General features: G+C 36.2%; 53 protein-coding genes, 1 tRNA gene and 3 pseudogenes (2 of these 57 cut by a window edge). 34 read left to right on the forward strand and 23 right to left on the reverse strand.

Annotated elements, in window-relative coordinates; all coding sequences use genetic code 11:
• From HEQ36_RS12655 to HEQ36_RS12670, 4 genes are all read right to left on the reverse strand, one after another.
• Positions 1-185: the 5' end (the start) of an inorganic diphosphatase gene (locus tag HEQ36_RS12655; protein ID WP_027404163.1), read on the reverse strand. The gene continues 334 nt to the left of window position 1, outside the view; the window shows 185 of its 519 coding nt (coding positions 1-185); the start codon lies at positions 183-185; its stop codon lies beyond the left edge, outside the window.
• Positions 186-902: 717 nt separating this feature from the next.
• On the reverse strand, positions 903-1,091 hold the full coding sequence (locus tag HEQ36_RS12660; RefSeq protein WP_053540023.1) for a hypothetical protein: 189 nt from the start codon (positions 1,089-1,091) through the stop codon (positions 903-905).
• A 203-nt stretch (positions 1,092-1,294) separates the two neighbouring features.
• Complete coding sequence (locus HEQ36_RS12665; protein WP_168636549.1) at positions 1,295-2,086, reverse strand: DUF4231 domain-containing protein; 792 nt, start codon at positions 2,084-2,086, stop codon at positions 1,295-1,297.
• A gap of 165 nt (positions 2,087-2,251) precedes the next feature.
• A complete protein-coding gene (locus tag HEQ36_RS12670) occupies positions 2,252-3,430 on the reverse strand; it encodes an MFS transporter (RefSeq protein WP_168636548.1) in 1,179 nt (392 codons plus the stop codon).
• Between the two features lie 155 nt (positions 3,431-3,585).
• Here HEQ36_RS12670 and HEQ36_RS26015 point away from each other — a divergent pair, with 155 nt between their 5' ends.
• The 3 genes and pseudogenes from HEQ36_RS26015 (at position 3,586) to HEQ36_RS12685 (ending at position 5,016) form a co-directional block, all read left to right on the forward strand.
• The gene (locus HEQ36_RS26015; protein WP_199924287.1) at positions 3,586-3,729 is read left to right on the forward strand and encodes a hypothetical protein; all 144 of its coding nucleotides are present in this window, start codon (positions 3,586-3,588) and stop codon (positions 3,727-3,729) included.
• Positions 3,730-4,252: 523 nt separating this feature from the next.
• A pseudogene (locus tag HEQ36_RS12680) lies at positions 4,253-4,357 on the forward strand (ATP-sensitive inward rectifier potassium channel 10); the annotation flags it as partial.
• Between the two features lie 26 nt (positions 4,358-4,383).
• Positions 4,384-5,016, forward strand: a complete 633-nt coding sequence (locus HEQ36_RS12685) for a bifunctional 4-hydroxy-2-oxoglutarate aldolase/2-dehydro-3-deoxy-phosphogluconate aldolase (protein WP_168636547.1) — start codon at positions 4,384-4,386, stop codon at positions 5,014-5,016.
• A 542-nt stretch (positions 5,017-5,558) separates the two neighbouring features.
• Here the strand turns inward: HEQ36_RS12685 and HEQ36_RS12690 are convergent.
• The 5 genes from HEQ36_RS12690 to HEQ36_RS12710 all read right to left on the reverse strand — a co-directional run bounded on the left by HEQ36_RS12690 (position 5,559) and on the right by HEQ36_RS12710 (position 8,649).
• Positions 5,559-5,708: a hypothetical protein gene (locus HEQ36_RS12690; RefSeq protein WP_233455532.1), complete on the reverse strand. Its 150-nt coding sequence runs from the start codon at positions 5,706-5,708 to the stop codon at positions 5,559-5,561.
• Positions 5,709-5,725: 17 nt separating this feature from the next.
• Positions 5,726-5,941 carry a hypothetical protein gene (locus HEQ36_RS12695; protein ID WP_168636546.1) on the reverse strand — a complete coding sequence of 72 codons (216 nt, stop codon included), beginning with the start codon at positions 5,939-5,941 and terminating at the stop codon, positions 5,726-5,728.
• 203 nt (positions 5,942-6,144) lie between these two features.
• Positions 6,145-7,179: a chlorophyll synthase ChlG gene (gene chlG, locus HEQ36_RS12700; protein ID WP_168636545.1), complete on the reverse strand. Its 1,035-nt coding sequence runs from the start codon at positions 7,177-7,179 to the stop codon at positions 6,145-6,147.
• 92 nt (positions 7,180-7,271) lie between these two features.
• Positions 7,272-8,372, reverse strand: coding sequence for an ArsA family ATPase (locus HEQ36_RS12705; RefSeq protein WP_168636544.1), 1,101 nt, complete (start codon positions 8,370-8,372; stop codon positions 7,272-7,274).
• An 85-nt stretch (positions 8,373-8,457) separates the two neighbouring features.
• Positions 8,458-8,649: a DUF2862 domain-containing protein gene (locus HEQ36_RS12710; RefSeq protein WP_053540016.1), complete on the reverse strand. Its 192-nt coding sequence runs from the start codon at positions 8,647-8,649 to the stop codon at positions 8,458-8,460.
• Positions 8,650-8,757: 108 nt separating this feature from the next.
• Here HEQ36_RS12710 and HEQ36_RS12715 point away from each other — a divergent pair.
• The 16 genes and pseudogenes from HEQ36_RS12715 to HEQ36_RS12790 form a co-directional block, all read left to right on the forward strand.
• A pseudogene (locus HEQ36_RS12715) lies at positions 8,758-8,901 on the forward strand (Uma2 family endonuclease); the annotation flags it as partial.
• 342 nt (positions 8,902-9,243) lie between these two features.
• Positions 9,244-9,915 (forward strand): Uma2 family endonuclease, encoded by a 672-nt coding sequence (locus tag HEQ36_RS12720; protein WP_053540015.1) that lies wholly within the window; start codon positions 9,244-9,246, stop codon positions 9,913-9,915.
• 117 nt (positions 9,916-10,032) lie between these two features.
• A complete protein-coding gene (locus HEQ36_RS12725) occupies positions 10,033-10,839 on the forward strand; it encodes an ABC transporter permease (RefSeq protein ID WP_168466757.1) in 807 nt (268 codons plus the stop codon).
• A 680-nt stretch (positions 10,840-11,519) separates the two neighbouring features.
• A complete protein-coding gene (locus tag HEQ36_RS12730) occupies positions 11,520-12,287 on the forward strand; it encodes a Uma2 family endonuclease (protein WP_027404151.1) in 768 nt (255 codons plus the stop codon).
• A gap of 249 nt (positions 12,288-12,536) precedes the next feature.
• A complete protein-coding gene (locus HEQ36_RS12735; RefSeq protein WP_168636543.1) occupies positions 12,537-13,280 on the forward strand; it encodes an ABC transporter ATP-binding protein in 744 nt (247 codons plus the stop codon).
• 6 nt (positions 13,281-13,286) lie between these two features.
• Positions 13,287-15,971 carry a glycosyltransferase gene (locus HEQ36_RS12740; RefSeq protein WP_168636542.1) on the forward strand — a complete coding sequence of 895 codons (2,685 nt, stop codon included), beginning with the start codon at positions 13,287-13,289 and terminating at the stop codon, positions 15,969-15,971.
• The gene (locus HEQ36_RS12745) at positions 15,968-17,191 is read left to right on the forward strand and encodes a glycosyltransferase (protein ID WP_168636541.1); all 1,224 of its coding nucleotides are present in this window, start codon (positions 15,968-15,970) and stop codon (positions 17,189-17,191) included. The genes HEQ36_RS12740 and HEQ36_RS12745 overlap by 4 nt, the downstream gene beginning before the upstream one ends.
• A 65-nt stretch (positions 17,192-17,256) precedes the next feature.
• Positions 17,257-18,279: a methyltransferase domain-containing protein gene (locus HEQ36_RS12750; RefSeq protein ID WP_168636540.1), complete on the forward strand. Its 1,023-nt coding sequence runs from the start codon at positions 17,257-17,259 to the stop codon at positions 18,277-18,279.
• A gap of 335 nt (positions 18,280-18,614) precedes the next feature.
• A complete protein-coding gene (locus tag HEQ36_RS12755; RefSeq protein ID WP_168636539.1) occupies positions 18,615-19,532 on the forward strand; it encodes a glycosyltransferase in 918 nt (305 codons plus the stop codon).
• Between the two features lie 66 nt (positions 19,533-19,598).
• Positions 19,599-20,447: a glycosyltransferase gene (locus HEQ36_RS12760; RefSeq protein ID WP_168636538.1), complete on the forward strand. Its 849-nt coding sequence runs from the start codon at positions 19,599-19,601 to the stop codon at positions 20,445-20,447.
• Positions 20,448-20,595: 148 nt separating this feature from the next.
• The gene (locus HEQ36_RS12765) at positions 20,596-21,012 is read left to right on the forward strand and encodes a XisH family protein (RefSeq protein WP_053540007.1); all 417 of its coding nucleotides are present in this window, start codon (positions 20,596-20,598) and stop codon (positions 21,010-21,012) included.
• Entirely contained in the window at positions 21,000-21,335 is a 336-nt protein-coding gene (locus HEQ36_RS12770; RefSeq protein WP_039201223.1) for a XisI protein, read from the forward strand. The genes HEQ36_RS12765 and HEQ36_RS12770 overlap by 13 nt, the downstream gene beginning before the upstream one ends.
• Positions 21,336-21,359: 24 nt before the next feature.
• Complete coding sequence (locus HEQ36_RS12775) at positions 21,360-21,623, forward strand: hypothetical protein (protein WP_039201225.1); 264 nt, start codon at positions 21,360-21,362, stop codon at positions 21,621-21,623.
• Entirely contained in the window at positions 21,620-21,967 is a 348-nt protein-coding gene (locus HEQ36_RS12780) for a hypothetical protein (protein ID WP_039201226.1), read from the forward strand. Before HEQ36_RS12775 ends, HEQ36_RS12780 begins: the two co-directional genes overlap by 4 nt.
• Positions 21,960-22,499: a PIN domain-containing protein gene (locus HEQ36_RS12785; protein ID WP_053540006.1), complete on the forward strand. Its 540-nt coding sequence runs from the start codon at positions 21,960-21,962 to the stop codon at positions 22,497-22,499. Before HEQ36_RS12780 ends, HEQ36_RS12785 begins: the two co-directional genes overlap by 8 nt.
• Positions 22,500-22,706: 207 nt before the next feature.
• On the forward strand, positions 22,707-23,780 hold the full coding sequence (locus HEQ36_RS12790) for a glycosyltransferase family 1 protein (RefSeq protein WP_168636537.1): 1,074 nt from the start codon (positions 22,707-22,709) through the stop codon (positions 23,778-23,780).
• A gap of 100 nt (positions 23,781-23,880) precedes the next feature.
• Here the strand turns inward: HEQ36_RS12790 and HEQ36_RS12795 are convergent.
• Both HEQ36_RS12795 and HEQ36_RS12800 read right to left on the reverse strand, forming a co-directional pair.
• Positions 23,881-23,952: transfer RNA gene (locus HEQ36_RS12795), tRNA-Lys, on the reverse strand.
• Between the two features lie 339 nt (positions 23,953-24,291).
• Positions 24,292-25,680 (reverse strand): HAMP domain-containing sensor histidine kinase, encoded by a 1,389-nt coding sequence (locus HEQ36_RS12800; RefSeq protein WP_168636536.1) that lies wholly within the window; start codon positions 25,678-25,680, stop codon positions 24,292-24,294.
• 408 nt (positions 25,681-26,088) lie between these two features.
• Between HEQ36_RS12800 and HEQ36_RS12805 the strand changes: the two genes are divergently transcribed.
• Positions 26,089-27,294: an MFS transporter gene (locus HEQ36_RS12805; RefSeq protein WP_053540003.1), complete on the forward strand. Its 1,206-nt coding sequence runs from the start codon at positions 26,089-26,091 to the stop codon at positions 27,292-27,294.
• A 181-nt stretch (positions 27,295-27,475) separates the two neighbouring features.
• Positions 27,476-28,885 carry an aspartate ammonia-lyase gene (locus HEQ36_RS12810; protein ID WP_053540002.1) on the forward strand — a complete coding sequence of 470 codons (1,410 nt, stop codon included), beginning with the start codon at positions 27,476-27,478 and terminating at the stop codon, positions 28,883-28,885.
• 55 nt (positions 28,886-28,940) lie between these two features.
• Here the strand turns inward: HEQ36_RS12810 and HEQ36_RS12815 are convergent, their stop codons facing one another.
• Together HEQ36_RS12815 and HEQ36_RS12820 are read right to left on the reverse strand one after the other, a co-directional pair.
• Complete coding sequence (locus HEQ36_RS12815) at positions 28,941-29,357, reverse strand: PIN domain-containing protein (protein WP_053540001.1); 417 nt, start codon at positions 29,355-29,357, stop codon at positions 28,941-28,943.
• A 2-nt stretch (positions 29,358-29,359) separates the two neighbouring features.
• Positions 29,360-29,692, reverse strand: coding sequence for a hypothetical protein (locus tag HEQ36_RS12820; protein WP_193964692.1), 333 nt, complete (start codon positions 29,690-29,692; stop codon positions 29,360-29,362).
• A 407-nt stretch (positions 29,693-30,099) separates the two neighbouring features.
• Between HEQ36_RS12820 and HEQ36_RS12825 the strand changes: the two genes are divergently transcribed.
• The 12 genes from HEQ36_RS12825 to HEQ36_RS12880 all read left to right on the forward strand — a co-directional run bounded on the left by HEQ36_RS12825 (position 30,100) and on the right by HEQ36_RS12880 (position 42,288).
• Positions 30,100-31,485: a nicotinate phosphoribosyltransferase gene (locus HEQ36_RS12825; RefSeq protein ID WP_168636786.1), complete on the forward strand. Its 1,386-nt coding sequence runs from the start codon at positions 30,100-30,102 to the stop codon at positions 31,483-31,485.
• Positions 31,486-31,567: 82 nt separating this feature from the next.
• The gene (locus HEQ36_RS12830; protein ID WP_053539998.1) at positions 31,568-32,158 is read left to right on the forward strand and encodes a nicotinate-nucleotide adenylyltransferase; all 591 of its coding nucleotides are present in this window, start codon (positions 31,568-31,570) and stop codon (positions 32,156-32,158) included.
• Positions 32,128-32,874: an NUDIX domain-containing protein gene (locus tag HEQ36_RS12835; RefSeq protein ID WP_053539997.1), complete on the forward strand. Its 747-nt coding sequence runs from the start codon at positions 32,128-32,130 to the stop codon at positions 32,872-32,874. The genes HEQ36_RS12830 and HEQ36_RS12835 overlap by 31 nt, the downstream gene beginning before the upstream one ends.
• 176 nt (positions 32,875-33,050) lie before the next feature.
• Positions 33,051-33,413 (forward strand): four helix bundle protein, encoded by a 363-nt coding sequence (locus HEQ36_RS12840; protein WP_039200180.1) that lies wholly within the window; start codon positions 33,051-33,053, stop codon positions 33,411-33,413.
• Positions 33,414-33,478: 65 nt separating this feature from the next.
• Positions 33,479-35,161, forward strand: coding sequence for an NAD+ synthase (locus HEQ36_RS12845; RefSeq protein WP_168636535.1), 1,683 nt, complete (start codon positions 33,479-33,481; stop codon positions 35,159-35,161).
• A gap of 248 nt (positions 35,162-35,409) precedes the next feature.
• Positions 35,410-35,574 carry a hypothetical protein gene (locus tag HEQ36_RS12850; protein WP_205748577.1) on the forward strand — a complete coding sequence of 55 codons (165 nt, stop codon included), beginning with the start codon at positions 35,410-35,412 and terminating at the stop codon, positions 35,572-35,574.
• Positions 35,575-36,230: 656 nt separating this feature from the next.
• Positions 36,231-36,671 carry a hypothetical protein gene (locus HEQ36_RS12855; protein ID WP_168636534.1) on the forward strand — a complete coding sequence of 147 codons (441 nt, stop codon included), beginning with the start codon at positions 36,231-36,233 and terminating at the stop codon, positions 36,669-36,671.
• A gap of 114 nt (positions 36,672-36,785) precedes the next feature.
• Positions 36,786-39,512 carry a tetratricopeptide repeat protein gene (locus HEQ36_RS12860; protein ID WP_290707863.1) on the forward strand — a complete coding sequence of 909 codons (2,727 nt, stop codon included), beginning with the start codon at positions 36,786-36,788 and terminating at the stop codon, positions 39,510-39,512.
• A gap of 562 nt (positions 39,513-40,074) precedes the next feature.
• Positions 40,075-40,485 (forward strand): hypothetical protein, encoded by a 411-nt coding sequence (locus tag HEQ36_RS12865; protein ID WP_190383779.1) that lies wholly within the window; start codon positions 40,075-40,077, stop codon positions 40,483-40,485.
• Entirely contained in the window at positions 40,482-40,796 is a 315-nt protein-coding gene (locus tag HEQ36_RS12870) for a hypothetical protein (RefSeq protein ID WP_168636533.1), read from the forward strand. Before HEQ36_RS12865 ends, HEQ36_RS12870 begins: the two co-directional genes overlap by 4 nt.
• Positions 40,797-40,813: 17 nt before the next feature.
• Entirely contained in the window at positions 40,814-41,467 is a 654-nt protein-coding gene (locus tag HEQ36_RS12875) for a phosphoribosyltransferase (RefSeq protein ID WP_168636532.1), read from the forward strand.
• 152 nt (positions 41,468-41,619) lie between these two features.
• The gene (locus tag HEQ36_RS12880) at positions 41,620-42,288 is read left to right on the forward strand and encodes a dienelactone hydrolase family protein (RefSeq protein WP_053539991.1); all 669 of its coding nucleotides are present in this window, start codon (positions 41,620-41,622) and stop codon (positions 42,286-42,288) included.
• Positions 42,289-42,811: 523 nt separating this feature from the next.
• Here HEQ36_RS12880 and HEQ36_RS12885 read toward each other — a convergent pair.
• The 6 genes and pseudogenes from HEQ36_RS12885 to HEQ36_RS12910 all read right to left on the reverse strand — a co-directional run bounded on the left by HEQ36_RS12885 (position 42,812) and on the right by HEQ36_RS12910 (position 51,012).
• Positions 42,812-44,467, reverse strand: coding sequence for an IS1634 family transposase (locus tag HEQ36_RS12885; RefSeq protein WP_053538824.1), 1,656 nt, complete (start codon positions 44,465-44,467; stop codon positions 42,812-42,814).
• Positions 44,468-45,196: 729 nt separating this feature from the next.
• Positions 45,197-45,454, reverse strand: a complete 258-nt coding sequence (locus tag HEQ36_RS12890) for a hypothetical protein (protein WP_290707865.1) — start codon at positions 45,452-45,454, stop codon at positions 45,197-45,199.
• Between the two features lie 44 nt (positions 45,455-45,498).
• Positions 45,499-46,459: pseudogene (locus tag HEQ36_RS12895) on the reverse strand (IS110 family transposase).
• Positions 46,460-46,995: 536 nt separating this feature from the next.
• Positions 46,996-48,270, reverse strand: a complete 1,275-nt coding sequence (locus HEQ36_RS12900; protein ID WP_039200873.1) for an ABC transporter ATP-binding protein — start codon at positions 48,268-48,270, stop codon at positions 46,996-46,998.
• A gap of 117 nt (positions 48,271-48,387) precedes the next feature.
• The gene (locus tag HEQ36_RS12905) at positions 48,388-49,539 is read right to left on the reverse strand and encodes a glycosyltransferase family 4 protein (RefSeq protein WP_039200875.1); all 1,152 of its coding nucleotides are present in this window, start codon (positions 49,537-49,539) and stop codon (positions 48,388-48,390) included.
• Positions 49,540-49,857: 318 nt separating this feature from the next.
• Positions 49,858-51,012, reverse strand: coding sequence for a glycosyltransferase family 4 protein (locus tag HEQ36_RS12910; protein WP_205748576.1), 1,155 nt, complete (start codon positions 51,010-51,012; stop codon positions 49,858-49,860).
• Positions 51,013-51,640: 628 nt separating this feature from the next.
• On the opposite strand from HEQ36_RS12910, the gene HEQ36_RS12915 reads away from it, so the two are divergent.
• The gene (locus HEQ36_RS12915; protein WP_168636530.1) at positions 51,641-53,857 is read left to right on the forward strand and encodes a hypothetical protein; all 2,217 of its coding nucleotides are present in this window, start codon (positions 51,641-51,643) and stop codon (positions 53,855-53,857) included.
• A 66-nt stretch (positions 53,858-53,923) separates the two neighbouring features.
• Here the strand turns inward: HEQ36_RS12915 and HEQ36_RS12920 are convergent, their stop codons facing one another.
• The 4 genes from HEQ36_RS12920 to HEQ36_RS12935 form a co-directional block, all read right to left on the reverse strand.
• Positions 53,924-55,792 (reverse strand): AIPR family protein, encoded by a 1,869-nt coding sequence (locus tag HEQ36_RS12920; RefSeq protein ID WP_168636529.1) that lies wholly within the window; start codon positions 55,790-55,792, stop codon positions 53,924-53,926.
• 266 nt (positions 55,793-56,058) lie between these two features.
• Positions 56,059-56,511 carry a hypothetical protein gene (locus HEQ36_RS12925; RefSeq protein ID WP_168636528.1) on the reverse strand — a complete coding sequence of 151 codons (453 nt, stop codon included), beginning with the start codon at positions 56,509-56,511 and terminating at the stop codon, positions 56,059-56,061.
• A 22-nt stretch (positions 56,512-56,533) separates the two neighbouring features.
• Positions 56,534-56,806: a hypothetical protein gene (locus HEQ36_RS12930; protein ID WP_039200884.1), complete on the reverse strand. Its 273-nt coding sequence runs from the start codon at positions 56,804-56,806 to the stop codon at positions 56,534-56,536.
• 67 nt (positions 56,807-56,873) lie between these two features.
• Positions 56,874-57,671, reverse strand: partial view of an ABC transporter permease gene (locus HEQ36_RS12935; protein WP_168636527.1) — the 3' portion only. Its footprint extends 243 nt past the window's final position; the window shows 798 of its 1,041 coding nt (coding positions 244-1,041); its start codon lies off the right edge, out of view; it ends in the stop codon at positions 56,874-56,876.

Consider the following 57,671-nt stretch of genomic DNA (forward strand, 5'->3'; position numbering starts at 1 on the left):
GCCAAGGTATTGGGGATAAAACCATAATCATAAGGATACTTAACTGAAGAATAGAGAACCCGATCTAGGGCAAACGCTTGTAAATCCTTATCGTATTCGTATTTATTTTTACTTCCACCAGCAATTTCAATCAGGACATTAATTACACCTGGCTTTGGTTGGGCGGGAATCAAAGATAAATCCACAATAAAACTCCTTTACTAAAAGTGAATCAGCGGTAGCAGCCATTTTCGCTCCCAGTGTAAGATCTTAAAACATTGTGGATCTCTTCCTCAACATTCCTTCTAAAATACTGGTAAATTTCATAAGAGAAATCCACAAAAAAGATGATCCTAGTGCTTACGCATTGACAAAGTTTTCTAAATATGTAATGTAGATTTTATCTCTTGTAGGGTGCGTCAGACCCAATAATTTGGTAAAAAACAGATTTCCTCTATCTGACGTGGTTGGTGAGCTTGCCGAACCACACCCTACTCAATATGTAATGTGGATTTTATCTCTTGTAGGGTGCGTCAGACCCAATAATTTAGTGAGGGACTTCCAAGAAATAAATTATCCTGATTAACGAACCACGGAGGCGCAGAGGACACAGAGGAATAAGGGTTTGAGAGATTTTTGCGTTAGGTGGTTTATCGGTTGTCAAGAGATTGCTTCCTTTCACTCGCAATGACAACTCATGCAGCACAGGTTTATTAGAGACTTCCAATCAAAAAAATATCCCAAAATTTCTTGTGGTGCGGGACGAATTGCCCGCTAATCATCAAGGACGGGCAAGGATGCCCATCCCACAAAATTGGATCATTTTTTTTGTGGAGTTCTCTAAATGACCCACAAAAAAGGCTCAAGAAGAAAACTCCCTACCCCTAATCCTCTGCTTTAAGTCTTAAATTCTGCTGTATATTCTAATCTCCACGAATAGGTAGATTGTAAGTTAAGGATGGTTGATTGTTTTCAACATTAACAGAAGAATAGTGGGCAATGATAAATACTGGTAAAGTGAGAGTGATCAAAGCGATCAGTGTTCCCACGATGTCTGCCAAACGCTGGGAATATGTATCGGAAGAATTGGCAGACGGGCTATTTAAATTCATACAAAGTTGCAATTAATTCAGAATCACGAGTAGGTTGACTCTCTGGAAAAGAGTGTCTATACTATTCTAACTATTTTTTTACAATAAAGCGTAATGTCAGGGATAACTGACATTTTTGATCATTCAGAAATTCCGTAGGGGCGCAGGGCTTGCGCCCAGAAATTGATATGTCCTGCGCCCCTAAATTGGTGATTACACCAAAACTATACAGCTACTTTTTGTGCTGTAGTTGATTCTTCAGATTGTGGAGACTCTTGTTTTTCTTGATTTCCCTGTTCTGAATCACTGTTTGGTTGAACTAGTTGGAGGTGAATATTATTCACTTGATTAATAAATAGTTCTATTGCCTGACTTACTCTTTGTTGTTGTTTACCTTCTTCTGAAATATCATAACAACGATAGGCTGGACTAATTCCCAAAATAAACTTTTCCTGTTCAGCTTCTAATAATTCAACGGCTTTGTTAGCAGCCATCCAATTTTTCTCAAAAGGAAATGAGGTAACGATACTAGCAACAATGGAAGCAACGGCTGGGCAAATAACAGGCAGCCATTTTAACCAACTTTGTCCTGCCTCTAATTTATCTACCAACACTAAAATTGGTGTTACACCTGACAAAATAACGGTAGAAATTTGCAAAACATAGTAAAGAGTTCTGGCAAGATTTCGAGAACTTTTATAGTCGTCAATCAACTCTTGACAATATTCTAAAGCTTTGGCTCGTGCTGGTAAAACTGTATTATAGTCCAATGTAGTACCATTGCTTAATAGAGATGTATAGAGTTCAGCTTTTTTGGAAAGGTCAGTTTTTTGTGATTCCTTTTTAGCATTATTTACCGATTGTCTATTGAAAAGAAATAAACCAATAGCAACGGTTAAAGCAACGGAGGCAGCAGTTACATATTGTGGATTACTAGAATCAACATAAATAATGAAGCCTGATGTTATCGCAACTGCGGCTAACAAGTAATCAATCAACTTGAAAAAAAACAACATATTTTTGCCTGGTGTAGTTATTGGGATAATGTTGAATTTGTGACTGAGAAAAGTTGTTGCAAAATGGTACTTTTACAATTACAAACAATGATGTATATTACACGAAAGTAACAAGATTGACAAGGTGTACTAACTGTCAATATTGTCAATAGTATAATTTAACGCTTAAATAGCCCTGCTATATCTTTTGCGCGTACCTATGGCTAAGGTTAAAACCAAAAATGTTAAACCTCCTGCTAGATATAAAGGATAGCCATAAGTGATGGGTTGGGATTGGTGAACTATCATCCCCGCAATCACTGGACCAATACCGTTGGAAATACTTAAATAGGATGCGTTTAATCCTAATACAGTTCCCTGATCTTGTGGTCGAGCATTGAGAGAAATCAATGTACTAATCATGGGTTGGACTAGGGCATTAAAAAGCGCAAATAGGATGCTAACTACAATAAAATAATTGATGCTAGGCCAAACAGGCATTAACAAAAATGATAAACTGCGAACAAATAAGCCTAAAAATAATATCTTGACAACATTAAATTTACGACTGAGGACAGATACTCCCCAAGTTTGCATGATTACTCCTAATGTGCCAAAAACTAAAAATAAGAGTGTTAAAGATTTATTATTTTGATGTAAAACTTGGATAAAGTATGGTTGAAAGGCATAGGTGAACATGGTAAATGTTGTCCCGGTGCAAAAGTTAATGAATAATAAAATGCCAATTCCTGGCATGGCAAATCCTTTAATTAAATTTTCTAACCCTAAATCAAAGATATTCGTAGCCTTTGGAGATTTATTTTGTAAGGTTTCTGGTAATAAGAAGATTGTCATTAACATCGCTATCATAGCAACTGCACCGGAAACTAAAAATGCCGTTCCTAAAGAAATTTGCTGTGCTACTAAACTCATAACTGGACCAACAATAAATCCTAATCCCATCGCCGCACCATAAATCCCAAATGCCTGAGCGCGATTTTTTTGGCTGGTAACATCAGAAATAACGGCTTGGGCAACTGAAGCATTTCCACCTGTGATACCATCTAAAAATCTGGCGAAAAATAGTAATATTGCTGTTGTGGCAGTTCCTGCGATAGTATTAGCAATTACTGTTCCTGCTAAACTGATTATTAATAATGGTTTCCGCCCAAATCTGTCGGAGAGTTTACCAATTACAGGAGTGGCGAAAAACTGAGCAATAGAATATGTTGAGAATAATAAACTGGTTTGGAAATCATTTAAACCAAATTGTTTACCATAAAGATAAATTATGGGGATGAGAATTGTAAAACTCAGGGAATTAATAAAGGCAATTAAGGCGGTAATCCAAAAAATTCGATTCATTTTTGATTAAATATATTTATCTTTAGTCATCTTACCATTGACCAGACTTTTACTTACTGCTCATAAAATTTAAATTACAGAGATTTCTTTGCAAGCCAGAAAAACACTTGCATTCACGAGTTCATATTCAAATCCATAATGGACAATTCAAAATTATGGGTATGGGTGCATGGCATTCCTATTGGTATGATCCTTCCCATCTGTTACTGACGATTCCTTGGATTGGCTTTTTTTTGCCGATTTGTGGCGCTTATGTAGCTATTACAGCAGTTTGCGATCGCTTAGGGACTTCCAATTAAAAAAATACCCAAAAATTTCTTGTGGTGCGGGCTGAAAAGCCTGTTAATCATCAAGGACAGGCAGGATGCCCATCCCACAAAATTGGGTAATTTATTTTTTGGTGTTCCCTTATTGGTTAGGAGGAAATTGTATTGCTAAGGGACTTCCAAATAAAAAAATACTCAACCACCTAACGCAAAAATCTCTCAAACCCTTATTCCTCTGTGTCCTCTGCGCCTCTGTGGTTCGTTAATCAGGATAATTTATTTCTTGGAAGTCCCTAATGCTAAACCAGGTTCTTTTTTAGATGCTTTTTTCTTTATCTTGGACGGTAATGCACATTATTGATGAGTCCAGTCCTCTGTATGGGATAACTTCAGCATTATTAAGCTAACATCAGGTTTTGCTGATTGGGATTGATGAAACTCATTACCCGTCAAAATAAATTTGACGAACTACTAGGGGTAAAGCAAGAGCTAAATCCCTACAAATCTAGGTTTTTCGTAATTTTCCAAAAGTCCATATTTCAACCATGTTGAGTATAATAAGATTTTGTGGAATCATCAATTTGTAGATATTATGTACCATACGCCTGATGGACATCGTTACTGTGACTATACACATTTTCACGATGTCTTACCAGTTTAATTGATACTGTTTAAGTTACGGTAAAAATGTCTAATCAAGTTTGGTTGTCACAGTTAAAATTACATCGAGCGATCGCTGTTATTCGCGCCCCGAAGATGGTATGGGGTGAGAAAATGGCTTTAGCTGTAGCATCTGGAGGAATGCAGTTAATTGAAATTACCTGGAATAGCGATCGCGCACCGGAATTAATTGCCCAACTCCGTGCTAAATTACCTAACTGTATGATTGGTACGGGGACTTTATTTAATGTTCAACAGTTACAAGAGGCGATCGCCTGTGGGGCGCAATTTCTCTTCAGTCCCCACACTGATCTAGATATGATTCAAGCTGCATTAACCGCAAATATCCCCATTATTCCCGGTGCATTGACACCCACAGAAATTATTACCGCGTGGAATCATGGTGCAAGTTGTGTCAAAGTGTTTCCGGTACAAGCAGTGGGCGGAACTAGCTATATCAGGAGTTTACAAGGACCCCTTGGGCATATTCCCCTAATTCCTACGGGGGGTATAACATTAGAAAATGCTCAAGATTTTTTACAAGTTGGCGCAGTAGCGGTGGGGTTAAGTGGCGAATTATTCCCCACAGAATCAGTATTACAGGAAAATTGGCAAGCTATCAGTGAACAAGCCAGAATCCTCATGCAGAGGTTACATTAAATGTAAAGCGCATTACTAAACCCCTTCAAATTATGGCGTTGCTGAATTGGCGTATGATTTTTGGAGGTAGAGACGTTCCATGGAACGTCTCTACAAGAGTCTTGAACGTATGCAAAATTATTTTCATCCCTAAAATCAGCAACGCCCAAATTATTAACGATAGATGAGTAGTAATAGCGCAAGCGCTGACTTATCAGCTTCTAGCACTCATCCTAATCATTTAGGGACTTCCAAGAAATAAATTATCCTGATTAACGAACCACAGAGGCGCAGAGGACACAGAGGAATAAGGGTTTGAGAGATTTTTGCGTTAGGTGGTTGAGTATTTTTTTATTTGGAAGTCCCTTAGTTCCTCTGATGGAAAAAATTAGTGACATCCTTTCATCTTTATCTGTGGGATCACTTATATTAATCAATGACTTAGGTGAAATTGAATATATTGGTTAATTATTGACTTTTCATTGCTAAAAGCCTAAATTTACCTACAAATATTGATGAGAGAATAGCGATCGCATTCTCCATAGCTACAGAAAAGCGATACATCAATTGATAACTTCTGAAACCGTAATTACAGATATGGTATGATTTTTAAAACTAGTTTTATAAGCAATGGCTTTAGCTATAACTTGGGGATTTTTGCCTTTGCGAATTTCCGATAAAATATCTGTATCAATTAAAGTTTTATTTTTCAATATTAATTTATTATTTTTTAGGGTCTATGTTTTAACATATCTTCAATTAGTTGATCAACTAATTCCGCATCATCTGACCATTTGCCAATAAATGAATCGTTGAGAATTTCTGGTTGAGTAAGTTGCTCAATCATGGCTTTAATTAAATCTGAGATTTGACAATGATTAGTCTGGGTTAATTGTTGTATTTTGTCATAGGTTTCTTGATCTAGTTCTATTTCTATTTTTTTCATAATTAGGAATTGAGCGCATTGCTGATATCTATCAACTTAAGCCTTAAGCCAGGGAATAAATTCCCTGTCTCATAGCTAAAGTCCGTTAAAACGGACTAATAAATTTACCCAGTTTTTAGTCATCTTTAGATGACTTTCGCTATGAGACTGGGAATTCATTCCCAGACGGGATAGGGGTTTTTACGACTGATTACACCCTACAATTAAACGCCAGCGTGACCTAATGCAATGCCTGTCACCAACATTCCCAAAACCAAAAATGGTTGGGCGCTGGCTTGATATTTGACATCATTGGCTATGGGGTCACGAAGAAAATACATATCTTGAAAAGTGATTTGGGGAATGATTAATAATACGAGAATCGCTGCATATAAATTCTCGTGAATACTCACCAAATAACCTGCGACCAAACCTTGAAATAAGTCAATCATGACGACACAAATCAAAGCCGCATTTTGGATGCCAAACATAACTGGTAATGATTGTAATCCTAATTGGCGATCGCCTTCCACACTCTTAAAATCATTAACAATGGCAATACCTAAACCAGCCAAACTGTAAAATAGAGTCAGAACCACAATTGTCCAATTCAATTCCCCAAATAAAGCATGACCAGCCCACCAAGGTAAAGCAATATAACTTGCACCCAAAGCATAATTTCCTAACCAACCATTTTGTTTTAATTTCAATGGTGGTGCAGAATAGATATAGGCAATGAAACTACCAAAAACAGACAACAGTAAAACATTAGGAACTGAATGACCTGCCCATAAATCTAAGGTGTAAGCCACTCCATATCCTAATAATACTAAAAGCACGAATTGGCTAATTACTTGCTTTTCCGAAATTCTCCCCGAAGGTATAGGACGATAAGGTTCATTAATCGCGTCAATTTCCCGGTCATAATAATCATTGATGGTTTGGGTATAACCAGTCAACAACGGACCAGAAAGCAACATACACAGGGCAGACTTCAAAACATTTTCTAAAGTCCAGGTATAGTTACCAGAAGAAGCCGCACCGCAGACCACACCCCAAATTAGGGGAATCCAGGTAATCGGTTTCATCAATTGCAAGCGAATTTTCCAAATAGAAGTTTTCCCAGCACTCGCACCTTTCATTCCCAGCAATTGCCGAGTTTTTGCATTGCGGTCTTCTGTAATTGTAACTTCTGGATTTGGAGATTCTACAGCCTCATTCGGCTGCGAATTGGGATTAATGGGAGTTGATTCAGACATAAGGTGTAATGGTAATTGGTAATAGGTGATTGGTAATAGGTAATGGGTAATTGGTAATTATTGCCCAGTCCCCAATCCCCAGTCCCCAATCCCTAAAAAGAAATTATCAAATAACTATTTTGAAACTTTGCACCTGTGACAGGTTTCCCACTTAAAGCCGGGGGAAGGAAGATATTACGTCTTTGATCTGCGGCTTCTACGGTGACTTCTGGACCCTGTTGAATAAGCTTGACTTGTTTTTTGTCAAACCCAGGCAAAAATAAGCGTACTTGGCGATTATGTACGTCAATTTCAATTGGTTGGTTAGCTTGTAATGCTTGCTCGACAAAGTTGGGTAAAGCATCTATCAGAGGTTGCCATTCACCATTGACAACATCAGGAACTATGCTCACAGGTAGAGGTGCAAATTCCTCGGATAAATTGGTATTTTCTCCACCAGGAACTAAAATTGCTCCACCAATAGTTAAACCAATTTGTTGAGCGCTTCCCCACAAATAACGGGAATTTGCCACATCAATGGGTTCTGATGTTGTCACCAAAAAAGCAGCAACGCGCCGAGGATTAGCTAAGGCAGCTTTACCTTCTTCGAGGAAATTATTAACTTGGTTAGTGGGTTGAGAGAAATTATCAGTAGTCCAATTAAAATTAAACAGGCTGCTAATTAAAGGTTGCGTTACAGGAGATTCGGAAATTGTTTTCCCTAAATCGGAGTTAACAAACAATTGTCGGAATCTTCTCATATACCAACTTAAAGATTCTGGCATTCCCAACATTCGCAAACTGGCAGCGTCGCCCGTACCATCATAAATAATCGCGTCATATTTGCCACTGGCATCATATTCACGAATCGCATTGAGAGCGAGGGCGTTGTCCATGCCCGGTAATACTACCAATTCTTGCCCATAAACCTCTTTAAAAATTGGTGTACGGAGATATTGAGCCTCTAATTTTTTCACTTCTTCCCAGTTGCGTTCTAGCAGTACAGATGCTTGAAACTGTACTGCTTGGAGATTGGGAGAGATGTCCTGGGGGTCAGGAGTCAGAGTAGTATTGAGTAGAATTGACAATGTTGGATCTGCTAGTCCTGCTAGGAGTACCCGTTTGCCTTGTGTTGCCAAACTAATGGCTGCGGCGATCGCTATCTTACTGCGAGCGATGCCGTTTTTGCCCAAAAACGTCAGTATCAAGGCCATTACTTAATTTCCAATTTTGCCGATCTTGTCAATAACAACTTAGCACTCAACCAATCTTCTTAGCCTCTGCTATAAGTTGTTTTGACTAAGCTGGTCTGATTTCATCTTCAAAAAACCAAGTGGAGGAGTTGTCGTCAAACTTGACTACCACACCAATTCCTTTACCATCTGTGACTTTGTAGCCTTCGATAGTGCCAATTTTGCCGAGTTTTTGAGCGATAGTAGAGGATACGCGATCGCGCAAACGAATCACCTTAACTTTCTGTCCGATGTCCATGATCTAGTTAAAATAAAATAATCCAAATCTCAGTGTAGCTGAATCTGGCACTCTGTTTTCATTGTTCATGGCTTAAAATTAAATCAGTAAGCAAGTAGGTATACTCTTATGTTTGTTACAGCCCAACAGCTAGAACAACAAATGCCCGATGCGACTCGTTTATTAAGTGATGAGCCGGAAATGGAAAGTTCTTTGCATTATATGCAGTTCCTATTATTGGTAACTAGCTTAGAGTGGTTATGGCGTGATCGCTGGGAATAGATCCTGATACAATACTGTTCGGTTAAGACTAAAAAGCAAAAATACGTAGGTTGGGTTGAGGAACGAAACCCAACATTTTCAATTCACTTCGTTCCATATGGCTAACGCCACGCTTTGCTAACGCAATGACATTGTGTAATTAATTCTGTCTCACTACTTATTTGCGATCGCTAGGCGTAAGTGAGTTGGCGTTAAAAATTGTCGTTATGGCAAGGCAAGAGGCAATGGGCAAGAGTAAAGAAGTTTTCGGCGATTTTACGTTTCTTTACACAGTTTGGTTTTATTGTGTTCACCTACTTAGATCCTGATAGTGTGGTTAATTAGGAAAAAACTATGACTACAACCATAAAGTTAACCGATGTCACCATCGAATATCCTAGCTCTGATGGAGAACCCGTGGCAGAAACCTATATACATCTCTATGCGATTTTAACTACTTTAGAAGTTTTAAAACAGTACCTAGCAGGAAGACAAGCAACGGTACTCGCAAATCAATTTTTATACTATGCTCAAAGTTTTCCGAAATTAAGAGTAGCACCAGATGTGATGGTAATTTTTGATGTGCCACCTGGAGGTAGAGATAATTATAAGGTCTGGGAAGAAGGTCAAGTTCCCCAAGTTGTCTTGGAAATGACCAGTGCCGGAACTCAAAGGCAGGATCAAGAGCAAAAGAAGTTATTGTATGAACAATTAGGGATTTTAGAATATTGGTTATTTGACCCGAAAGGAGAATGGATTAACAAAAAGTTACAGGGGTATCGTTTACAGGATGAGATTTATCAACCCATTACCGATAGTTTATCTCAGCCGTTGGGATTGCGTCTAGAAGTGGAAGGGGAGCTTTTAAGATTTTACCGTCTTGATACAGGTGATAAATTACTCATACCTACAGAATTGGCAGAAAAGGCTGAAAGTGAACGCCAAAGGGCTGATGATGCGGAGGCTAAAGTAGCAATTTTGGCTCAACGGTTAAGGGAGTTAGGTATTGACTCTGATAGTTTGTAAGTAATTACCTGAGATAGATAAAATTTCACTTATCTGAAAATTAATCGTCAACAATTGCACTCGTATGGTATAGAATGCCAAAATGACTTTTTTCCGGTGTGTAATGGTGCTATAAGAATGACACTTTCCCTGAAAGATAATTTAAATTGGTTACAAGTGCAGCGTTATTGCGAACTCCTGCACGTCTTAGTTGGACGGACACTTAAAGTCCGTTATCGGGGGTCTTTTCTAGGGGTTTATTGGTCACTATTGAACCCATTGATTATGACAGGGTTGTATACTGCCATCTTTGGTGCTACCTTTGCATCCTACTATGGTAACTCCATCATTAACTATATGCTGGCAGCGCTGACAGGACTGTTAGTAATTAATTTTTTCTCCGCTTGCACATCCCAAGCTTTAACCAGCGTAGTCGGCAATGGTGCATTATTAAATAAGATTCAGTTACCAGTTAGTGTTTTTCCGGTATCAATGATTTCGTCCAATGTCTTTCAATTTTCAGTGGGAGCATTTCCGTTACTAGCAATTATGACATTGATTAATTCCAAAAGTCTCATCAATGTCATCGCTTTAGTATTTCCATTTTTAGCATTAATTTTAGTTTCTACAGGAGTCGGTTTTTTAGTCAGTGCTTTGTACGTATTTTTCAGGGATTTACCTTACTTTTATGAATTGGTAGTATTTGTAATTTGGATTAGCAGTCCGATATTTTACCCAGCAGCTATTGTTCCCAAGCCGGTAAAACAGTTTTTAGGTTTGAACCCCTTATCCCCAATCATCGAAAGTCTCCGTCAGATTACATTATCAGGTTCTCCACCAGATTTAGGTCTGATTTGGGGGGCTTTACTGAGTGGCATCATTATTTTAGCCTTGGGATGGACTTGTTTTCACCTGTGGCGGCATCAATTTATGGATTTGCTGTAAGAGGATGTTTGAAAAGTTTTTAATGTATAAACAAACCCCTCTCCAAACCTCTCCCCGAAGCGGGGAGAGGCTTTGAAACCCCCCTTCCCGTCCTTCGGCACGCTGCGCTAACGTAGGGAAGGGGGGCAGGGGGGTTAGGTTTTTGGAGATTATCGGTTTGATCTAATACTTTTCAAACAACCTCTAAGAGGATGTTTTAAAAGTGGTATTCCGTAATTTTCATCACATTGCTACCCCCTTAGTCCCACCTTTACAAGGGGGGAAACAATAAAAATCCAGTTCCCTCCCCTTTACAAGGGGAGGGTTAGGGAGGGGTAAAAAATATTTGATACATCAAGCATAACTTTTCAAACACCCTCTAACATAGCTATCGTTTGGTAATTGCATAAGTAGGTGAACACAATAAAACCAACCTGTGTAAAGAAATGTAAAATCGCCCAAACCCTCTTCACTCTTGCCTCTTGCATGAGTGCCTTTTGCCTTTCCATAACGACAATTTTCAACACCAACCTACTTAGGAATGTGAATTAAATAAGGTGCAAAAGTAGGGTGTGTTAGCGACAGCGTAACGCACCATTCCAGGTTACATCAGAATTGCAGGTTATTAAATTTGCGTTCCTTAGACTAGAACCTGATAGTTTATAATTAACCAAAGATAGTAATTTATCCTAATAAAATCTATGGCTTTAACCGCACAAGAAATAGAAGCATTAATGCCAGATTGCACTGAACTACTCAGCGACGAACCAGAAATGGAAAGCTCTTTACACTATACACAACTATTAATATTAGTAACTTGTTTAGAATGGTTATGGCGTAATAGAGAAGATTTTTTTATCGGTGCAAATCTTAGCGTTTACTATAGCCGACAACAGTTAAAAAATCGAGACTTTAGAGGACCAGACTTTTTTTTAGTTAAGGACACGGAAAAACGTCCACGTCTTTCTTGGGTAATATGGGAAGAAGATGGTAAATATCCCAATGTAATAATTGAATTACTTTCTGATTCTACAGCGAAGGTAGATAAGGGATTGAAAAAACAGTTGTATCAAAATCAATTCCGCACCCCTGAGTATTTTTGGTTTTCCCCGAATACCTTAGAACTGGTAGGATGGCGATTAACAGACAGTGAGTATAAAACTATTCCAGCATCAGAAAATGCCTGGTATTGGAGTCAGGAGTTAGGTTTATATCTAGGGGTTTGGGAAGATAAGTTAAGATATTTTACTGTTGAAGGAAGATTAGTCCCTACACCAGAAGAAGCTAATTTAGAAGAAATGAGAAAAGCTGAGGTTGAATATCAAAGGGCTGAGGTTGAATATCAAAGGGCTGAATCTGAACGTCAAAAGGTTGAAGTTGAACGTCAGCGTGCTGATGACGCAGAGAATAAAGCAGCTATTCTAGCGCAAAAATTAAGGGAGTTAGGTATTGAACCCGATAGTTTATAAATCGCCGGGCTTTGCTTAATGGCATAATTATTTTAGCCTTGAGACAATACCTTGTCCATTTCCTGCTTTGTTGGGTTAAGCGACAGCGCAACCCAACGCTCATGTTGGGTTTTATGCTAATTGCTCCGCGAACGTTCACGTTCCACAACCCAATCTACAAATCAAGGCTTTTTTCCAATTTGGACAAGGTATTGCTTAAGATGGACTTGTTTTCACCTGTGGCGACATCAATTTATGGATTGGCTGTAAATGGAAGTAATACGTTTGGACAATGTTTCGCTGTGGAGAAGGACTCAAGAGGAATTTTCCTATGATTTAAAAAAAACGCTCCTATCTGTGGTAGAGGGTAAATATCGTCAACCTGCGAAGAAATTAGTTTTAGATAATATTGACTTGGTGGTTGCGAAAGGAGAAAAAATAGGTATAATTGGTGCTAACGGTTCAGGTAAGTCCACTCTGTTAAAGATAATTTCTGGGATTTTACAGCCTACCACTGGTACTGTCAGAGTCCGAGGTCAAGTTGCGCCTTTAATTGAATTAGGAGCAGGTTTTGATGCGGAAATCTCTGTAATGGACAATATCCTCCTTTATGGTGTATTGTTGGGTTTTTCTAGGGCTGAGATGAAAGCAAGAGCGCGTTCTATTTTGGAGTTTGCAGATTTGGAGGATTATGCTTTAGTTCCAGTTAAGGGTTTATCTTCAGGTATGGTGGCTCGTTTGGGGTTTTCTATTGCGACTGATGTACAGCCAGATATTTTGATCTTGGATGAGGTTTTATCAGTTGGAGATGAGGGTTTTAAGAATAAGTGTAAGCAAAGAATGGATAAGTTTTGGGATGATAATGTGACTATTCTAGTAGTTTCTCATGATTTAGAATTTGTGAAACAATCTTGTGATAGGCTCATTTTTCTCGATAACGGCAAGGTTAAGTTTAGGGGCAATGGTCAAAAAACTATAGATTATTATTTGAGTACATTGAACTTAGGGAATTAAATAAGAATGAATAATTTAAAATATCAAGATTTATATAATGAAGATTATTATCTAAAAATGGTACCAGGTCTTCCTTATGATAGAGCAGCTAATGATGGACACTGGCTACGTTTTTTTAATGCTGTTGCAGACAGGTTAATAACTTATGTTTCACCTAAATCTGTTTTAGACGTAGGTTGTGCGAAAGGGTTTTTATTGGAAGCATTTTATAACCGAGGTACTTTAATTCATGGTTTTGATTGTTCTCAATATGCAATATCCTGTCTCAGAGAAGATTTAAAGCCTTTTGTTTTTGTTTCTTCTGCCACTAATTCAGATGCCTTTCAGAAAAATAAAGGTAATTATGATTTAATAACTTGTATTGAAGTAGTTGAGCATATGCCACGAGATGAGGCAATGTGTGCAATTAGAAATATGTGTCTATATGCTAATTCAATATTTTTTTCATCCACATCTGATGATTTTGCCGAACCAACTCATTTAACTGTTTTACCTCGTATTAATTGGCTAAATGCTTTTTTATCTTGTGGTTTTGTGCCTGATTATAAGTTTTATATATCCGACATAATACCTCATGGTATTTTATTACGAAAAATAGAGGATGACCGTCAGGAAATTAATAAACTCATTGAATTTCATGAGTGGAACGTAGATAACATAAAAGACCAAACAGAAAGTGTAGACAAATTAACACTAGAGAAAGTCAATTTAGCATCTCAATTACTCAATACTCAGGCAGAACTCGAAAAATCCCAGTCTCAATTGATCCAAACTCAGGCGGAACTCGAAAAATCCATAAATGTTGTATCTTGGATGGAAACAAGTAAATTTTGGAAGTTACGATCAATATATTTAAAGTTTAAAAAATCCATATTAAACTCACCTTTTATAAAGCTTTGTAGTAGAATCATAACCAATTTACGCCAAAAAATATCTCTTATATTTTTCAAGCGCATATTTAATTTTATCAAGCATAAACTTATGGGCTTTCGCACAAACATTGATTTTGTCGATACGCTAATAGCAAAAGTTTTACAAAATTTGGCTGATTCTCCAGAATATGGACAATGGATTAAATTATATGAAATAACGAATGAAGAACTGGAACAGCAAAAAATAAATGCCTTAGGATTTAATTATCAACCTTCTTTAAGCGTAATACTTCCAGTTTATAAATTGCCATTGTCTATCTTAAAAGAAACAATTAATAGTGTCTTACAGCAAAGTTACACGAACTGGGAGTTATGTATTGCATTTGCAGATATCAATAACTTACAGAATATCGGTTATTTAAAAAGGTTAAGTTTACAAGATAATCGAGTTAAGCTCAATATTATGCCAGAAAACAAAGGAATTTCCGGTAATTCTAATGTTTCTCTAAAAATGGCATCAGGTGAATTTATAGTTTTACTTGATCATGATGATTTGTTATCACCTTCAGCTTTTTATGAAGTGATCCATGAACTAAATAAGCAGCCAGATATAGACTTTATTTACTCAGACAAAGACTGTGTTAGTGAAAACAGTATGGTAAGGTCCAGGCTGCTACTTAAGCCACAGTGGAGTCCAGAAATTTTATATTCAGCTAACTATTTAACTCATTTATGTATTGCTCGCCGCGATTTGGTAGAGAAGATTGGTGGCTTTCGTTCAGAAACGGATGGAGCGCAAGACTGGGACTTGTTTCTTCGTATTACAGAACAAACATCACGTATTGCCAGAATACATTCTGTGCTTTACCATTGGCGCATCATACAAGGATCTACTTCTTTGGGAATAGATTCTAAGCCATACGCGCTTGAAGCGCAATTACGATCTATCCAAGATCATCTGCTTAGGATGCAATTACCAGCAACAGTTTCACCACATCCAGAATCTGGTTTTCAATTAGAATGGATAGCTCAACCCGCAAGAGTATCAGTTGTTATTGATGGTGATGTACCTTGGGATAGTTTATCTGTTTGCATCAGTGCTGTCTCGGAATTTGCTGACGCTAGATGGCACAAAGCAATAATAGTTTTACCAGAGTCTACTTATAATACACACCAAAATGAGCTAGAAATTCTTATCAAAAAAATCAATATACCTGTTAATTGCTTGCTGATTCATGAAGGAAATTCTAAATTAACAACATTAGCAGAAGCAGCAAAACAAAATATTACTGATGTAGTTGTGTTCGTATCGGGACAAGTTATTAGATTCAATGAGGGATGGATACAAGAATTAAGTGGCTGGGTTATCAATCATCCAGATATTGGATTTGCCTCTGCACTGGTTCTAACAGATAAAAATATAGTTGTTGAAGCTGGATTAGTTGTTGATCAACTGGATAATGGCTATCCATTGCTGCGTGAAAGTAACTTATATTCCTGGGATATTTTTGGTGGAGCTTTATGGTATCGAAATTGCAGCGCAAGTTCTCCTTGGGCTGTAGCTTTTAATTATGAACATTACTTAAGTATAGGCGGATTATCCAGCAATTATCCTTCTGTGCAGGATTCAATAATTAAACTTTGTCAAGCTAGTCGTTCGACTAATAAACGGGGTTTGGTCAATCCCCATGCCCGTGCATTTTTGGCATATTTACCAACTAATGATTTCTCAGAATTTCATGAGTCTTTAGCAGATGATCCCTATTTTCATCCTGCATTTGGCTCTATTGTCCCTTTAAAATTAAAATTAAAAAAATGAAAATCATCAAACTGCTTAAGAAATTAATTAGTCAAAAAATACTTTTTTTAGATAAATACACTAAAGATGCTTCTGCATTGGCAGAAGTTATTGATTTTTCATATACAGATATTTCTCAAGATCAACAACATCCTGAAAGAGTTAGTAGATCAGGAGTTTACACTATTAATTGGTATATACCATCTTTTACTAATGCTTTTTATGGTGGTGTAATGACGATACTTCGTACAGCAGATTATTTACTCAATCATGAAGGAATACAGCAAAGATTTCTAATTTGTGGTGATAGTAATTCTGATGCTATCCATGATCAAATTACTAAAGCATTTCCTAATTTACACAGCGCTGAAGTAATAATCCTGAATTCTGCACAAGCAATTCAGAACATACCAGCATCAGATTTTTCTATAGCTACTCTCTGGACAACCGCTTATGTATTGCTAAAAGTAGACAATACTGGGTTAAAGTTTTATTTTATCCAAGATTTTGAACCTTTATTTTATCCAGCAGGATCTACTTATGCTCAAGCTGAAGCCACATACAGATTTGGGTTTTATGGCATTGCCAATACTATTACTTTAAAGAAGATATATGAAAATGAATATTCTGGTACAGCTATTCACTTTACTCCATGTGTAGATACTAAAGTTTTTTATCCTGATAGTAGTTCCAAGAAGGATAATACTCCTAAACGTGTATTTTTTTATGGTCGCCCAGGACATCCGCGTAATGGTTTTGAGTTAGCAGTTGCCGCAATGCGAAAACTGAAGGTAAGTTATGGTTTTCATGTGGAAATTTTATCTGCTGGTGCTGATTGGAACCCTAAAGAATATGGGTTAGAAGGAGTGGTAGAAAACCTTGGATTGCTAAGTTATACAGAAACAGGAAATTTGTATCGTTCTTGTCATATCGGACTTTCCATGATGATGACTAAGCATCCCTCTTACTTGCCTTTTGAGATGATGGCGTGTGGTGTATTAGTAGTTTCTAACTTTAACGCAAGTACACAATGGTTGTTGAGAGATAAGGAGAACTGTCTTATAGCTAATCCAAGTGCTACTTGTATAGCTGAAACAATATCAGCAGCAATTGAGCGATATAAAGAATTTGAAATAATTACAAATAATGCTATTAATTATATTAAAAATAACCATGCAGACTGGTCAGTTGAAATCAATAAAATCAATGGATTTATTCAAACAAAAGCTAAGAATTTTTAGCAGATTATATCTGGTTTTACTCTATATTTATATCTGGGTTACTTCTGAAATCAAGGGTAAGAAAAATGAAAATTATCAAACTATTTGAAAAATTAATTAGTCAAAAAGCAGTTTTTTTAGATAAATATACTAAAGATATTTCTGGGTCGGCGGAAGTTTCTTCTATAAATTATAATGACTGTCTAGTTCAATCTAATGGAGATATTTTCGGTTCTTCTGTCTTTTTAGTGAAAAATGGATATCGTCACTACATACCAGATTTAGACTGGGTAATTCAACATGGCTTCACTTGGCCAACTGATATCAATAATGTAACAGATGAAGTGCTAATAAATCTTCTTCCTGGTCGTCCTGCTCCGCGTAAATGGTCGTTAGAAGAATGGATAAATCCACCTAGAGATATCAACATGATGAAAATGCGAGAGATTGCTACATCTAGGCTAACTGGTTATGGAATAGAATGTGGTGCTGGTGCATCTCCTTTACCATTACCTTTAAACTGTCATGTCAAGTATGTTGACAGATTTTCTAAAAGTGAACTTCAACATCAACTTTATCCCGGACAACAATTTTATAATTTTATAGAGCCAGACATTTTAAGTGACTTAAACAATTTGGATGGAATTGAAGATAATAGTCTAGACTTTATAGTTGCTTGTCATGTGATAGAACATCTTAGAAATCCTATAGGAGCTTTGGAGAAAGCTTATAAAAAACTGCGTATGGGTGGGTCTATTGTTTTGGTAATACCAGATAAAGAAAGAACGTTTGATAAAAAACGCAAGTTAACTGTCCTAGAACACCTAATTCTAGACTATCAAGAACCTTCAAAAAATAGAGACAAGGAGCATTATATTGAATTTTTTGAATTGGCATTTCAGGTATCCTCGGAAAAGCTTTACTCAACAATAGAAGAAAATTTTCAAGCCCAAGCTGATATTCATTATCATACATTTACTTATGAAAGTTTTAGTGTACTCATAAATTATGTACATAACCATATTTGTTCTTGGTCGTCAGTATGGTCACAACCTACTTTATCTAACTCATTAGAAGATATTGAGTTCTACTTTATACTCACTAAATAGTACAAACAATATATACAGCACTTTCTGATCTTATGAGGTACAATAACAGAAATTAGTAAACCAGTTTTTTAAATGTTGAGGATTCATTAAGTTGAGAGCAACGGAGATAACGAATTCTTCTTTTTATTAAAATTAATTTATGATACCCATGACAATAAGATATTAACCAAAGTTAATAACTATCGTTTAATATGACAACAATTTCGCTTTATAACTTCAATTTATTTATTAATCTAATTTATGATTAGAGCTTTTAACATCTTCATTTATTTATCTTTTGACTGCTCTATGTGCTATCAGTTCTCATTGCTGCTTATTGACAATAGCTTAATAATATGCAATCAAAAATAGCAGCTTATATTACTTGTTACGAAGATCAAGAATCTGCTAATATGTGTATCGAAGCAATAGAAGCCCAATCAATTCAAGTTACAGCTATATATATAGTAGATAACTCTGATAAACCATTGTCACTAAATGATAAAAATGAACTATTGCGAATACATCATTATCCAAATAACATTGGAATTGCCGCAGGGTTAGTAAAAGCATTAGAATGGACTATTCATCAAAAATATGATTTTCTATGGACATTTGATCAAGATAGTGTTCCTACTCCAAATTGCTTAGAAATCTTGCTGACAAATTATCATAAATTATCTGAACAAGATAACTATAAAATTGGCATTATTGCCCCTACTGCTTGTGATCCTAGAACGGGTAAAATTATAGAAAGTGTAATTTTCGCTAATGATCATTTTCAAGAAATTAAGCATAATAATAGTGTTAATATTTATGAATGTGATTCACCAATTACATCAGGTTCTTTAATTTCTTTGACTGCGGCTAAAACTATTTCTCCTCCTTGTGCTGATTTATTTATTGATGGTATTGACCTTGATTATGGCTTACGACTAAGGCAAAAAGGGTTTCATAATCTAATTGTGACTAAAGCTATCATGCACCACAATTTTGGTCGTCCTATTCAAATAAAATTTCTAAATCAATATCGCTATATACAACAATATTCAGCTTTACGTTATTATTATATTTGTCGTAACCATACCTACTTGGAAACTCATTTTTCTCAAGGTTTCTATCGCTTTACCAGCTTAATTCGACGAATAAAATATGTGCTGGTTAAAATCTTTTTGATTATGTTCTATGATTTAGAAGATAAACAATTAAAAATATGGGCTTGTCTATTAGGAACTTATTATGGTTTAATAGGCAAACTTACTGAAAGATGGTAATTAATATCTTCATTAAAAACCGTTTAAATACTTGTCTTAAAATAATTATTTTACAATTAATTTATTATGATTTACTTTTTAATAGTCAATTATTATTCTACCAATTTAATAACTAAATTAATAGGTTCTCTACCATCTTCTCCAGATAGTAACTATCAAGTTATTATTATTAATAATTCACTTGATGATAATTCAATTAATGATATTCAATATCAATCAACAATAATTATTGATTCTGAAAAAAATCTTGGTTTTGGTGGAGGTTGTAATTTAGGTTTACAATGGATTTTTAATCAAGATAAACAAGGAATAGTTTGGATAATTAATCCAGATGCTTACTTACCAGAAAATACTTTAGAAAAAGCTCAACTCTTTTTTAATTCATATCAACAATTATCAATTTTAGGTACAATTGTTTATAATCCTGAACAGAAAATTTGGTTTGCTGGTGGTCGCTTTATTCCTGAAAATGGCGCAATTTTAGAAGTAGATTTATTAACTAATAACGACACAGATTATATTAATTGTGATTGGGTTTCCGGTTGTAGTATAATAATTAATCTAAATAAATTTTCTGAATGTCCTTTATTTGATCATGCTTATTTTTTATATTATGAAGATTTTGATTTTTGCAGACGTTATGCTAATCAAGGACATTTAATAGCCATTACTAAACAATTAAGTGTCATACATCAACCTTCATCAATTACTAATAGAAACATTTTTAAAAAGATTAGATATAGTACCTATAGTTATTTATTTACAATTAACAGGTATACAAATAAATCAATTTTTACTATGAAACTTATTCTGCAAATCATCAAAGCAACAATGGGATTAATTATAAAACCACAAGCTGCATTAGGAAAAATTTATGGTATATGTGATTACATGAGAAATCAGCAACATCATTAATAGCAAGGTTTAAAAGGACATTGTTTGGATGGTAGACTCATGCAAAAATATCCGTAAATGATATCATAAAATTATGATAAACTAGGAGAAGAAAGAAAACTAAATCTTAAAATACAAATGATTTTTAACTCATATTCACACAAAAACAATGGCAAAAGATGTTTTCCATCAACAGGTAAAAAATGCTTTAATAAAAGAAGGATGGAATATTACCCATGACCCCTTAACCATTCGCATTAGTGAAGCAATTAAACTCCAAATTGATTTAGCCGCAGAAACCACCATAGCCGCAGAAAGGGACTCAGAAAAAATTGCTGTAGAAATTAAAAGCTTTATTGGAGATTCAGATATCAGTAGTTTCCATACAGCATTAGGTCAATATCTTAACTATAGCCAAGCACTTGAAGAACAAGAACCAAACCGAATTGTTTACTTAGCCATCCCTTTTGAGACTTATTATGACTTTTTTCAACTTCCATTTATTCAACGAATGCTACAGCGATATCAAGTCAAGCTGATGATTTATGATCCTAAACAGGAGGAAGTTCGACAATGGATAAAATAGAAAAGTATAGACAATTTATCACACAAATTTTAACAGAACACGCCCAGATTTGTACCACAAATGATCCAGTCAAAGCACAACTAATATTTGATAGTGAACATGACCATTACCAACTCAATTATATCGGATGGCAAGGCGATAAACGAGTGTTTGGACCAGTGATGCACTTTGACATTGAAGACGGCAAAATTTGGATTCAGTACAACGGAACCGAAGAATCTATAGCTGAAAGATTAGTGCAAATGGGTGTACCAAATTCAGATATTGTCCTTGGTTTTCATTCTGCTTTTAAACGGCAATTTACACCTTATGCAGTACAGTAATATCCTACTCGTTAAAAATGAGAAATGCAATTACTCACTAATCTTTTATTCTTACTTGCCAAACCCACAGGTACAACTATTTACGCTCTGAATCTTTTACCTCATTTACAAAAACTTGAGCCGATACTTTTAACTTCCCAATCTTTCCCTGATTATAACTGCTATCAAACTCCTCCTAACTTAACATCAGAACAAGGATTGAAAGGACATTTAAACCGCTTATTATGGACACAATTCCAATTAAAAGTTATAATCTTTATAGAACTCATGAGAAAAATAGAGCAATGACAGAAAAAACCATCTCAGCAGACCTAGACGTAGAAACAGCAGAGCGAATTAGTGTATTATCAAAAATGGAAAATCGCTCAATATCCCAAATAGCCAGTGCTTCAATCAAGCTAGGAGCTATGTTACCTCATGATGCTTGGTCAGCACTCTTACAGTTAAATGGGGTTGCTTCTGAAGCACAGTGGCAAGAAATTAGTCAAGAAATTACAAGAGTTTTATTGCACCATCAATACAAACTCGCTCAACAAAGAATTGCCCAAAATATAGATAAAAATTGGTTAAATTCTTTAGAAACTGAAGATGATTTACTCTGTGCTTCAGTTGAGTTAACTCGTGATGTCTAATCATTTACGCTTATGTCTTGATCTCAATATTTGGTGTGCGGCATTATTAGCTGATATCAAAGAAAATCAAAATATGGCTACACCACGCAAGCTATCAGCTTGTCAAAGTATAGTTGATACAGTTCGTTATGGTCGCTGTTATATGGGAAAAGTAGAACTTGTGATTTCTTGGGGAATGTTAAATCGTTTAGAAGAAGTTTTATTAAGATTAACTCCCTTGGCTGAGGATGCGTCTTTTTATGTAGATGTTATCCGCAGTTATGCTCAAATTCAGCCTCAATTAACATTAGGAGGATCAGGTGTTATTCCTATTAGTGATATAGAAGATCAGCACGTTTTAGAAACAGCTTTAGCTGGTCGAGCTAATCTATTAGTGACAGCTAATTTTAAAGATTTTTTAAATAAAGATATTGAACTTATCATTCCTGAAAGACATAGTATTTATAATTCTCCTATCCATGAATTTCACATTGTTCATCCTTATTTAATGATTAATTGGCTAAATCAAGGTAATATTCCTGAAATTCTGTAATCTTTATAATAAAAAAAAGAAAATAAAAATTATATGGGCTTATTTAAAACTGAATTTGTATGAATAAAAAATATTAATAACTGAACTAAGGAACGCAAATTTAATAACCTGCAATTCTGATGTAACCTGGAATGGTGCGTTACGCTGTCGCTAACACACCCTACTTTTGCACCTTATTTAATTCACATTCCTAACTAAAAATTAAAAATGCAATTACTCACTAATCTTTCATTCTTACTTACCAAACCTACAGGTACAACTACCTACGCTCTTAATCTTTTACCTCATTTACAAAAACTTGAGCCAATACTTTTAACTTCCCAATCTTTCCCTAACTATAACTGCTATCAAACTCCTACTAACCTAACCTCAGAACAAGGTTTGAAAGGACATTTACGCCGTTTATTGTGGACACAATTCCAATTACCAAAAATCTATCAAAACCTCAAATCCCAACTTTTATTTTCCCCTATTCCCGAAGCACCTTTATATACTAATTGTCGGTTTGTTGTTACAGCATTTGATATGATACCACTGCGGTTTCCTAAACGCTTTTCACCATTGACGACATACCATAAATACTATACTCCTGAAGTTTTTAAACAAGCAGAACATATTATTTGTATATCAGAATCAACAGCCAATGATATCACCCAATTTTACCAAATTCCTAGTAATAAAATTACACCAATTCTCTTGGCGGGAGATAACTCACATTTCCAATTCCTGAACCTTCCTACCCGCAATTACTTCCTATATATTGGTCGTCAAGACCCTTACAAAAACCTCCAAAGACTAATTACCGCTTTTTCCGCATTACCTCACAAAAATGATTATGAACTATGGTTAGCCGGACCCTATGATCAACGTTACTCTCCATTATTAGAAGCACAAACTCAAGAATTAGGAATAAGTCATCTTGTTAAATTCCTTAACTATGTTTCCTATGACGAATTACCAATAATTATTAATCAAGCATTAGCACTTGTTTTCCCTACTCTGTGGGAAGGATTTGGTTTACCGGTTTTAGAAGCAATGGCTTGTGGTACACCAGTTATTACTTCTAATATTTCCTCACTTCCAGAAGTTGCGGGAGATGCTGCTATTTTAATTAATCCCTATAATGCGAGGGAGATTACAGCAGCAATGCAAGCAGTTATTAATGATTCAGAACTGAGAAAACAACTTTCAGAAAAAGGTCTGAAAAGAGCAAATCAATTTAGTTGGGAAAAAACTGGAAAAGCTACAGTTGAGGTTTTAAAAGAATATCTTCGATCGTAGCAGAGTAGCAGATCCCCGACTTCTTTAAGAAGTCGGGGATCTTCTTGTTCTTCAAATATCCTTTATTTGATCATGCTTATTTCTTTAACATCTTATTTAATGGGTGAGGAGGGAATCGAACCCGCAACCAATTGATTAAGAGTCAACTGCTCTACCGTTGAGCTACTCACCCGCTTATTAGATCATGATATCAGACTTTTGACTTTTGCGCTAGTGTTGCATGGTTTAAAAATCGTTAATTTTCCTGGGGTTTGATTAATAGGTAGTGAGACAGAATTAATTACACAATTTCATTGCGTAAGCGTTGCGTGGCGTTAGCCATATGGAACGACGTGAAATGAAGCAATTCCAAGGGTTGTGATTGCTTCCCTTCGCTCGCAATGACTGTAAATATTTTTGTCCAATTACTTATTCCTTTTCCCTCTCCTCTTAGGAGAGGGTTAGGGAGAGGTGCCTTTATTAATTGTTGAATCACGAAATTTATCAACAGATTGCTGAAGACACTAAACAACTACAACAGTGGGAATTGCATGATAAAAGTAATGCGATTGTTCATGCTCATAACTTGAATAAATCCACCTAAACGCTGTACTATTGTTTTCACTAATGCCAATTCTAAGCCAGTGTTCTGTGCTTGCCAGGGGGAATGTTTGGGAATGCGGTAAAATGGCTGAAAAACTTGTGACAGTTTATGGTGAGGCATCTCTACACCAGAAATAATGATTTTTAATTCTACCGTGTTTGCATTCACATCGGCGGTAACTGTAATTGATTCACCTGCGGGAGCGCATTGACAAGCTTGGTTGAGTAGTAGGGTAATAATTTTTTCTAACTCGGTGATATCTGTGGATAAAGGAGGAATTTCTCTGGGGATATCTAAGTGTAATTGTTGTTGCTGACAATTGGTAACATCTCGAAAAGATTCAACCATGGAAAATAACCAAGTTGAAAAATCAATAGTAATTAAATTAGGAGGTTCAGGATCGATTTTCAGATATGTCAAGGTAAGAAGATCGGTAAGCAATTTATCTTCTCGTCCACATTCATGATGGAGAATTTGTAATAGTTGGCATACTATTTCTATATCTATAATCCCCGGTGGTGTCATGAGACTTTCTAGGGTTTGCACAGCAAGATTAATATTAGTAATCGGTGTGCGTAATTCTTGGGCAAGATGTCTGATAAATTCGTTGTAATGATGTTCTCGGGTTGCAATTTCTTGAACTTGGGCTTTGGTTTTGGTGTAGAGTTGAGATTGACAGATGGCGATCGCACATTGATTAGCTATTTGCTGTAAAAAAGATATTTCTAATTCTCCAAATTTTGCCTCTGTATGCCGAATTAGCCAAATATTGCCCAAAACACCTTGATGATCAAAAATCGGACAAGCCAATTGACTCATCATTTGTAAGCCAGAATTATGTCCGGGAACAATTTCTATAGATTGCCAGATTTGTTTTTGCAATAGAGATTGATAAATTCGGGGGAAATCAGCAACTTTTGTGGTTAAACCTTGAAAATGGGGTAAACTCGCACTATATTCGTAGGTAACTGTAGCAGCAGTCAAACAGGGATTATAAAGTTCAATTTGACAGCGATTAAGTTGTAATAAATCAACTAATTCTTGAGTAATAATTGTTAATATTTTGCGATCATCTAGACTATCGCGGATGTGTTCAGTAATATATTGTAGCAATCCTTGGAATTTCTGAATTTGCTGTATCTTTTGAATATTTTCCTGTCTTTCTAACTCTAATTGGATTTGTAAATATTCTACCTGCTGTTGTAATTGGGCAACGGATGTATCTCCACCCAATTGCATAGATACTTCTGAACAAAATATGGGTGGAGATGGTAATTGTGTCCATTTGGGGATGGATTTAACTCGATTTAGATTCATGCAATAGTTTAGGAAAGAAATAATGGATAATTGATCATCGGGGAAGAGGTAAGTGGAAAGAATACTTACTCATGACTAATTTTTCCATCTGCCTATTACCTATTCCTTAAGGAAGAAATGACATGAGTATGAGTGAGCATACCAAATATTGTGTATTGCTGATAACAACCCTTGTGACGGTTTGTAAACAGGTACGTTAAGTTACAGCTAATCCCATAATGCTATTTTACTGCATTGTTAAAAATTAATACTAATCTTTTATAAATTTGCATACAAAAAGCTTATACTGCAATTATTTACAAAATCATACAGCAAAAGTCACTGAGTCGGGAATGAATTATTTTGTAAATTTTCTACCTCATCTCCCCGGAACGTGCCGTAATTTTGCACTTTTTCCCATATAATTTTATGAATATCTCAAAATCCCAACCCAGAATTTTATGGGTGCAAGTTTTGGCTTTAGCTGGATTACAAGCAGCAATTACCCTGACTTGGTTAGTTTATAATCTATATTTGCCTAAACTGTTAACTCAATTTGGATTTCCTGCATCCTTAGCAGTTGGTTTATTGGTGTTAGAAACTGCCTTGGGTCTGATATTAGAACCAGTTATGGGGGGACTTTCAGATCAAGCTGTTCGCTGGGTAGGGAGTCGCTTTCCCTTGATTTCCGCCGGTGTAATTTTAGCAGCAAGCTTGTTTATTGCCATACCTTGCGTTGTGACTTTTATTCCCCCAACAGAAGTAATTAAAGGAATTTTACCTTTAGTTTTGATTGCTTGGGCATTAGCAATGACAATATTTCGTTCTCCGGCAATTTCTTTATTAGGAAAATATGCTACCCCAAAAGATTTACCATTGGCAGCGAGTTTTTTAGGTTTAGCTGGGGGTATAGTTGGTTCTTTTCGGGATATTGGTAATACATTTATTTTAGGTTTGGGTCCGATTTTTGCTTTTTCCATAGCTTCTTTTGTGCTTTTGCTGGCAGTGTTTACTGTCCGGTTTTTTGCACCTCCAGAAACGCCAGTTAATCGGGAGATTTTCAACATCCCCAAAATCCCTAAAATGTCGCAAATACCTATTACCAAATTAGGCTTAATTTTCGTCACAGGTTTGAGTATGGCTTGGGGTTCTCGATTACTGATGAGTGCTATCAGCAAAACTCTGAAAACTCAACTAAATACAGATAATATCACCACAATCATGGTAGTAATTAGCTTAACTTTGGCTTTTATTGCCTTACCTGCGGGATTTTTGGCTACTGAAATTGGTAATCGTCAAGCCATGTTGGCGGGTATCTGTACTACTATTTTATCAATAATATTAATGCTAAGTTTAGGCGCACATTTCCTGATTATATTGTTGGCTTTGGCTGGATTTAGTTTAATTACTAATGGGGTGATTCCATTTATTTTAGGATTAATGACCCAACGATGGGCAGGTTTAGGAATTGGGATGTATTTTGGGGAATTTTCCTTAGCTATGAGTATTTTTGGTTTTGTATTTCCAGCCACAATAACATCTGTATTTGCTGGATTTTGCAGTGCCTTGGCGTTTTTAATCACGGGTGTGTGTATTATGATAAGTGGGAAATATAGCAATCCTCAATTGAGTTAGGACTTACGCAAGTGTCACACCAAAAATCTGTTGTCGGGTGCGTCAGATATCAACAATCTGTTTATTTGCAAGATTTATGCAGTCTGACGCACCCTACCAATGTGCCAGTTGCGTAAGTTCTATGAGTTAAAAATAAGTTTTTTGCCTGTTCCCTGTTCTTCTGTTCCCATTCTCCATTTATATGACTAACAATTCAGATTTTCGCATTGAAAAAGACTCAATGGGCGATCGCCAAATTGCCAATAACGTATATTATGGGATTCAAACCCAAAGGGCGATCGAAAATTTCCCCATTAGCGGGATTAAACCTTTATCCACTTATATAGATGCTGGTTTATATATTAAAAAAGCCGCCGCTATTGTCAATGGAGAATTGGATTGTATTCCCGCAGATATCAGCAAGGCTATTATTCAAGCTACTGATGAAATTTTAGCAGGTGCATTACGAGGTCAATTTGTCGTTGATGTTTATCAAGCTGGTGCGGGAACTTCTCACCACATGAATATTAACGAAGTTTTGGCAAATCGCGCTTTAGAAATTCTGGGAGATCAAAAAGGTAATTATAAACTCGTTAGCCCCAATGATCATGTAAATTACGGACAGTCTACCAATGATGTCATCCCTACAGCTATTCGGATTGGTGGCTTACTGGCACTTTCTCGCACTTTACAACCAGCTTTAGAACAGGCAATTTCGGCTTTAGAAGCCAAAGCTACAGAATTTCAAGATATCGTCAAATCGGGGAGAACTCACCTCCAAGACGCTGTACCCGTGCGATTAGGGGATAATTTTCGGGCTTGGGCGCAAATTCTCTCAGAACACCAAAACCGTCTTTACATTGCTTCTGGGGATTTAATGGTGTTGGGTTTAGGTGGTAGTGCGGCGGGAACAGGTATGAATACTCACCCAGAATATCGGCAAAGAGTTGTGGATATCCTGTCGCAATTATTGGAATTTCCCCTAGAACCAGCACCCCATTTAATGGCTGCTATGCAAAGTATGGGGGCTTTTGTGAATGTTTCTGGGGCGTTGCGGAATTTAGCCCAGGATTTGGTGAAAATATCCCACGATTTACGGTTAATGGATTCTGGTCCCAAAACCGGATTTAAGGAAATTCAACTTCCTCCAGTCCAACCTGGTTCTTCAATTATGCCCGGAAAATATAATCCTGTGATGGCAGAGATGACATCAATGGTATGTTTTCAGGTAATGGGATATGATAATGCGATCGCTTTTGCCGCCCAAGCTGGACAATTAGAATTAAACGTAATGATGCCCCTCATTGCCTATAATTTAATTCACAGCATTGAGATTTTAGGTAACACAATTTCGGCTTTAACCACAAGCTGTATTCAAGGAATTACTGCTAACAAAGAACGTTGTTTAGCCTATGCTGAAGGCAGTTTAGCATTAGTCACCGCCTTAAATACCCACATCGGTTATTTGAATGCTGCGGCTGTAGCTAAGGAATCTTTAGAAACAGGTAAATCTCTCCGGCAAATAGTTCTCGAAAAAGGTTTAATGACAGAAACAGAATTAGCAACAGTCCTGGATTTAGACCAAATGAGTGCAATTGTTCCTTTAAAATAAGTACAAAATACAAGATCCCCGACTTCTTTAAGAAGTCAGGGATCTGATTGATAGCCTATTCAGGAAATATCTCAAAACCAGCACAATGTAGTGGACTAATAATACTAAAAATAGGTTTATTTAAAGTAAAAATCTTAGTAATATTCATCCTTTCCGCAATAGCAACAATCGTTGCATCCACAAAGTTTAACTTACTATCAGTATATTGGTCTAGAATCTCCATCACCCTTTTTAAATCAGTTTTATCAATCCCTTCAATAATGACATTACTATTAGCTAATTCAGTTAAAACCTGTCTTGTTGTCGGATATCCTAACCGAGAAGCAAGCAAATGACAAACTTCAGGTAAAACTGTTGTTGGTAAAACCAATACTTCCTTTGAATCAACTATAACATCAAGGATACGCCCATAATTTTCGTCCTTAATATCAACAATTGCCACTAAGAAACTTATATCTAAAATAGCCGTCATGATTATTTATTTACCTCATGATTAAATTCCTTGATACCTCTAGTTGGAACAATTTCCAGTTCTCCGTTTTCTGTATCTCTGTCTGATAAATTGGATTCACTAGACTCTCCTATACCAGCAATACTTAATAAAAAATTACTCTCCCCTGGTTCATTATTAATAGCCGCAGGAGTTAAATTAAGCTTAAAAAGTAAAGATTCAATAAAATCAGCTAATTCAGGAAGTGCTGCCAGTGGAAGTTCATTAATAGCTTGAGATAATTGTTCGTGGGTGAGACTTACAGAATCCATAATTGATATCATCCTTCTATCGAAATAACTTTTATCTGTTTTCAAAGAAATTGGTATTAATTTCTTCTTGGTTTTCCTATTCTTATATAAATTTAGTTTCTATTGTTATATAGTAACGCAATTATTCCCCATGCAAACACAAAAACCATTTGTTAGTCTAATTCGGGCTAAACCCTTAAACTTATTATATGTAAAGCTGCACAGAATCATAAAATCCATTCATTAATTCATCCCTTATTATCCGCGGTCAATTATTCTGTAAATCTTATTCAACTTCTTGATATTGACTATCTGTACTATTAAGAAATATAAATTAATTGTAAAAAATAGCCTAACTCCCTTACGAATATAGGCTTTTGGGGAATTTGTCATTATTTATTAGCCAAGGCTTGACATTATTTATGGTAAATACTACCATAAATAAAGAGACATTCTTGGTAGGGGCATCTCAGATGACAACTTTCCTAGATATAGACTATGAAAGGAAAAATCCCGAATTAAATCTCAGTTGTGAGGATTACAGCTTACTAACAGACCTTTATCAGCTAACAATGACAGCTTGTTATGTTGGTGAAGGTATAGAACAGAAGCAAGCGAGCTTTGAATTGTTTGTCAGACGCTTACCTGATGGTTTTGGCTATTTAATAGCTATGGGTTTAGCCCAAGCTTTGGAATATTTGACTAAATTCCGGTTTAATGACAGTCAAATTGCTGATTTGCAGTCAACGGGAATTTTTACCCACGCAAATGAGCGTTTTTGGCAGCTTTTGCGGGAAGGTTGCTTCACTGGAGATGTGTGGGCAATTGCAGAAGGAACAGCGATATTTGCAAATGAACCTATACTGCGAATAGAAGCACCCTTATGGCAAGCGCAAATAGTAGAAACATATCTTTTAAATACTCTGAATTATCAAACTCTAATTGCCACCAAAGCCGCAAGATTAAGGGATATAGCGGGAGAAAAAGCCACACTTTTAGAATTTGGTACACGCAGGGCTTTTAGTCCCCAAGCCTCTTTATGGGCAGCGCGGGCGGCTTTGGCAGGTGGTTTAGATGGTACTTCCAATGTGTTAGCGGCGCTACAACTAGGACAAAAACCAAGTGGGACAATGGCACACGCTTTAGTTATGGCTTTATCAGCGTTAGAAGGGAGTGAAGAACAGGCTTTTACGGCATTTCATCAATATTTTCCCGGTGCGTCATTACTAATTGATACGTATGATACCGTTGCTGCCGCGGAGAAATTAGCAGAAAAAGTCAATTCTGGAAAATTAGAATTATCTGGAGTCAGGTTAGATTCTGGGGATTTAGTTAGTTTATCAAAACAAGTGCGATCGCTCTTACCGAATATCTCAATATTCGCCAGTGGTGATTTAGACGAATGGGAAATTAGCCGACTTAAACAAGAAGGAGCAGAAATTGATAGTTATGGATTAGGCACAAAATTAGTTACAGGTTCACCAGTCAATGGAGTTTATAAACTTGTAGACATTGAAGGAATTCCCGTCATGAAAGAATCAAGTGGTAAATTCACTTATCCAGGTAAAAAACAAATTTTTCGATCCTTCTTAGATGGTAAAATACATAAAGATAGATTAGGCTTAACAGAAGAAAAATCTGACCATGAAAAATCTTTATTACAGTTAGTAATCAAAGCAGGTAAACAATTACAAACACCAGAAACTTTAACAATCATTCGTCAACGAACTGCGGCATCAGTTGCTAGTTTACCAGCAGAAACAAGAAGAATAGAAAATCCCACTTCCGTCAAAATTGAAATATCAGAACCATTACAGAAATTGACAAATAAAACGAAAAAAAGAGATAAATTAATATAATTTCTCTTACCTCTGCGTCCTCTGCGTCTCTGTGGTTCGTTTAAATTACTCTAAAAATTGCAAAAAAGCAGAATCAAAAATCATGAAAATAGCCTTATTTGGTACAAGTGCTGATCCGCCAACTGCTGGGCATTTAATAATTCTCAAGTGGCTATCTAAACATTATGATTGGGTGGCTGTATGGGCGGCGGATAATCCTCTAAAATCCCAACAAACGCCTTTACCGCACAGGGCAGCAATGTTAGAACTGTTAATTAAAGATATCAATGTTGCTAACCAAAATATTGCCTTAGAACAAGATTTGAGTAGTTGGAAAACTCTAGAAACTGTAGGTAAAGCAAAATTAAAATGGGGAGAAGATATTGAATATACTTTAGTAATTGGGGCTGATTTAGTCAATCAATTGCCGCGCTGGTATCATGTTGAAGATTTATTACAACAAGTGCAATTACTGGTAATTCCCAGACCAGGATATATAATAGATGATTCTAGTTTAGAAAAAGTTAAACAAATCGGAGGAAAAATTAAAATTGCAAATTTAATTGGTTTAGATGTTTCCTCTACCGCCTTTCGTGAACAAGGAGATATTAATACTCTCACACCTCCCGTCATTGCCTATATTCATCAACAGCATTTGTACGAATGCCAATACGTAACCAAAAAAAGATTCTAAACTCCATAAATCAACAACCTTTAGCTGACTTTAAAGTTGGTGTTGATAATGTGATTTTTTCTGTAGATACTGCTCAAAATCGGTTGTTAGTTCTCTTGGTTATGCGACAGCAAGAACCATTCTTAAATGATTGGAGTCTTCCTGGTACTTTAGTCCGTCAAGGAGAATCTTTAGAAGATGCTGCTTATCGGATTATGGCTGAGAAAATAAAGGTAAATAATCTTTATTTAGAACAACTTTATACTTTTGGTGGTCCAAACCGTGACCCCAGGGAAAAAATTGATAGCTATGGAGTCCGTTATTTATCAGTTAGTTACTTTGCTTTAGTCAGATTTGAAGAAGCAGAATTAATTGCCGATAAAGTGGCGGGTATTGCTTGGTATCCTGTCAAACAATTACCACAATTAGCATTTGACCATAATGAGATTATTACCTATGGACATAGAAGATTAAAAAACAAATTAGAATATAGTCCTATAGCTTTTGAAGTCTTACCAGAAACTTTTACTTTAAACGATTTGTATCAACTATACACTACAGTTTTAGGAGAATGTTTTGCCGATTATTCTAATTTTCGAGCGCGGTTACTCAAATTGGGCTTTTTATCCGATACTGGCATTAAAGTATCACGAGGTGCCGGTCGTCCTGCAAGTTTGTATAGGTTTGATAAAGAGGCTTTTGCACCATTTAAAGATAAACCTTTGGTGTTTATTTGAAGAAGGCAAGAGGCAAGAGGCAAGAGGCAAGAAGGCAAGAGGCAAGAGGCAATAAGTAAGAAGGCAAGAGGCAATAAGTAAGAAGGCAAGAAGGCAAGAGGCAATAAGTAAGAAGACAAGAGGCAAGAGGTAAGAGGAATTTAAGATATTATATTAGGTTGAAAGAGGAAGTTAAAATGGCGGAAATAAATGATTTTAAAGATTTACTTATTTGGCAGAAAGGTATGGATATAGCTGAAAAATGCTATTTTTTAACTAAAAACTTTCCTAAAGAAGAAATTTATGGCATGGTTCAACAAATTAGAAGATCATCTGTTTCTATTCCTGCTAATATTGCAGAGGGTTATGGAAGAAGATCGTCTAGAGATTACGCGAGATTTTTAAATATAAGTCAAGGTTCAATTAATGAGTTGGAAACGCATCTTATTGTATCAGAAAGAATCGGATTATGTACTTTGAATGAAATTGATTTGATTATTAAATTGCTTCACGAAGAAACTCGAATGATTATTGCTCTTATCAAAAAATTAGAGTTATAAACGATTGTACCACGCACCTCTTGCCTATTCCCTCTTGCCTCTTGCCTATTCCCTTTTTTATGATCATGAAAATCGCTATCGCTCAAATTAATCCTATTATTGGTGATTTACTAGGAAATACTCAAAAAATCCTGGAAATGTCACAACAAGCAGCATCAGAAAATGTTCGTTTATTATTAACACCTGAATTATCTATTTGTGGGTATCCACCAAGGGATTTATTATTAAATCCTAGTTTTGTGGAATCAATAGATAAAACATTGCAAAAATTAGCTGAAGATTTACCTGCAAATTTAGCTGTATTGGTGGGAACTGTGGTTAAAAATTCCCAAGCGCACATTTCTGGAGGGAAAAATTTATTTAATAGTATGGCTTTATTAGAAAATGGCAAAATCCAGCAATTTTTCCATAAAAGGCTATTACCAACTTACGATGTTTTTGATGAAAAACGCTATTTTGAACCAGGACTACAAGCCAATTCTTTTAAATTAGATAATCTTCATATTGGTGTGACAATTTGCGAAGATTTATGGAATGATGAGGAATTTTGGGGTAAGCGGAGTTACGCAGTTAATCCCATTGCTGATTTAGCAAATTTAGGAGTTGATTTAATTGTTAATTTATCTGCTTCACCCTACACTGTTGGTAAACAACATCTGCGAGAAGCGATGTTAAAACATAGTGCAGTTAATTTTCAACAACCAATTATTTATACAAACCAAGTTGGCGGAAATGATGATTTGATTTTTGATGGACGCAGTTTTGCTTTAAATAAACAAGGTGAAATTGTTTGTCGTGCTAAAGGTTTTGTCTCTGATTTTTTGACCGTTGAATTTAATGCCGATAAACGGGATTTACAATTAGGTCATATTTCGCCCATTGATGAATCTGAAGATGAGGAAATTTGGAATGCTTTGGTTTTGGGAGTTAAAGATTATGTGGGTAAATGTCGCTTTTCTAAAGTATTGTTAGGTTTAAGTGGGGGAGTTGATTCTGCTTTAGTAGCTGCCATTGCGACTGCGGCATTAGGAAAAGAAAATGTGATTGGTGTGTTAATGCCTTCTCCCTATAGTTCAGAACATTCTATTAGTGATGCTTTAGCATTAGCAGCAAATTTAGATATTCAAACCCAGATTTTACCTATTGGGGAATTAATGCAAAGTTTTGATAAATCTCTTGGTGAGTTATTTGCTGGAACAGAATTTGGGATTGCGGAAGAAAATCTCCAATCTCGAATTCGTGGTAATTTATTAATGGCAATTTCTAATAAGTTCGGTTATCTGCTTTTATCTACTGGCAATAAATCGGAAGTTGCTGTTGGTTATTGCACTCTTTATGGTGATATGAATGGCGGTTTATCGGTGATTGCTGATGTTCCTAAAACCCGCGTTTATTCCCTCTGTAAATGGTTAAATTCCCATCAACAAAAAGAAGTTATTCCCGCAAATATTCTCACCAAAGCACCCAGCGCGGAACTTAAACCGGGTCAAGTTGACCAAGATTCCCTACCACCTTATGAAATTTTAGATGATATTCTCGACCGTTTGATTCATCAACATCAATCAGCAGCAGAAATTATTACCGCAGGTCATGAATCGGCAATTGTAGATAGGGTATTACAATTATTATCCCGTGCGGAGTTTAAACGCCGACAAGCTGCACCGGGATTAAAAATCACTGACCGTGCTTTTGGGACTGGTTGGAGAATGCCTATTGCTAGTAGTTGGTCTGCGTTGCGGAATATATAGGACTTTATTTTTACTGGAGTTTTTTTAACGAACCACAGAGGCACAGAGTTCACAGAGGAAGAAAAAGGAGGATAAGTATATATTTATGGGGTGGTTGTATTTGATTTAGGAAAGGTGACAATCTTTGTTTTAGCTACTATTTGCCTAAAAAAGAATTTTTTTGTTTAAGTATAGCTATAAAATACTAAAAGTTGGTATGATTTACATCTTTTGATAATTCAATAGTTAAAGTTAGAAAATTTAATTTAATGAATAATTTAACTAATCACTCTATTATCAACGCAAATAAACAAATTTATTTGAGGTTGTTAGTTTTTCCTGAAGCTAGAATTGGTATGTTACAGATTTTCATTGCTGTGTGTGATGCAAATAAACGGCGGGAAAACATTATAGCTAACACAGCTACTAATTAAATAGACTACTATCTTTAATTTTTGTTTCTTTTAACATTAAGATTGTATTGCTATACAAAATTAATGTATAATTATACAAAAGCAATGTATAGTTTTACAGTTTTATTGGATTAAATAACAGATTTATAATTTTATTTAACAAAAATTATGTATGGTAAGCTTTAGAGATGTGATGTACTACGGGTTAGAGTGGAACGCAGATGAACGCAGATGAACGCAGATAATTTTGTATCTCATTAGACTTCTTTTGTAAAGATTGTAGAGACGTTCCATGGAACGTCTCTACACCTTATGGAACGTTTTTACCCATATTCCGCACTTCACAATGTAGTATCCATCTTTTCAAGAATTATTCCTAACAAGGGTTAAATTGTTCAATATTAATACCTAAAATGATGGATAAAATATGTGTTTTATTAAATGATAAAAAATAAAATTATGGAAATATTCGCGTATTACAAAATGAAGTGCGGAAAGTGGGTTTTTATAAAGGTTTCAATGACTTAAACTCTTGTAGGGACAACTTATGAATTGTCTGTACATTCTTTTTTGAAGATATCTATTTAAAAATTAAAATTTATTTTTGTAAAGCAGAATTACCAGGTCGTGTATAAATGCTATACTATCTCAAAATGATACTTTAACTAATATTACAAATGGAACCATTAACAACTGGTGGTATTGCTGTTGCGACGGTACTTGCTACTAAAGCATTGGAAAAAGTTGGCGAAAACATTGGAGACACTTTATCTCACAAAACTCAGCAGTTTTTGGAAGTGTTGAAACAGCGACTACCTGGAACTTTCGCAGCTATTGAACAAGCACCAGAACAACTCCTTAATTATAATCAAGCTGTAATGGAAATAGAAACCGCAGCGAAAGCAGACCCTAATATTAGTCAAGTTATTCAGGAATTAACCCAGTTAGCACAAACTAACCCACCTAAAAATTTAGAAAAATTTCTCAAAGAGATTCAAGCAGCTTTTGCAAATTCTCAACACCCCCAGGCGACAATTTTTAATCAAAACATCCAAAAAGCTATCAACGCAGCGCAAAATCAAACAAACGACCAAAGAGGAAGCACGTTTAATATTTGACTGGACTCGTCCGACGGGAAACGGACAAAGTTAACTCCCACTAAAGATATACCCTATCGTGGTTCTGTTCATTTTGTCGGACGAGAAACAGAACTGACAACTATCCATGAAGATTTGCGACGGGGAAATTATGTAGCAATAACCGGAATGGGTGGTTTGGGTAAAACTGAATTAGTTACTCAATACGCTACACAATATCAAGATCATTATGATGGCATAATTTGGTTTAATGCTAGACAACGTTTTCTCGCAGCAGAAGTATTTGAACTTTTTACATTAAAATTCGGTCTAGAAATTCCCCAAACTCAGGGAGAAAAGCCGCTAACTCTCAAACAACAGGTAGATTGGTGTTGGTTACAATATCCAAAAACACAAAAACCTGTTTTAATTGTCATTGATGATTTAACTGATTTAACACAGTTACAAGATGTTGTTCCACTGGAAACACGCTTTCGGGTTTTGATAACTACTCGACAACAACATTTAGACCCTAATCATATTCAAGAACTACCTTTAGAGATTCTATCACCACCAATAGCATTAGAACTTTTACAAAAGCAATTGGGAGGAAATCATCAGCGATTTGTCAATGAACTAGAAACCGCAACAGAAATATGTGAGTTTTTGGGAAATTTACCTTTGGGGATAATTTTAGTCGGAAGTTATTTAAAAACAGACTTGGGACTTTCTCTAACTCAAATGTTAGAACGGTTACAAAAACGTAAGTTAGCGGAAACAGCTTTACAAAAAAGAGAAACTATCAATCAAACTCAATTGGGAATTAAAGCCGCTTTTAATTTAACTTGGGAAACACTGGATACTCAAACTCAATATCTGGGAGCATTTTTAAGTTTATTTTCTCCTCAGTTTATTTTTTGGGATTTGGTAGTTTGGGTAATTGAGTTTGAAGTAGAGAATGAGGAAAAACAACTAATTTGGACAGAAGAAGAATTAACTACCTCTAAAAAAAGACTTTATCAAGTTAACTTTTTACAAACAGGACAAGAATCACCAGAAGCTTATACAATTCATAATTTAGTGCGGTTGTTTTTGCAAGAACAGTTAGCAGAAGTTGGAGAAAAGCAGCCAATTCTCGAAAGAAATTTTATTACTCCTATGATATTCGTTGCTGAAAGACTTCCTCAATCACCCACTTCTGAAGATATTGAAAATTTCCAGTTAGTTGTTGTTCATTGGGAAGATTTAGGAAAACGGTTAATAGATGAAATTAACCAAGAAACAGTAGCAGAGAATAATTTACCAGTATCTATGGTTGCTGATGAAATCTGTTGGGTATTTGAAGGGTTAGGAAGATTTTATCAAGGACAAGGATTATATCAAGTAGCAGAATTTTGGTATCAGCAATTAGTAAAAGTTTGTCAAATTGTATTTACAAATGATCATCCTTATGTTGCTACTAGCTTAAACAATTTAGCAGGTCTTTACCGTAATCAAGGAAAATACAGTGAAGCTGAACCTCTCTACCTTGAAGCTTTAGAAATGACAAAGCGGCTATTTACAGGCGACCATCCTAATGTTGCTACTAGCTTGAACAATTTAGCAAGTCTTTACAATAACCAAGGAAAATACAGTGAAGCTGAACCTCTCTACCTTGAAGCTTTAGAAATGACAAAGCGGCTATTTACAGGCGACCATCCTAATGTTGCTACTAGCTTGAACAATTTAGCAAGTCTTTACAATAACCAAGGAAAATACAGTGAAGCTGAACCTCTCTACCTTGAAGCTTTAGAAATGACAAAGCGGCTATTTACAGGCGACCATCCTAATGTTGCTACTAGCTTGAACAATTTAGCAAGTCTTTACAATAACCAAGGAAAATACAGTGAAGCTGAACCTCTCTACCTTGAAGCTTTAGAAATGACAAAGCGGCTATTTACAGGCGACCATCCTAATGTTGCTACTAGCTTGAACAATTTAGCAAGTCTTTACAATAACCAAGGAAAATACAGTGAAGCTGAACCTCTCTACCTTGAAGCTTTAGAAATGACAAAGCGGCTATTTACAGGCGACTATCCTGATGTTGCTCAAATCTTGAACAATTTAGCAGTTTTTTACGATAACCAAGGAAAATACAGTGAAGCAGAACCTCTCTATTTTGAAGCTTTAAAAATGACAAAGCGGCTATTTACAGGCGATCATCCTAATGTTGCTAATAGCTTGAACAATTTAGCAGTTTTTTACGATGACCAAGGAAAATACAGTGAAGCAGAACCTCTCTATTTTGAAGCTTTAGAAATGAGAAAGCAGCTATTTACAGGCGATCATCCTGATGTTGCTAATAGCTTGAACAATTTAGCATTTCTTTACAAAAGCCAAGGAAGATACAGTGAAGCAGAACCTCTCTACCTTGATGCTTTAGAAATGACAAGGCGGCTATTTACAGGCGACCATCCTGATGTTGCTTCTAGCTTGAACAATTTAGCATTTCTTTACAAAAGCCAAGGAAGATACAGTGAAGCAGAACCTCTCTACCTTGATGCTTTAGAAATGACAAGGCGGCTATTTACAGGCGACCATCCTGATGTTGCTTCTAGCTTGAACAATTTAGCAGGTCTTTACCGTAACCAAGGAAAATACAGTGAAGCTGAACTTCTCTACCTTGATGCTTTAGCTATGTCTGAACGAGTGCAAGGAACTAATCACCCTAATACAATAACCGTTCGGAACAACTTGCAATTTTTACAACAGCAACTCATACCTCTTCCCTTCTATAAACGTTTGTTGAATAACCTATTAGTTGTGTTAACTTTACTATTGCATCGTCTACGACTACTAATCAAACGTATTATTATCTTTTCCTGGCGTTTGTTCCGACAGTAACAACAGCTTACTAAACTTTAATAAGGTATCACTATACAGTTTTATTGTATTGCATTACAAAGATAAATTTTTATTTAACAGTTAAATTTCCCATATTCCGCACTTCATTTTGTAATATGCGAATATTTCACATCTTTTTCTTGACTGAGCTTTGAACTCAGTAACTTTTGTTTCTTATCTGTCCCCTGTTCCCTTTTTTTGTAATTAAGGAATGTTAAGTAATTGGACAAAAATATTTACAGTCATTGCGAGGGAAGAGAAGCAATCACAACCGTTGCGATTGCTTCATTTCACTTCGTTCCATATGGCTAACGCCACGCTACGCTAACGCAATGACATTGTGTAATTAATTCTGTCTCACTACTTATTGCTTAATAACTAAGTTTGTTCTCCTGGGATTAATTCCTTCTACATTTTTTCTACAAATTGATGGAACAATTTCTCCGATTTTCTTGCTACCCTCAAAGTAGAGTTCAAGTTCCAAACAACAAGGTGGCAAAAGATCAGCCGCTGTGTTGTATTAATCAAACTCCTCAGAAATAGGGAGTATGGGAGGGGAAATATGCTCAATGTTGTGCGTCGTAGTCAAATTATCGGTTCAATAGCCATAGATAGCTCGACATCTGCTCGTTTTGCTGAGTTAGAAGAAGTCTGGCTGGATGATTCCGGGCGTATTGCCTATTTTTCGGGTGAGGAAGCTTATTTACCAGTACAGGGAATTGCTGGAATAGGTATGGGTGCGGTGTCAATTTATTATCATCCAGTGCCAGACATTCCAGACAATCTTCACCGCTTGCATCAAATTACGGTTGAATCTGCGCTGGGTGAAACTCAAGGTTGGGTGGAAGATTTTTTATTTGGAGACTTCCAAATAAAAAAATGTCCCAAAACTGATGCAGAAATTCTCTCTCTGTGTACTCTGTGCCTCTGTGGTTCGTTTCTTAGGATAATTTATTTCTTGGAAGTCTCTTGATTGGCAAACTGGAGAAATCGCCGCTTATATTGTCGCTGGAGAACGGCACCCTTGCTAGGAGTATTGAAGCACTACTCACAGCCCAGACCCGTCCAGAAATAATTATTGCTGCTACTCACGGGCTATTTGTTCAGGATGCACGGGCGAAATTAAGTCACCCCAGCATCAAGGCTGTTTTTGTCACAGACACCGTAACACCAAAAGAAACCGACTGGCAGCAATTAAAAATTGTCTCAGTTGCGCCTTTAATTGCTAATGCTATTCAACGATTTACGATCAAATCTCCGGCCTCCATTAGTGATTTATTTTAATAAAGAGGTATAAAAATATGTTACGAAGATTCCGGAATCGGACGCAAGCGGGTAAACTCTTAGCTGCTCAGTTAACAGAGTATGCCAATCGTCCAGATGTTTTAGTATTGGGGCTTCCCCGTGGCGGTGTGCCTGTGGCTTATGAGGTAGCAAAGGAACTTGATGCCCCATTAGATGTTTGCTTGGTGCGGAAACTCGGTGTACCTGGACACAAAGAACTTGCCATGGGTGCGATCGCCACCGGAGGGGTGCGTGTAATTAATGAGAATGTCGTTGATTGGTTGCGGATTTCCCCAGAAACTATTAATCAAGTAGCAGCTATCGAAATGCGGGAATTAGACCGCCGTAGCCATACCTATCGGGGTAATCGCCCCCTACTGAAAGTCAAAAATCATACTATTATTCTAGTTGATGATGGCATTGCTACGGGTGCTACTATCCGAGCAGCGATCGCTACATTGAAAAAGCAACAGCCCGGTAAACTGGTGGTTGCAGTTCCAGTTGCAGCAGCATCTACCTGTGAAGAACTGCAAGCAGAAGTAGATCAGGTTGTGTGCGTAATGATGCCAGAAGATTTGTGTGCCATCGGTATTTGGTACGAAGATTTTCAGCAAACAACCGACACAGAGGTATGTGAACTGTTGACAAGGCAAAAATTACTAAGTAGGTGAGCGTTGAAAATTGTCGTTATGGCAAGGCAAAAGGCAAGAGGCAAGAGGCAAGAGTGAAGAGGGTTTGGGCGATTTTACATTTCTTTACACAGTTTGGTTTTATTGTGTTCACCTACTTAGTAGCTAATAATTCGTAAATGGAGGTTGAGGTGATGGATAGAACATTAACACAGCACCCCCAAGAACATCTGGTGTCAGTGACAGCAGGTAAGGTTAACTTAGAGGGGAATTTGATGATTCCAAATGGTGCTATGGGTGTAGTATTGTTTGCTCATGGCAGTGGTAGCAGCCGGCACAGCCCTCGTAATCGCTATGTTGCCGGAGTCTTACAACAGGCGGGACTAGCAACTTTATTAATTGATTTGCTCACTGCTGAAGAAGAAGAAATTGATTTGCGAACCAGACACTTACGCTTTGATATTGGGTTGTTAGCATCGCGGTTAGTTGGGGCTACGGATTGGTTACAACAGAACCCAGATACTTGTAACCTCAAAGTAGGTTACTTTGGTGCTAGTACAGGAGCAGGTGCAGCCCTGGTTGCTGCCGCAGAATGTCCAGAGGCAGTACAAGCTATTGTTTCCCGTGGTGGACGACCTGATTTAGCGGGTTCAGCATTATCTCATGTCAAAGCACCAACACTGCTCATTGTTGGCGGTTACGATACGCCCGTCATAGCAATGAATGAGGATGCACTGGCACAGTTGCACTCAGTAAAACGGCTGGAGATTATTCCTAGAGCCACCCATTTATTTGAAGAACCAGGTAAATTAGCAGCAGTAGCACAACTGGCGAGTGAATGGTTTACGCACTACCTCAGGTAAAAGATTAAATCCTCTATTAACGTAAGTTGCTATACTATACTCAAAACGGCTTGATTGTTTGATTCTAAACGTAGGGGTAAAGCAAGAGCTTCATTGGTGTCAACTTAACGTAAAACCCATAGCCCGCCTGGGAATGAATTCCCAGTCTAAGGGACTTCCAAATAAAAAAATACTCAACCACCTAACGCAAAAATCTCTCAAACCCACATTCCGCACCCTTGACTGTCACAAACGGTGATTACGGAGGTAAATTGATGAAAAATGAGTAAAAGAATACATTTATCTATAAAAAAACAAATTTTAGATAGGAAAATTGATTCAGATACATTCTCAATAAGAAGCAATAAAGAATGAGGGTGGTTTCTGGCAGAAAATATAATATAATTTTATTGTTAGTCTATCAAGACTTAATCATAACTTATATCCTTCTAGAAATAAACTTAAAAACAGCATTAAAACTTAAACTCATTAATAAAATCAATGAGTCAAATTGTATAATTAAACTATTAATAATGTTGATAAATCAACTTATATATCTGTAGTAATTACGGCAAGCTTCTGGGAGGAATAGGAGAATGTACTTCATTTCTGATGTCAAATTATAAAATTCTCTTTTTCCTTGAAAAGTCACAAGATGAACTGATTGAAAACATTGAAATATCCACCGCATAGTTGGATTGTTTATGGCCTTTCCTAATTGATTTTTTACAGTATAGTTTAAAGATTTTAAAGCTGCTCTAATTTCTCTTTGTGCTAGAGTATAAACTAGCAAACATAACCCCATTATCATTGCCAATGCTTCTATTCTTTCTGGGCTTTTTAGAAAAATACTATCTGCTAAAAATAAAGGATTTTTGAGAAAACTAAATCCCCTTTCACAGGATTGCTGCGCTTTATATTCAGACAGCATTTTATCTTTACTCAGTTCCTTTTCTGATAAAACATTGGTGGCAATTATAAACCTTCCTGCACTTGACATTTCTTGCTCAATAGTATCTTTATTTTCAACAACTGTTGCTAAGATTTGATAGTATTTTGATTGATTTTCTTCTTTGATTTTAGGACTTTTTTCGATAACTTCAATATTTTCTACTTGATGATATTTAAATTCTTTACTTATTTTTGTTAATTCCTTTCTAGCATCAGCCGCACAAGCAAATTTTTCTTGCGATAGGTTTTTTAACTTACTTTGAGTATTAGTCAAAGCTTTTTCTATTCTCTTTGATAATTTCTTTAAGTCAGATTTTTTTCTATCTTGACTTTGTACGATTAACCATCTTTGCTCTATATCTCCATAAGTTATTTTCTTCTCGGCATAAGAATATCCTGCTTTTTCACTTTTAACAAATTCCGATTCTGCTAAACTCATCACTAAGTTTTTTGCTGATTTTATCGTTAAGGGTACTCTGGTTAACCATTTGAGACTCGACATTAACTTGATATTTGATTCTGTATATAATGCGCTATCTGCTACTATCAAACTATCAACTTGTATTCTTTTCTGATATTCAACTGCGATTTCTCCAAATTTTTTAGAATCAACTTCATTCCCTGATACTGCTTTTATATATATTGGTATATCTCCATCTCCTGAACATACTAATTGTGTAATAAATTGTTTTAAATCTGGACGATGATCTCTAGAATAACCGTAAGTCAGCTTTATCGCTTGAGGTGATTGACTCTCTTCATTTTCTTTTTCTAATGAACCTGATTCTTTTGAATCTTCAAATATTACTGATGGTAAACTATTTTCATATTCTCCATGTACATGAAATGATGTTGAATCCAAGTGTGATGATGAGAGTGATATCTGATATATTTCTACTGCATTTAAACTGACGGCTAAAAATACTGTATCTAGTCCTTTTATAAATAATTTATCTAATACTCTCCCCAGCTTGTCATCATTGAGATATTCTGCTTTTACTCCTACACCAATTAAATGTTCACAAGCAATTAATTCAAAGAATTTTGGAAACATATATAACGGCTGTGACATCATACTTAAGCCGTTCAAAATCATCGCCTTTACCACCTGACCTGCACTGACTTTTTCTCCTGGCTCTGAACCTACTAAATTATTAATTATTTCTACAATCCCTATTGAATCTACTATTCCTGCTACTATCCCTAAATGGTCTATCTTCTTCAATTCCAGGTCTTTTGTACTAAACATGGTAACAGAAACTCCATATAAGTATCTGTTACCATGTTCTCATTTTTCTGTTGATTTAAAACGTTTTTTTAGTTTTTTATAGTCATTGAGGATAAAGCTTTCAATGATTCTGGACTAGGTTTTCCATTACAATCACCTCAGAATCAAAATTTCGTACTTAGTCGTTTTATTGACTATATATCTGCTTTAATAGTAATTATTCCTATTTAGCCTCAATAAATTTTAATCACCCCTCACAGGTATTAGTTCTTATGTACTAAATATATCGGTTTTCTTGGGGTGTGACACTTGGGGGTGCGGAATGTGGGCTCAAACCCTTATTCCTCTGTGTCCTCTGCGCCTCTGTGGTTCGTTAATCAGGATAATTTATTTCTTGGAAGTCCCTAATAGCATTAACGTAAAACCCATAGCCCGCCTGGGAATGAATTCCCAGTCTAAGTAGGTGAGCGTTGAAAATTGTCGTTATGGCAAGGCAAAAGGCAAGAGGCAAGAGGCAAGAGTGAAGAGGGTTTGGGCGATTTTACATTTCTTTACACAGTTTGGTTTTATTGTGTTCACCTACTTAATAGCAGAAGTTGTCTTTTGATGACTAAATAACCCAGAAATTTTTGAGTAAACTTTAGTTTACTTTCGCTATTAGCCCGGAAATTCATTTCTGGGTGGGTGTGGAAGCCAACAAATAAGCCATCTGTAGCCTAAGTTGACACCAATGAAGCTCTTGCTTTACCCCTACAAATCTAGGTTTTTCGTGATTTTACAAAATTCCAGGTTCCAACCGTTTTGAGTATAAACACGGGTGGGATATAAACTTTTACAAAATGACAAATAAGAGTAAGCCACAAAATAAACAATACCTTGTCCATTTCCTGTAGCGACTGTCTTGATTGTCAAGCGATCGTTAAGGAAAAATTTAAAGTCTAGGAAAAAAGTCAGAAAATAGAGGAGAAAAACAGAACAGAACAAAACAGGTAAATTATAGATTGCCATAAATTACCAAACTAGATTGGAGGTATAAAAACGACAGTAGAACTTTATGCAGAAATTGGTTGTGAGTCTTGAGAAATAGACCAAGGAAGATGATCTCGAATCATCGCATTTAAAATAACTAACATTTTATGAACGCAAGCAGTAATGGCCAATTTTTTGGGTTTACCACGTTCAACCAAGCGCTCATAAAAAGTTTTGATAACAGGATTATGACGCATGGCAACAACAGCACCCATATAAAGAATGGCACGAACATGGGCGCGACCACCATTAATCATGCGCTTACCTTTGTGCTGACCACTATCATGATTAATTGGTGCAACACCAACTAAGCGAGAGATTTGTTTGGCAGTTAATTGACCTAATTCTGGTAAGTCAGAAACTAAAGTGGTAGAAATTACTTGACCAATGCCAGGAGTAGTTTTGAGTAGATTGACTTTATCAATCCATTGTTGATTATTTTGGGTCAACGTCTCAATTTCTTGATTGAGTTGTTGAAGATGTTGCTCAAGATAATCAATATGGGATTCAATATCTGTCAAAGCTTTACCACGAGCGCGGTCACGGCGATTCTTTTCCGCTGTAGACATTTCTACTAATTGTCTTCGGCGACTAATTAATTCGCCTAATTGACGTGACATTTCACAATCAAAATGCTAACACCTCCGGTTTCATTGCTTCACCGAAATGCGCCAAAATCTGTGCATCAATGGCATCGGTTTTGGCTAACTTACCTGTAGCTTTAGCAAAGTCTCTTCCCTGACGAGGATTGATTAATGCTACTGGTAAAAGAGCCGCTTGCAATTGAATGATTAATTCTGTTTCTAGTCCTCCTGTTGCTTCCAGTACGATTAGGTTTAAATCGTTAGATTGAAGTTGCTTAACTAGATTAGCTATTTCTGTTTCAGTATTAGCAAATTGAAATGCTTTACCCATTGGACGGATATAAACATCAAGTGTTGCTTTACTTACGTCAATGCCTACCCATTGGGAGATATAATCCATTTTTAACTCTCCAATTTCAATTACTTCTTTTTAATTTGTTTTGTTTTTATTCATCCCCTTGATTTCACTCATCCTTGCACGATACGGGCTATATTATCTATGTCTTTGTTCATAGTTTTTACCCCAGGCGACTGTTCGAGTTCTGTCATGGAGATTGTTGTGGTGATCCTTGCTACAAAGCGGTCTTTTCTGACCCAGGTTGGGACGGTCTACCACTTCTTCTAACATACCTCTAAGATACAAGGTTGGGTTAAGCAACAGCGCAACCCAACGCTAATGTTGGGTTTCATGCTAATTGCTCTGCGTTCACGCAGTGTCCCGCAGGGATACGTTCACGTTCCACAACCCAACCTTGTATCTTAGAGGTATGTTAGAGGAAGTGGTAGACCGTCCCAAACTGCGTAGAGAAACGTAAAATCGCTGAAAACTTCTTTACTCTTGCCTCTGGTTACTGAGCGAAGTCGAAGTATTGCCTCTTGCCTTGCTATAACAACAATTTTCAACGCCAACCTACTTAATGCGATCGCTGTTTCTCCCTATTTTGGAAATATTGCTAATTCGGTTTTGGGGTCAAAAAAATGCAGTTTCTCAGGAGTTAAAGATAGCCAAAGTTGCTCACCTATGGTGATGAATCTATCAGGTGGAATTCTTGCTTGTAAAGTTTGTCCGTCTAGATTTTGTAAATCAGGATCAGCAATTTTTACAGATAGAAAAGTGTCATTTCCTAAGTTTTCTACTGAGTCTACTTTGACTGGCAAATTTTTCGTAGCAGGTACACCCAGACTCAGGTGTTCTGGACGAATACCCAACATTAAAGTTTGTCCGTCATAAGATTGCAGTGCATTTCCCCAAACAGATGAAAGCGTGAAGCGGAAATTAGCATGAGTAATTAATAAAGGTGCATGAAATTCCACCGGGATAAAATTCATGGGTGGAGAACCAATAAATTCAGCCACAAAACGATTCGCAGGACGGTTATACAGTTCTAATGGTGCTGCAACTTGCTGTATTTTACCTTCTGACATAATCGCAATGCGATCGCCCATAGTCATAGCTTCAGTTTGATCATGGGTGACATAAATCGTCGTTGTTCCCAACTGATGTTGCAATTTGACAATTTGGCTGCGGGTTTCAGCCCGTAACTTAGCATCCAAATTAGATAATGGTTCATCCATTAAGAATACCTGGGGATTACGAGCGATCGCCCTTCCTAATGCTACCCGTTGTCTTTGTCCCCCAGAAAGTTGTTTCGGTAAACGATTTAACAAAGTTTCAATTTGTAACAAACCTGCAACTTTTTGCACCTGTTGATCAACAATTCTTTCTTTTGGAGAAATATAGCGCAATCCCACAGGTAACTTTTTTGTCAATCCTACCAGTAGATTTTCCCCCCATTGAGTCAGTCTTTTTTTCCCAGCTTCCTCATCTGGAAACTGACGACGTAAGCCAAAAGCGATATTGTCATATACAGTCATGTGGGGATAGAGTGCATAACTTTGAAACACCATAGCGATGTCTCTGGCTTTGGGGGGTAAGTCATTAATCAAGCGAAGCCCTGGAGGCGCACTAGCGCTATCGCCTACCCAAATATTACCACCAGTCATCACCTCCAAGCCAGCAATTAACCTCAGCAGCGTACTTTTACCGCAGCCGGAGGGTCCCACCAGCACCATAAACTCACCATCAGCAATGGTTAAATTAATCCGTCGCAAGACACTTACACCATCTGTGCCGTCTTGTTGCGCTTTTGCCCCTTCCCCACCGCGACTGGGAAAACTTTTATAAACGTTTTCTAATACAACTTGTGCCACGAGAATTCACTTTAAAATTTATTAATTTATAGAAGCGGAAAATTTCCACCCATACACTACCATATTATACGTTGTTTCCCAAGACCAAGATCCCCGACTTCCAGATCCCCGACTTCTTCAAGAAGTTGGGGATATGATTGATTTTAGCAATTCTTGAATTTGTTGATTAATAATCCTGACATCAAAACGTTCACTAGCACTAATTCTGGCATTATTGGCAATATTCGCAGTTTTTACAGATTCTTGCCGACAATTATGAATCACCTGGGCTAATTTTTGAGGTTCTCCAGGTGTGACTAAAAAGCCATTAATTCCATCTTCCACTAATTCCATAGCACCACCAGCTTCAGCCGCAATCACAGGTTTACCGCACAGCATAGCCTCAACAATAACCCTACCAAAAGGTTCAGCCGCAATAGAAGTATGGGTAATTAAATCACACATTGTCATTAATTGGGGAATATCCGCGCGAAAACCTAAAAAATTGACTCGATTTTCCAGTCCCAATCCAGCAACCTTTTGGTGTAAATCCTTGACATATTCCTGTTCACCAAATAAAGCATCACCAACTAAAATTACTACCACATCTTGTGGACATTGGGAAAGGGCATCAATTAAAATATGCTGTCCCTTCCAAGGAGAAAGACGGCTAAAATGTCCAATTACAAACTTGCCTTCCAACCTGAGATGTTCTCTTAAATTTCTAACTTCTAATTCATCAACTTCATAATTTTTCGCCGCAAAGCCATTATAAACAACCCGAACTAGATCTGATTTTCCTCCAGCTTCTAAAAATGCCATCTTACTAGCTTGAGAATTAGCAATCACCAAAGCAGCACAACGATTAATTAAATTAACAGCAACTCGTAAATTAGTTTTACTAAAATGTTCTAAAGAAAGAATATCATGTAAATGATAAACCAAAGGACGACGAGCCAAGAAACTAGCTACCGCCCCCACGACTAAAGCCTTTTGAGTATTAGCATAAATTAAATCATATTTCCTTGCTCGTTGCACAACCTGAGTAATTAAAGGAACTATTTGCCCTAAACTACCTAATGCTTGAAATAAACCACTTTGTTTACCAACTTTAATGGCTTGAGTTGTCAAAACCTCCACTGGGACTTGATTTTCTTCAAGTAGCTTTCTAAAATTACCATCTGCAAATAAACCAACCAGAGCATTTTCACCATAAGGTTTAGCAATATCAACTAAACACAACTCAGCACCACCGGGTTTACCACTTTGGTCTAAAAATAGAACTTTCATACAATTTTTATCATCAATTTAAGAGGGTGTTTGAAAAATTATGGTTGATGTATCAAATATTTTTTACCCCTCCCTAACCCTCCCCTTGTAAAGGGGAGGGAACTGGATTTTTATTGTTTCCCCCCTTTACAAGGGGAAAGAGGGGTAGCAATGTGATGAAAATTACGGAATACCACTTTTAAAATATCCTCTAAGTAGGTGAACACAATAAAACCAAACTGTGTAAAGAAACGTAAAATAGCCCAAACCCTCTTCACTCTTGCCTCTTGCCTCTTGCCTTTTGCCTTGCCATAACGACAATTTTCAACGCCAACCTACTTAAGCTAAAATAACTTGCCGCACCTGTTGGGCAATATTTGTCCAATCATAATTTTTAATCGTGTAATGACGACATTCTTCCCTAGCAGGTAAAGGCAGTTTTCCTAGCAAAACTTGTGCTAATTTATCAGCAATACTTTCCACAGTAATCGCCTCAGTAATTAAATCTGGGGAAAATTTCTCTAAAATTTCTGGCATTCCCCCCACAGGAGTACATAAAACAGGAGTACCACAGGCTAAAGACTCCACAATAGCTAATCCAAACCCTTCAAAAGATTGACTCGGCATCACAGTTAAATCCGCCGCTTGATAAGCCACAGGTAAATCATTTTCTGGTAAAAAACCTAAAAATTGCACATTGTTTTCTAAACCCAATTCTCTAGCTTGTTGTTGTAGTAAAGCTTGAATATGTCCCCGACCAGCGATCGCTAACCAAACATCAGGAATGCCAGATTTAATCATAGCTACAGCTTGCAATAACTTATCAATTCCCATGCGATGAACTAAGCGTCGGGAAGTAAATAATATGGGACGATTCCTTGGCCACCCTAGTTTGATTCTAGCCTCTTGACGTGAGAGATTATTCTGAAAATGATTAATATCAACTCCACCGGGAATGATATGAATTTTATCCCAGGGAATTTGGTATTTTTGATGGAGAATCTGACCAAAAGCTTTACTAAGAACAATAAAGCGATCGCACCGATTATAAGTGCTTTGTTCTATTATTTGTTCCTTTAACCAAACACTGAATTTCTGATTAACTACTTCTTCCTGACTTTCCGAAGCCCAAGGTCCATGAAAATTAAAAGTAACCGGTACTCCTTTAGGCAAAATATCTAAAATCGGAAAACTATATAATGCAAAATGCAGATTAATTGCATCAGGTTTACCTAATCTTGTTTTCTGGAAATTATTACGAATTGACCATAACCTAGCACCAATCTTACTATCTGGACAAGCTAAATTAGTTAACTTAATCTGTGTATTTTTAGCATCTACAGGTAAACCCACTCCACATAATTCTACTTGGTCTTGAGATGCTGCTAATTTATGGGTTAGTTCATAAATATACCTTTCCAACCCTCCAGGATGGCTAGGAAACCAACCCGTACCTAAAGTTAGAATAGATGCCGATGCTGAACTTAACTTCATATCTTTACTCTTCACGTAATTATCTTCCTTGTGATAGATAAATTTAAATTAGTGATTTTGATTTACGCTTTTATTTATGTTACCGATGCCAAAATAATTTATTTTCAGCATGATCCTTTAATACGACGCTGAGAATCAAAACCAGTTTAAATATAAAAATTATTCCATTTCTATAAATAAAATATATCAAAAAAATATATTTGCATAACAAATTATAGATAGTTGTAAAAATATTAACCGAGAAATTATTTATGTATAGCAGTATCAATTTAGTGAGATATATTCAGAAAATCATCAAATCCGTAGGGGCGTGGTTTCCCCACCCTCAATTGTATTACTCCTGAATTTTTGCATTTTGAAAATATATTTAATTAATAAAGTTTTGATGAAATTAAATGCAAGATAAAATTTCCTTATAATTTATGAGTAAGAATTTAAAAGCCTATCCCACAGGGATAAATTAAAAATTCAAAAAGCATATTAAGTAGGTGAACACAATAAAACCAAACTGTGTAAAGAAACGTAAAATCGCCCAAACCCTCTTCACTCTTGCCTCTTGCCTCTTGCCTTTTGCCTTGCCATAACGACAATTTTCAACGCCAACCTACTTACAGCAACCGAATTATTTATGCAGATTAGTAAAACTTGCTACAAACTTTATCAATATCTTCATAACTTATTTTCGAGGGGATATTGGCGAAAAAAAATAACTTTCAATATTTTATTGGGTTTAACCTGTGGACTACTCGTAACATTTGTCGGTATGACAATGGATTTAGCCACAACTAAAAAATCCAAAGCAGTCAGAACTCCTGAAATTACATATATTACTTCTTGGTTAGGAAATACCATTGGTAATGGTAAATTGCGAGTACAAAATAATATAGAAGGAATGTATGTCAAAGATGATGGAACAATTTATACAAATAGTGCTTGGGATGAAGCTGGTAGTGAAGCAGGAATATATAAAGATGGTAAACCAATTTTTATCCTCGAAGATACACATGGTTGGAATCGTTTAGGGGGTAAAGCAATAACAGTAAATAGCAAATATATTTATATTTCTATGATTCAAGGTGGAGTAGATCAAACAAAAGAAGATTATCCTCCCCAAGGACAAACTTGGTATTGCGTCAGACGTTATGACTTAACAGGAAAACCTGCACCTTTTGAGAAAGGGAATGGCTGGGATAAAAGTATGTTAATTACCAGCAAAAGTCATGAAGTCACAGGAATAGCAACAATAAATAATCACCTATTTGTTAGCAATGCTGGGGAGAATATTGTTCGGGTTTATAACACCGAAACAATGGCAGAAATAAACAAATTTACCGTTAATAGTCCCGAAAAAATTACCATTGATAAAAAAGGTAGTTTGTGGATTATTCAAAATCAAAAAGGTGCTAAATTTGGAAAAATTGTCAATTATTCTCCAGCCGGAAAGAAATTACCTAAAGAAATTACAGATGTTGATAAACCATCAGCATTAGCCATTGATAATCTCGGTAGACTGTTAGTAGCAGAAAATGGGATTAATCAACAATTGGTAATTTACAATATTAATAATCAGCCAGTTCGCGTGGATACTTTTGGGGATAAAAAAGGTGTTTTTGGTGGTGTACCTGGAGAAGTAAAAACATCCAAACTCTACGGCATTACTGGAGTTGGTACAGATGCCAAAGGCAATATTTATGTAAATAATAATGGCTTTAATACATCGGGAACAGATTTAAGAAAATTTTCGCCATCAGGAAAAATAGTATGGCAATTACTAGGATTAATATTTGTAGATAATGCAGATACAGATCCAAAAACAGATGGTGTAAATATATTCACCAAACAAGAAAAATATGTCATGGATTATAGCAAGTCTGCTGGTAAACAGTGGACTTATAAAGCCTACACACTTAATCCTTTTAAATACGCTCAAGATCCACGTCTACATACATCACCAGATGGAACTTTTGTGCGGCGGATTCAAGGTAAACCTTTTGTATTCCTGACAGATATGTACAATAGCTTTTTGCAAATTTATCGGTTTCAACCGAATACAGATGGTGAAATTGCAATTCCTGCTGGGATGTTTGTTGGTACTAATGATCAGAATAAACAATCTATTCATGGCAATTGGCCACCCAATCAACCCGCAAACGGAGAATGGATTTGGCGCGATAGTAATGGCAATGGTGCATTTGAAAAAAATGAATATGATAGCAGTCAAGACTATCCATATATCGGAGGTTGGTGGGTAGATAGCAAAGGAGATGTTTGGAAAACTTTGCGAACTGAAGATGGTATTCGTCATTATCCTTTACAGGGATTAGATACTAAAGGAAATCCCATTTATACCTATAGTTCGATGAAAAAACTCAAAACTCCTAGCACGTTCAAAGACTTGCGACGGATTGAGTATTTTCCCGAAACAGATACTATGTATTTATCCGGTTTTACGATGGAACATCCGGCGTTTGCTGATGATGCCAAAGTCATAGGATCAGAAATTGCTCGCTTCGATAATTGGAGTCAAGGAAATCGTACTCCCAAATGGCGCACTGTCGTTCCCTATGACACTACAGGGAAGGGATTAGTTGCCACCGCAGCTATGAGTGTAGCTGGTGATTATGTGTTTGCAGTGGGTGTAAAAACCGCAGAGGTATATGTTTACAAAACTGCTACGGGAGAACTCGTGAAAAAAATGACTCCAGGTGCAGAAGTTGGCAAAGAAAGTGGTTGGGTTGATATTCCCTATGGTATCCGTGCTTTTCGTCGTGCTAATGATGAATATCTTGTATTTGTAGAAGAAAATTGGCAAGGTAAGGTGCTTATCTATCAGTTTCCTATTTGATACAGCAATTCTCGTTTTCATAAAATACAATGGAGGGCGGGGAAACCCCGCCCCTACAATTGTGTATCAATCATTGTTTTCACTATTATTTTCTTCGTCGGTTTCTCCCTTAATAAGTTTTTCGTTATCTTTAATAGTTATATTTTCAATATCCTCAACGGAAATATCTAAATCTTCTAAGGCTTCTTTAATTTTCTCGTAATGAGCCGGTTGAAATAAGAATTTTAACATTCTTTCTGTTGTTTTTTCTTCATTGTCACTTACTTCAATTTGCTGCTGTAGAAACTGATCAATAAATTTGAAAGTTTGGATCATGTTTTTTTTATCATTTTGGTTATAAATTTTGATGATATGTTTATTTACATTTATTTTATCACCAAATTTTGCTTTTAAATATTTTGTAAAACCGACTTTAAATAAAGCTACTAAATGATATAAACCAATTTTAAAAGTATCGTCATATGAAGAAGGTATAGTATGAGATATTACCTCAAAAACATAAAATGCACACAGCATATTTTCAAATGTTGTTTGATCATTGAATATTTTTTCATAACGACCATCTTTATCTTCTTTATGGGAAATAAAATTCAAGTCTTTACCCGGTTTTAGTTCTTGATTGTAATTCTTTAAAACACTGGCAGGATATTGCAAATGATAAGTTAAATAGGCATTTGCAAACACATAATTTGAAACTTTTATTATATTTTCTGGAGTTTCTCTAAATTCATCACGTCGTTTTTCATACCAAATATTTGTTTCATAGGATGCTTTTTGCAGCATTATCTGTATATCTTCATTAGCACAAAAATCTCTATCATCTACGGGGGTTTGGGAATTAGTATACCTAGTAACATTCAAATCAAAATCTTTTCCGCCTGATTTTAATAAGCGCAAAGTCACCAAAGATTCACTATCCATCTGCTTGCGCTTCGTTGGCGAGGCATCTTTGTAAGCTCGATAAATGGCATAAACAGTTTGTGCGCCATTAATAATTTGCAATCCTGTCAATTCTATTTGTTCAGCTTTTTTGCCAATAGTAGGTAAGAAATAAGTAATTGCTGTAATACCATTATTGTAATACCAAAAATAGGCAGGATTGTCCACCGCAGTTTTTTCTATATCTTCATTGAATTGTGATTGCAGGAGAGGATTTCTGACGTTTTTATAAAAAAGAGCAAATCCATATTTTTCAAATAAATCATAGATACTTTTGGGGCGAAGTAAGAACATATATGCCTCAAAAGGCTTCTCTATTTTAACAACTCCATTTTTTTGAACTATTTCCAGAGTAACAGGATTTTCTTCTGGATTTTGATAACTTTCTAGAGGATTTAAAGGTTCTATTTTTTTATATGTTCTGTCAATATAATCTACTTTTATGCGATTTATATCAATTACTTCAAATTTGAGTTTTTCATCAGATTTTTTAAAAGCACTAATGTTTTCATCTGCACCTCCTTTATATTGAGAAAGCGTCAAAAATATAAATTTAACCTCTCCATTAGCTTTGCGGTGATTATCCAGATCCTCTAATTTTGCTTTTAGTTTTTCATTAACATTTTGCTTTTCGCCTTCTAAAATGGTGTCAAAATCGTTAAGTGCTTTTAGTATTTCATCTTTATCAGTTTCTTTTTCTGAATTATCAGCATTGTTCCATTTTGACTGAAAGACATAAAAAATTTTATCTCCTTGATTGTTTGTGTTATCAAAAACAATGTCGCAAGAACTATCTTTGTCACCATCTGTAATGAAATCTTTATAGTTAGATTTTCTACCGTAAAATTCGAGAAACCAAATTAAGAGGGCATAAGATTTTCGATTGTTTATAGCATTTGTACTTTTATGTTTTTTGATGAATTCATCATCTTGATATTTTTCCAAAAGTGCATTGAGGTTGCCATCAATTATGTTATAAAATTCTTTTGTCAGCATATAAAATCCTAATAAAAGTAAATTCTTTTTGAGTATTCAATTAAAGGTCATTAAATTGACAAGCCTAACTATTTATTATACCTTCATTTTCCGTCTATTCCATTCCTATACAACAAAAAGGTAAAAGTTCCTGTATATTTTCCCTGTAGATAATAATATCCAGAAACCGAGATTAACACCATCACCAATAGCGGTAAATTCCCTGCCTTTACTAGAGCCGATATTACCATATTGTAAGATTTATGTTAAATATAAGCTCCTTTACACTACAATAAACTAACTTGTCCATTATTGCGAATATAAAGAGAGCGATAGCGAAGCGCTCCGTAGGAATCGCCTGGATAGTCTCGACTGTTAGGGCGAATTTCCAAAACCAATGTTCCAAAATTCGGTTTAGACACCACACCTTTTACATATCTTCCCCCATCATCCCAAAACATCAGAGAAAATTCGGTAAGTTCGTCCCCTCGTAGGTCAAATTGTAATTTTTGTCCCGGATTTAAGGTTGTTTGTCTTATTTCTGGTAACTGTTCTAATTTCACAGATCCATAACTGTGATTCACAACTTTCACCCGAATATATTGTCCTGGCGTAAAATGTAGGGGTGCAGAACCACAACGAGAAGCACAAGTCCCTGCTAATGTTATCCTATAGTTAATTGGCATTAACAGCAAGGCTATCGTCAATAATGTAGTATAAATCGCTAATTTCATGTTCATACTTTTACTGCTTTGTTGATATTTAAATATGCTGTAAAAATTCAATTTCAGGTAATAAGGGATCGTTGACAATTCCCACACCTGCAAAACCCCAACGTTTGAGCAAACTACCTATTTGGTTACTAGCAAGAGGTTCGACTGTCAAGCGGTTTGCTAAATCGGCAGCATGAGTATTTAGATAACTCATTGCCTCGAAATCTTCTTTAAACAATAATAAATATCCTGATGTATCATCATCAACGCGGGCTGTGAGATATTTACCATCACTTCTAGAACGAATAATATAATAAATCATTGGTGATTGATGATTGGTAATTGGTGATTGGTGGAGTTAAGGGCGCAGGGACTGCGCCCCTACTTTCTTAATTTAAGTCTTCTAATTTGATTCTCGGATCTGCTGCTTTTAAAATTAAGTCAGCGATTAAATTACCAATGATTAATAATACGGCACTCATTACCAAACTGGCCATAACTAAATATTGGTCTTTGGCTAAAACAGCTTGTAGAGTTAATTTCCCTAAACCTGGCCAGTTGAAGAAATTTTCTGTAATAAATGCACCACCTAACAAACCTGCTAATTCAAAACCCAATAAAGTAATTAATGGGTTAATAGCATTTCGCAAAGCATGAACATAAATAACTCGGTTTTCTGGAAGTCCTTTAGCGCGAGCAGTTTGAATATAATCTTGGCGTAAAACATCCAATAATTGACCACGCATAATCCGTTGTAAACCAGCAAAACTAGTAATACTTAAAGCAATTAATGGTAAAATCGAATGCCAAGCAATATCAAGAATTTTACCTAACCATGTCAGGTCGGCATGATCAATACTGGTCATATTACCCACTGGAAAAAGTGGCGTAGTCAGTTGAGCAAAAAATAGCAAAAATAAGACAGTGATAAAACTGGGAATACCTTGACCAGCATAACTAATTATCTGTAAAACCTGGTCAGTGCGGCGATTTTGTTTCACAGCCGCGAGAATCCCCAAAGGAATAGCGATCGCCCATGTAATAATTAAAGAAGCGATCGCTAATAACAACGTGGCTGGAACTCGTTCCCATAACAGCGACGATACAGAACGTTGATAAACAAAACTTGTGCCAAAATCACCTTTAGTGACAATTTGCTGCAACCAAAATCCAAACTGTTCTGGCCA

This window comes from Anabaena sp. 54, from assembly GCF_017355725.1.
GTDB lineage: Bacteria > Cyanobacteriota > Cyanobacteriia > Cyanobacteriales > Nostocaceae > Dolichospermum > Dolichospermum heterosporum.

What these genes read in the sequence shown, in the direction of transcription:
- HEQ36_RS12660 (WP_053540023.1), bottom strand. Translation starts at nt 1,091, where the DNA reads ATGAATTTAAATAGCCCGTCTGCCAATTCTTCCGATACATATTCCCAG.
- HEQ36_RS12665 (WP_168636549.1), bottom strand. Translation starts at nt 2,086, where the DNA reads ATGTTGTTTTTTTTCAAGTTGATTGATTACTTGTTAGCCGCAGTTGCG.
- HEQ36_RS12670 (WP_168636548.1), bottom strand. Translation starts at nt 3,430, where the DNA reads ATGAATCGAATTTTTTGGATTACCGCCTTAATTGCCTTTATTAATTCC.
- HEQ36_RS26015 (WP_199924287.1), top strand. Translation starts at nt 3,586, where the DNA reads ATGGGTATGGGTGCATGGCATTCCTATTGGTATGATCCTTCCCATCTG.
- HEQ36_RS12685 (WP_168636547.1), top strand. Translation starts at nt 4,384, where the DNA reads ATGTCTAATCAAGTTTGGTTGTCACAGTTAAAATTACATCGAGCGATC.
- HEQ36_RS12695 (WP_168636546.1), bottom strand. Translation starts at nt 5,941, where the DNA reads ATGAAAAAAATAGAAATAGAACTAGATCAAGAAACCTATGACAAAATA.
- chlG (WP_168636545.1), bottom strand. Translation starts at nt 7,179, where the DNA reads ATGTCTGAATCAACTCCCATTAATCCCAATTCGCAGCCGAATGAGGCT.
- HEQ36_RS12705 (WP_168636544.1), bottom strand. Translation starts at nt 8,372, where the DNA reads ATGGCCTTGATACTGACGTTTTTGGGCAAAAACGGCATCGCTCGCAGT.
- HEQ36_RS12710 (WP_053540016.1), bottom strand. Translation starts at nt 8,649, where the DNA reads ATGGACATCGGACAGAAAGTTAAGGTGATTCGTTTGCGCGATCGCGTA.
- HEQ36_RS12720 (WP_053540015.1), top strand. Translation starts at nt 9,244, where the DNA reads ATGACTACAACCATAAAGTTAACCGATGTCACCATCGAATATCCTAGC.
- HEQ36_RS12725 (WP_168466757.1), top strand. Translation starts at nt 10,033, where the DNA reads ATGACACTTTCCCTGAAAGATAATTTAAATTGGTTACAAGTGCAGCGT.
- HEQ36_RS12730 (WP_027404151.1), top strand. Translation starts at nt 11,520, where the DNA reads ATGGCTTTAACCGCACAAGAAATAGAAGCATTAATGCCAGATTGCACT.
- HEQ36_RS12735 (WP_168636543.1), top strand. Translation starts at nt 12,537, where the DNA reads ATGGAAGTAATACGTTTGGACAATGTTTCGCTGTGGAGAAGGACTCAA.
- HEQ36_RS12740 (WP_168636542.1), top strand. Translation starts at nt 13,287, where the DNA reads ATGAATAATTTAAAATATCAAGATTTATATAATGAAGATTATTATCTA.
- HEQ36_RS12745 (WP_168636541.1), top strand. Translation starts at nt 15,968, where the DNA reads ATGAAAATCATCAAACTGCTTAAGAAATTAATTAGTCAAAAAATACTT.
- HEQ36_RS12750 (WP_168636540.1), top strand. Translation starts at nt 17,257, where the DNA reads ATGAAAATTATCAAACTATTTGAAAAATTAATTAGTCAAAAAGCAGTT.
- HEQ36_RS12755 (WP_168636539.1), top strand. Translation starts at nt 18,615, where the DNA reads ATGCAATCAAAAATAGCAGCTTATATTACTTGTTACGAAGATCAAGAA.
- HEQ36_RS12760 (WP_168636538.1), top strand. Translation starts at nt 19,599, where the DNA reads ATGATTTACTTTTTAATAGTCAATTATTATTCTACCAATTTAATAACT.
- HEQ36_RS12765 (WP_053540007.1), top strand. Translation starts at nt 20,596, where the DNA reads ATGGCAAAAGATGTTTTCCATCAACAGGTAAAAAATGCTTTAATAAAA.
- HEQ36_RS12770 (WP_039201223.1), top strand. Translation starts at nt 21,000, where the DNA reads ATGGATAAAATAGAAAAGTATAGACAATTTATCACACAAATTTTAACA.
- HEQ36_RS12775 (WP_039201225.1), top strand. Translation starts at nt 21,360, where the DNA reads ATGCAATTACTCACTAATCTTTTATTCTTACTTGCCAAACCCACAGGT.
- HEQ36_RS12780 (WP_039201226.1), top strand. Translation starts at nt 21,620, where the DNA reads ATGACAGAAAAAACCATCTCAGCAGACCTAGACGTAGAAACAGCAGAG.
- HEQ36_RS12785 (WP_053540006.1), top strand. Translation starts at nt 21,960, where the DNA reads ATGTCTAATCATTTACGCTTATGTCTTGATCTCAATATTTGGTGTGCG.
- HEQ36_RS12790 (WP_168636537.1), top strand. Translation starts at nt 22,707, where the DNA reads ATGCAATTACTCACTAATCTTTCATTCTTACTTACCAAACCTACAGGT.
- HEQ36_RS12800 (WP_168636536.1), bottom strand. Translation starts at nt 25,680, where the DNA reads ATGAATCTAAATCGAGTTAAATCCATCCCCAAATGGACACAATTACCA.
- HEQ36_RS12805 (WP_053540003.1), top strand. Translation starts at nt 26,089, where the DNA reads ATGAATATCTCAAAATCCCAACCCAGAATTTTATGGGTGCAAGTTTTG.
- HEQ36_RS12810 (WP_053540002.1), top strand. Translation starts at nt 27,476, where the DNA reads ATGACTAACAATTCAGATTTTCGCATTGAAAAAGACTCAATGGGCGAT.
- HEQ36_RS12815 (WP_053540001.1), bottom strand. Translation starts at nt 29,357, where the DNA reads ATGACGGCTATTTTAGATATAAGTTTCTTAGTGGCAATTGTTGATATT.
- HEQ36_RS12825 (WP_168636786.1), top strand. Translation starts at nt 30,100, where the DNA reads ATGACAACTTTCCTAGATATAGACTATGAAAGGAAAAATCCCGAATTA.
- HEQ36_RS12830 (WP_053539998.1), top strand. Translation starts at nt 31,568, where the DNA reads ATGAAAATAGCCTTATTTGGTACAAGTGCTGATCCGCCAACTGCTGGG.
- HEQ36_RS12835 (WP_053539997.1), top strand. Translation starts at nt 32,128, where the DNA reads ATGCCAATACGTAACCAAAAAAAGATTCTAAACTCCATAAATCAACAA.
- HEQ36_RS12840 (WP_039200180.1), top strand. Translation starts at nt 33,051, where the DNA reads ATGGCGGAAATAAATGATTTTAAAGATTTACTTATTTGGCAGAAAGGT.
- HEQ36_RS12845 (WP_168636535.1), top strand. Translation starts at nt 33,479, where the DNA reads ATGAAAATCGCTATCGCTCAAATTAATCCTATTATTGGTGATTTACTA.
- HEQ36_RS12850 (WP_205748577.1), top strand. Translation starts at nt 35,410, where the DNA reads ATGAATAATTTAACTAATCACTCTATTATCAACGCAAATAAACAAATT.
- HEQ36_RS12855 (WP_168636534.1), top strand. Translation starts at nt 36,231, where the DNA reads ATGGAACCATTAACAACTGGTGGTATTGCTGTTGCGACGGTACTTGCT.
- HEQ36_RS12865 (WP_190383779.1), top strand. Translation starts at nt 40,075, where the DNA reads ATGCTCAATGTTGTGCGTCGTAGTCAAATTATCGGTTCAATAGCCATA.
- HEQ36_RS12875 (WP_168636532.1), top strand. Translation starts at nt 40,814, where the DNA reads ATGTTACGAAGATTCCGGAATCGGACGCAAGCGGGTAAACTCTTAGCT.
- HEQ36_RS12880 (WP_053539991.1), top strand. Translation starts at nt 41,620, where the DNA reads ATGGATAGAACATTAACACAGCACCCCCAAGAACATCTGGTGTCAGTG.
- HEQ36_RS12885 (WP_053538824.1), bottom strand. Translation starts at nt 44,467, where the DNA reads ATGTTTAGTACAAAAGACCTGGAATTGAAGAAGATAGACCATTTAGGG.
- HEQ36_RS12890 (WP_290707865.1), bottom strand. Translation starts at nt 45,454, where the DNA reads ATGGCAATCTATAATTTACCTGTTTTGTTCTGTTCTGTTTTTCTCCTC.
- HEQ36_RS12905 (WP_039200875.1), bottom strand. Translation starts at nt 49,539, where the DNA reads ATGAAAGTTCTATTTTTAGACCAAAGTGGTAAACCCGGTGGTGCTGAG.
- HEQ36_RS12910 (WP_205748576.1), bottom strand. Translation starts at nt 51,012, where the DNA reads ATGAAGTTAAGTTCAGCATCGGCATCTATTCTAACTTTAGGTACGGGT.
- HEQ36_RS12915 (WP_168636530.1), top strand. Translation starts at nt 51,641, where the DNA reads ATGCAGATTAGTAAAACTTGCTACAAACTTTATCAATATCTTCATAAC.
- HEQ36_RS12920 (WP_168636529.1), bottom strand. Translation starts at nt 55,792, where the DNA reads ATGCTGACAAAAGAATTTTATAACATAATTGATGGCAACCTCAATGCA.
- HEQ36_RS12925 (WP_168636528.1), bottom strand. Translation starts at nt 56,511, where the DNA reads ATGAACATGAAATTAGCGATTTATACTACATTATTGACGATAGCCTTG.
- HEQ36_RS12930 (WP_039200884.1), bottom strand. Translation starts at nt 56,806, where the DNA reads ATGATTTATTATATTATTCGTTCTAGAAGTGATGGTAAATATCTCACA.